The organism is Serratia sp. 2880STDY5682894 (assembly GCF_001537385.1).
GTDB lineage: Bacteria > Pseudomonadota > Gammaproteobacteria > Enterobacterales > Enterobacteriaceae > Serratia > Serratia nevei.
Window position 1 is genome coordinate 56,735 of sequence record NZ_FCJA01000012.1, and the last position, 56,622, is coordinate 113,356.

A 56,622-nucleotide genomic window follows, 5' to 3' on the forward strand; every position below is an offset into this window, starting at 1 on the left:
AGCTGGCCTATGACCTGCTGACCGCGGCCAAAGGCGACGCCGTGGCCGAGGATGCGATCGCCGGCCTGCAGGCCGCTTATCAGCGCGGGGAAAACGACGAGTTCGTCAGACCGACCGTGATCCGCGCCGCCGGTGAGGCCGATGCCGCAATGCAGGACGGCGACGCGTTGATCTTCATGAACTTCCGCGCCGACCGCGCGCGCCAGATCACCCGCGCCTTCGTGAACGCGGATTTCGACGGTTTCCCACGCGCCAAACAGGTGCAGTTCGGCGATTTCGTGATGCTGACCGAATACGCCGCCGACATCGCAACCGCCTGCGCCTATCCGCCGGCGTCGCTGGCCAACACCTTCGGCGAATGGCTGATGAAGCACGACAAAACCCAGCTGCGCATCTCGGAAACCGAAAAATACGCCCACGTCACCTTCTTCTATAACGGCGGCGTGGAAACGCCGTTCAAGGGCGAAGACCGCGTGCTGGTCAACTCGCCGAAGGTTGCCACCTACGATCTGCAGCCGGAGATGAGCGCCGCCGAGCTGACCGACAAGCTGCTGAGCGCCATCCGCAGCGGCAAATACGATGCCATTATCTGCAACTACCCGAACGGCGACATGGTAGGGCATACCGGCGTGTATGAAGCGGCGGTCAAAGCGGTGGAAACGCTGGACGCCTGCATCGCCCAGGTGGTTGATGCAGTGCGCGACGTCGACGGCCAGCTGCTGATCACCGCCGATCACGGCAACGCCGAGCAGATGCGCGATCCGGCCACCGGCCAGGCGCACACCGCCCACACCAGCCTGCCGGTGCCATTGATTTACGTCGGCAAACCGGCGCGGGCGGTCGAAGGCGGCAAGCTTTCGGACATCGCGCCAACCCTGTTAACGCTGATGGGAATGGAAATCCCGCAAGAGATGACTGGTAAGCCGCTGTTCATCGTGGAATAATCCTTCTCCATGAGGGAGAAGGCGTTTTTTGCACTATCAAGGGTAACCCGAAGCGCAAACGCAGGCAGCCGACCGCTGCCTGAACGCACCGCGCCAAGGACGTTCACCGCCATGTGCGCCAGCGTATTTTGCGCTGGCGTCTTGCTGTTGCCGCTCGCCGGCCAGGCGGCGGAAGACAATAAATCCCAGCTGAAAGACATCCAGCAGAGCATCGCCGAGAAAGAAAAAGCGGTGAAGCAGCAGCAACAGCAGCGCAGCTCGCTGCAGGATCAGCTGCGTCAGCAGGAAAAAACCATCGCCCAGGCCAGCCGCCAGTTGCGCGACACCCAGGGCACGCTCACCCAACTGGGCAAAGACATTTCCGGCCTGAACGCCTCGATAGCCAAACTGCAAAAGCAGCAATCGACCCAACAAAACCTCCTCGCCAAACAGCTCGACGCCGCCTTCCGGCAAGGGCAGCACAGCGCCGTGCAGCTGATCCTCAGCGGTGAAGAAAGCCAGCGCAGCGAACGTATTCTGGCCTATTTCGGCTATCTGAACGAAGCGCGTCAGAAAACCATCGAAGAGCTGAAGCAGACCCGCGCCGAGCTGGCGAAGCAAAAAACCACGCTGGTGGCCAAACAGGGCCAGCAAAAATCCTTACTGGGCGAGCAACAGACGCAGCAGCAGAAGCTGGAGCAGGCGCGTGGCGCCCGCAAGAAAACGCTGACCGCGCTGGAAGCCTCGCTGGAAAAAGACCAACAACGCCTGGTGGAACTGCGCCAGAACGAAGCCCGCATGCGCGACAAGATCGCTCGGGCGGAGCGCGAAGCCCGTGCGCGCGCCGAACGCGAAGCGCGTGAAGCGGCCAAGGTGCGCGAACAGGTGCGCATCAAGGAGCAGCAGGCGAAGAAAACCGGCACGACCTACAAACCTAGCGAAGCCGATCGCTCGCTGATGGCGCGAACCGGCGGCCTCGGTCGTCCGGCCGGCCAGCTGATGTGGCCGGTGCGCGGCCGCACGCTGCACGGCTTTGGCGAACAGCAGCAGGGCGAGCTACGCTGGAAAGGCATGGTGATCGAAGCCCGCGAAGGCAGCGAAGTGAAAGCCGTCGCCGATGGCCGCGTGCTGCTGGCCGACTGGCTGCAAGGCTATGGCCTGATGGTGGTGGTCGAACACGGTAAAGGCGACATGAGCGTGTACGGCTACAACCAAAGCGCGTTGGTCAACGTCGGGGCGCAGGTGCGCGCCGGCCAGCCGATCGCTCTGGTCGGCACCAGCGGCGGCCAGGGAACGCCGTCGCTCTATTTCGAAATCCGTCGTCAGGGACAGGCGGTTAACCCACTGCCGTGGTTGGGAAGATAGATTTGCGCTATGTCAAAACCCGAACAGCTCTGTTAATAGGCTGTCTGCTGCAGGTTTACGCTGCGCAGGCAGGAAAACTCTCCATCGTCATCGATGACGTGGGCTACCGCCCTCACGAAGAAAACGCGGTGCTGCAAATGCCGACGGCGATCTCGGTCGCGGTGTTGCCCAACGCGCCGCATGCCCGCCTGATGGCCACCCGCGCCCACAGCCAGGGCCGCGAAGTCTTGATCCACATGCCGATGGCGCCGCTCAGCAAGCAGCCGCTGGAGCGCGATACCCTGCAGCCTTCCATGAGCAGCGACGAGATCCAGCGCATCATCCGCAATGCGGTGAACAACGTGCCCTACGCGGTCGGCATGAACAACCACATGGGCAGCGCCATGACCTCCAGCCTGCCGGGCATGCAGAAAGTGATGCAGGCGCTCGAAAGCTACCGCCTGTACTTCCTCGACAGCATGACCATCGGCAGCAGCCAGGCGACCCGCGCCGCGGCCGGCACCGGCGTGAAAGTGATCAAACGCAAGGTGTTTCTCGACGATACCGCGAACGAAGCCGACATCCGCCGCCAGTTCAACCGCGCGGTCGAATTGGCGCGGCGCAACGGCTCCGCCATCGCCATTGGCCACCCGCGCCCGGCGACGGTAAAGGTGCTGCAGCAGATGCTGCCGTCGCTGCCCGCCGATATCGTGCTGGTCAAGCCGAGTGCGCTGCTGAACGAACCGCAGGGCAACGCTGGCGGCAGCTACGTCCCGCCGCCGGTCAAACCGCAAAAACCGCAGCCGAAGAACCCGTTCAGCGGCGGCATCAAGCAGTGCAAGGTCAAACCGCCGAAGGAAAAAACCAACGCCGGCACCGCGCTGGGCGTCATCGCCGACAGCATCGCCAACTCGCCGCCGGTGATCTTCATCAAGCGTCATTGGCAGCACTGGACGCAAGCCAAACCGCAAGCATAAAAAAAGGGCCGGAATTCCGGCCCTTTTCACGTTTGCCAAGATCAATCCCAGCTCAGCACCACTTTACCCGACTTGCCGGAGCGCATGGCGTCGAAGCCCTGCTGGAACTCGTCGATCGAGAAGCGGTGGGTGATGATCGGGGTCAAATCCAACCCGGACTGGATCAGCGCCGCCATCTTGTACCAGGTTTCGAACATTTCGCGGCCGTAAATCCCTTTGATAAACAGCCCTTTGAAGATGACCTGGTTCCAGTCGATCGACATGTCCGAAGGCGGAATGCCTAACATGGCGATACGCCCACCGTGGTTCATCGCATTGAGCAGCGTGCGGAACGCCGGCGGCGCGCCGGACATTTCCAGACCGACGTCGAACCCTTCGGTCATGCCCAGCTCGGCCATCACGTCGTTGAGGTTTTCCTTGCTGACGTTCACCGCGCGGGTCACGCCCATCTTGCGCGCCAGTTCCAGACGGTATTCGTTAACGTCGGTGATCACCACATGGCGGGCGCCGACGTGTTTGCACACCGCCGCCGCCATGATGCCGATCGGGCCGGCGCCGGAGACCAGCACGTCTTCACCGACCAGATCGAACGACAGCGCGGTGTGCACCGCATTGCCGAACGGATCGAAGATCGAAGCCAGTTCGTCGGAGATGTTATCCGGGATCTTGAAGGCGTTGAACGCCGGGATCACCAGGTATTCCGCGAAGCTGCCCGGACGGTTCACGCCCACGCCGACGGTGTTGCGGCACAGGTGCGTGCGGCCGCCGCGGCAGTTGCGGCAGTGGCCGCAGGTGATATGGCCTTCGCCGGACACGCGATCGCCGATGCTGAAACCTTTGACTTCCTGACCGATCGCCACCACTTCGCCCACGTATTCATGGCCGACCACCATCGGAACCGGAATGGTTTTTTGCGACCACTCGTCCCAGTTGTAGATATGCACATCGGTGCCGCAGATCGCGGTTTTGCGGATTTTGATCATGATGTCGTTGTGGCCCAGCTCCGGCTGAGGCACGTCGGTCATCCAAATCCCTTCTTCCGCTTTCAGTTTTGACAGTGCTTTCATGGTTTTACCTTATGCAATAACGCCAAGATCCTTACCGATACGTGTAAACGCCGCCACTGCGCGTTCGATTTGCTCCGGGGTGTGGTCGGCGGACATCTGGGTGCGGATGCGCGCCTGGCCTTTCGGCACCACCGGATAGAAGAAACCGGTCACATAGATGCCTTCCTTGAGCAACGCATTGGCGAATTCCTGCGCCAGCTTCGCCTCACCCAGCATGACCGGGATGATGGCGTGATCGGCGCCGGCCAATGTGAAGCCGGCGGCGGTCATTTTTTCGCGGAACAGACGCGCGTTAGCCCACAGGCGATCGCGCAGGGCGTCGCCCTCTTCAAGCAGTTCCAGCACTTTGATCGACGCGGCGACGATCGCCGGCGCCAGCGAGTTGGAGAACAGGTACGGGCGCGAACGCTGGCGCAGCCACTCCACCACTTCTTTCTTGGCGGCGGTGTAGCCGCCGGAAGCGCCGCCCAGCGCTTTGCCTAACGTACCGGTAATGATATCGACGCGGCCCATCACTTCGCAGTATTCATGGGTGCCACGCCCGTTGGCGCCGACAAAGCCCACCGCGTGGGAGTCATCCACCATCACCAGAGCCTGATACTCGTCCGCCAGATCGCAGACCCCTTTCAGGTTGGCGATCACGCCGTCCATCGAGAATACGCCGTCGGTGGCGATCAGGATGTGACGCGCGCCGTCGGCTTTGGCCTGCTTCAGCTGTGCGGCCAGCTCGGTCATGTCGTTATTGGCGTAGCGATAGCGCTTGGCCTTGCACAGGCGCACGCCGTCGATGATCGACGCGTGGTTCAGCGCATCGGAGATAATGGCGTCTTCCGGGCCCAGCAGGGTTTCGAACAGCCCGCCGTTGGCGTCGAAGCAGGAGGAGTACAGGATCGCGTCTTCCATGCCCAAGAAAGCCGCCAGTTTCTGTTCCAGCTGCTTGTGGCTGTCCTGGGTGCCGCAGATGAAGCGCACCGACGCCATGCCGAAACCGTGGCTGTCCATTCCCGACTTGGCGGCGGCGATCAGCGCCGGATGATTGGCCAAACCCAGGTAGTTATTGGCGCAGAAGTTGATCACATGGCTGCCGTCGGCAACGGCGATATCCGCCTGTTGCGCGGAGGTGATGATGCGTTCTTCCTTGAACAGCCCTTCACTGCGAGTGGCGGCAAGCTGTTGTTCCAACTGCTGATAAAAAGACGCTGACATTCGGTTATCTCCAGGATTGGGCTATTTGCGGCATATTTTACTGATTTGTAACCAAACTGACGAGAATGCGCGGGAGAGAATATTAAAATTGCAGCAGATATCACGGCAAAAGGCGGGCTTCAATGGCAATGCGGGATATTCGGAGCCCTTCCGCTGTTTGCCGCGGCATGAAATGCTATGATAACCGCCATTGAGCGTGGGGCATTGTGCTCCACCAGCAGCTTAGCAGGGGTAACCCAATGATTATCGTCACAGGCGGCGCCGGCATGATCGGCAGCAACATCATTAAGGCACTGAACGACAAGGGATATCGCGATATCCTGGTGGTGGATAACCTGAAAGACGGCACCAAGTTCGTCAACCTGGTCGATCTGGACATCGCCGACTATATCGATAAAGAAGACTTTATTGCCAGCATCATGGCCGGCGACGATCTGGGCGATATCGAAGCGGTCTTCCACGAAGGCGCCTGCTCCGCGACCACCGAGTGGGACGGCAAGTACATGATGGACAATAACTATCAGTACTCCAAAGACCTGCTGCACTACTGCCTGGATCGCGAAATCCCGTTCCTGTACGCCTCCTCCGCCGCCACTTACGGCGGCCGCGAAGAGTTCATCGAAGAGCGGGAGTATGAAGCGCCGCTCAACGTGTACGGCTACTCCAAATTCCTGTTCGACCAGTACGTGCGCGAGATCCTGCCGGAAGCGGACTCGCAGATCTGCGGCTTCCGCTACTTCAACGTTTACGGCCCGCGCGAAGGCCACAAAGGCAGCATGGCCAGCGTCGCCTTCCACCTGAATACCCAGCTCAACCGCGGCGAAAACCCGAAGCTGTTCGCCGGCAGCGAAAACTTCAAGCGTGACTTCATCTACGTCGGCGACGTAGCGGCGGTTAACCTGTGGTTCTGGGAAACCGGCAAATCCGGCATCTTCAACTGCGGCACCGGCCGGGCGGAAACCTTCCAGGCGGTGGCCGACGCGGTGGTGGACTTCCACCAGAAGGGCGCGGTGGAATACATCGAGTTCCCGGAGAAGCTGAAGGGCCGCTATCAGGCTTACACCCAGGCCGATCTGACCAAGCTGCGCGCCGCCGGCTACGACGCACCGTTCAAAACGGTCGCCGAAGGCGTGAAAGAGTACATGACCTGGTTGAACCGCACCGCATAAGCTGAAGGAATTAACGCTGGGTATGAAAATACTGGTTATCGGCCCTTCTTGGGTTGGCGACATGATGATGTCGCAAAGTCTCTATCGCACCCTGAAGGCCGAATACCCGTCGGCGGAGATCGATGTGATGGCGCCGGCCTGGTGCCGCCCGCTGCTGGCGCGCATGCCGGAAGTCAATCAGGCGCTGGCGATGCCGCTGGGCCACGGCGCGCTGGGGCTCGGCGAGCGTCGCCGCCTGGGGCGGGCCCTGCGCGCCAACCGTTACGATCGCGCTTACGTTCTACCCAACTCGTTCAAATCCGCGCTGGTGCCTTTCTTTGCCGATATCCCGCAGCGTACCGGCTGGCGGGGTGAAATGCGTTACGGCCTGCTGAACGACGTCCGCGTGCTCGACAAGGCGGCCTTCCCGCTGATGGTGCAGCGCTACGTGGCGCTGGCCTATGATAAAGGCCGCATTCAGCGCGCCGACGATCTGCCGCAGCCGCTGCTGTGGCCGCAGCTGCAGGTGAGCGACGAAGAAATCGCCGACACCACCGCAGCGTTCAACCTGACCGGCAGCCGACCGATCGTCGGCTTCTGCCCGGGCGCAGAGTTCGGCCCCGCCAAACGCTGGCCGCACTATCACTACGCGACACTGGCTCAGCGGCTGATCGAGAGCGGCTATCAAATAGCGCTGTTCGGTTCGGCGAAAGACCACGAGGCCGGCGAACAGATCCGCGCCGCGCTGCAGGAAGACGCGCGCGATTTCTGCCTTAACCTGGCCGGAAAAACCCAGCTGGAGCAGGCGGTGATCCTGATCGCGGCCTGCCGGGCAGTGGTCAGCAACGACTCGGGCTTAATGCACGTTGCCGCAGCGTTGAACAAACCGCTGATAGCCTTGTACGGCCCAAGCAGCCCCGACTTCACGCCGCCGCTCTCCGACAAGGCGCGGGTCATTCGCTTGATCAGCGGCTACCACAAGGTGCGTAAGGGCGATGCCGAGCAGGGGTACCACCAAAGTTTGATCGATATTCAGCCGCAGCAAGTGTTGGACGCGCTGACGCCGTTACTTGTCGCCAGCGAGGAATAGTCATGCAGGTGTTAATCGTAAAAACCTCCTCGATGGGGGACGTGCTGCATACGCTGCCCGCCCTGACCGACGCGCTGCAGGCCATTCCCGATATCCGCTTCGACTGGGTAGTGGAAGAAGGCTTCAGCCAAATCCCCACCTGGCACCCGGCGGTGGATCGCGTGATCCCGGTGGCCATTCGCCGCTGGCGCAAGAACTGGTTCGGCAACGACACCCGGCAACAGCGCTGCGACTTCAAGCGCGCGCTGCAAGAACGCCGTTACGACGTGGTGATCGACGCTCAGGGCCTGATCAAAAGCGCCGCGCTGATCACGCGCATCGCCAAAGGCAACAAACATGGCCCGGACTGCAAGAGCGCGCGCGAGCCGTTCGCCAGCTGGTTCTACAACGTGCGCCATGAGATAGACAAACAGCAGCACGCGGTGGAACGCACGCGTGAGCTGTTCGCCAAAAGCCTCGGTTACGACAAACCGGGCAGCTACGGCGATTACGCCATCGCCGCGCGCTTTCTCAGCCGCCCGCCGGCCGATGCCGGGCAGTATTTGGTGTTTCTGCACGCGACGACGCGTGACGACAAGCACTGGCCGGAGCAGAACTGGCGCGAGCTGATCGCGCTGACGGCCGACAGCGGGCTGAAGATCAAACTGCCGTGGGGCGCAGAGCATGAACATCAGCGCGCGCTGCGGTTGGCGGAAGGTTTTTCACATGTCGAAGTGCTGCCGAAGCTCAGCCTGCAGCAGGTGGCCGAGGTGCTGGCCGGCGCCAAGGGCGTGGTCTCGGTCGACACCGGGCTCAGCCATTTGACCGCCGCGCTCGACAAACCCAACATCACGCTGTTCGGGCCGACCGATCCCGGCCTGATCGGCGGCTACGGGCAAAATCAGCACTCGCTGATTTCGCCGGAAAAAAGCATGGCGACAATCGACGCCGATACGGCATGGCAGGCGTTGCAAAAGGTTATAGCATGAAAAAACTGCATATTATCAACCTGGGTAAAATGGGCGGCGTCGAACGCCTGTTCCTGCAGTACATCAACGATACCACCGACGGCAGCAACCAGGTCTTGTGCATCAGCGGCGACATTGGCGAAGAGATCCGCCGCCAACTGCCTGCGCATCAGCCCGTCACCTTCGCCAACCGCCTGATCAATGCGCTGCCGTTACGCTGCCCGCAGTTCCTGCGCAAATTTTTGCTGAAGTGGAAAATCGAGCGGGCGAACGCCGACGTGGTGATCGTCTGGGACCTGGTGCCGGGGCTGGCGGCCAAACCCAAACGCGGCAAACTGGTTTACTACGATCACGGCTGCTCCTGGCGTTACCCCAAGAATAAAAAGACGCTGAGTTTCTTCGCCATGCTGGACGGCGTCATTTCCGCCTCGCACGCGTCGAAGCGGGTGATGGAGCTGCGTTTTAATCTGCCTTGCCCAAATCACGTGGTGATCAACCGCATCAAGACGCCGGCGGGGATCGACTCTGCGCCGAAAACGCTGTCGCAGCCGGTCAGGATCGGCACCGCTTCACGCCTGGTCAGCCTGAAAGGCATCAGCGTTTCATTATTGATGATGCAGGAACTGCTGCGGCGCGGGCATGACGTCACGCTGGAAGTGGCCGGCAAAGGGCCGGATCGCGCGGCGTTCGAGGCGCTGGCGGCCCGGCTTCAGCTCGGCGACCGCGTCACCTTCAGCGGTTATCAGGATGACGTCGCCGGCTTCTTCAATCGCACGCACATCTACATGAGCACGCCGATCACCGAGCCGTTCGGCTTGTCCTGCATGGAATCGCTCTATTTCGGCGTGCCGGTCATTTTCCCGCAGGTTGACGGCCAGCCGGAAGCGGTCAAGGACGGCGTCTGCGGCATTGGCCTGACGCCCTCGGTCACCGTCGAACAACACCGGCAGCTCACCAATATCGAGGTCGACTTCCCGCATGAGGTCTACGATCCGTTGACCGACAGCCTGGTCGCGCCCAAGCTGCTGTCGCATCTCGACTGTGCGGATGCGGTTGAGAAATTGCTGGCGCGCGAAACCTACCAGACTCTGAGCCGAAATGCGCAGCGCTATCCTGCGGAACATTTCAACTATGCTCAGTTCAAAGCTGAGTTCGACGACACGCTGCGATCCTTTATCGCTTAATTGAAACGTGAGCCGGAAAACACGCCCGATGCTAAAACACAGAACGCCGCACCCTGCCTTCAGCTATCTGATCTATCTGGGGTGCGCCATCGCTTTTTGCACCATCCCTTTCGGTTCCGCGACCGGACGCAATCTGTTTTACGTTTCCAGCTACATCGCCTTTATCGCCGTTTGCCTGTACCCGCGCTACTACTTCAGCAACGCGAGAAATCTGCTGCTGCCCGCGCTGATGTTCAGCGTGGGCATGGGAACCATCCTCTGGATGCATCACTTCAAACAGCCGGGTGAGTACATCAATATTTATCGCTCTTATATGTCGACCGGCAAACTGCAGCTCGCGACCGCCTTCATCTTGCTGATCGCACTCAATGAGCGGTTGTGCGTGCAGCGCCTGCTGATCGTTGTAGCTCTCGCCACCGGCCTGGCGATCAACGGTTATTCCCTCTATCAGGGGCTGCGTCTGGATATTCCTCGCGTAGAGCTCAACTTCGATCGCGCCACGGTCGCCGCCTACCTGATGACCGCCATCGATCTGGTCATGATGCAAGCCATCCTGATGCTGCGCACCCGCTACCGCCTGGTGTTGTACATTGCGGCATTCCTGCTGTCCTTCTCTGCACTGGTGCTCACCGGCACGCGCGCGGCCATGTTGGTCTACCCGGTAGCGGTCTGCCTGTCGCTGCTGGCGACCAAGCAGCTGGTTTCCAGGAAACACAAACTCGCGTTGGTGGCCTCGGTACCGCTGCTGCTCGTAGCCTGCGGCCTGGTGTTTAAACCGCAGATAGAAGAACGCATTCAGGCCTTTGAGACCGATATGCGTCTGATGGATCAGCCACAGACTGAAAACTCGATCATTTCACGGCTGTCGATGCAAACGCTGGCATGGCGCACCGGTTCACAAGCCCCTTGGGGCCAATCCGCCGAACAGCGCGGCGAAGAGATCCGTGCAATGGTCGCACAGCAACCTCGCCTGTCTGGCGTCATGCCCTACATCAACGTCCACCTGCACAACGAGCTGCTGGAAACCTACTCGCTCAAGGGCGTCTGGGGCGTACTGCTGCTACTGGCGCTCTATGTCTGTCTGTTCTTCTCTTCGTTCCGGCCACAGCGCAACGCGCTGCTGCTGAGCGTTAGCGTCAGCCTGTTCGTTTACGGCCTGAGCGACGTCATCTTCTTCAGCACGGAAGGCACCGTCATATTCTGCCTGGCGCTGATCGCCGCCGTTCTTTCCGTCCCGAAACAGCCCCCTGTTCAGGAGCCCACCCCGTGAATCCTCAGGAGCCGCTGCTCAGCGTTATCGTGCCGTTTTATAATAATGAAGCGTTCGTTATCGCTGCGCTGGATTCGTTATTTGCGCAGATTAGCGACGATATTGAGGTGGTGATCATCGATGATGGCTCCACCGACGCCTCCGGCGCGCTGGTCAGCCAATATCTGGCGCAGCGGCGGCACCCGCGCGTGGTCTTTACTTCACAGCCCAACGGCGGCATTGCGCACGCCCGCAATGTCGGCTTACGGCTGGCCACCGGCCGCTATCTCACCTTCCTCGACGGCGACGATCTGCTGAGCGACGACTATCTGGCAATCCTGCGGCCCCTGCTTACCGCCGGTGAAGATGACCTGATCGACTTTAATTATCAGAAGTTCACCGAGCATCCGCCGACGCCGGATAACCGCGCGGCGCAGCCCGTAGCCTACGACTTTTCACAGTTGGGGCTCGGCTGCCTGCAACCGCTGTTCGCACGCTCGATGTGGCATCTCTGGAGCCGCGTGTATAAACGCACGCTGCTGGAAGGGGAAACGTTCGAAGACGGCAGACGCTATGAAGACGTGATTTTCACGCCTTTTCAGTATTTCAAAACCCGCCGCATCGCCCATCTGGACTGCGAGCTCTATTTCTATCGGGATAACAGCCAAGGCATCACTCGCAATATCAAACCCAAAGATATTGAAGATCTGCTGTTCGCCATGGAGAAGATGCTGCGTTTTGTGGCGCAGCATCCCGGGGATGAGCCACTGCGCCGGTTGGCCGCCCTGATGCTGGCCAACTGCTTTTCCGAGGTGAAAAGCATGTCGAAGGCGGTGTACGGCTATTATCATTACGCGCCGGCAACGCTGCACATCCTGCGCCGCGCCGCCGATATCTGCCGCAACAGCGACGTGCCGCGCAAAAAAGTCCGCCAGATGCGCTATGCGCGAGTGGATACCTTTCTTTCGAAGCTGCGCGGGCGCAAGCCGCACTAACCGCATCGGCCGGGCGGCCGATGCGTCGTCGCTCCCTCAGCGCGCTAAAGGCACGTGCGCGACCAGCTCCTCATAAATCCGCTGCGGCTGGATGACCCCCATCGGGCTTTCTGCCTCCAGCGGCATCGTATAGCCGGTACGCGACACCTGAATGATGCGGTGCAGTTCAGCATCCTGAATCGGGCCGGTGGAGCGTGAGTCGGCGGTCACGAACAGGCTGATGGTTTTCACCTTCAGCGCCACCGCCAGATGCAGCGGCCCGGTATCGCCGGTGACCAGAACATGGAAACTGTCGATCAACGTCAGCAAGCCTTGCAGCCCCGTTTTACCGATCTGGTTATCCACGCAGGCCTGCGTTTGCGGGCCGATCAGGCTCATAAACTGTTTGGCCTTGCCGTCGTCGAACGGTGCGCCAATCAGCACGATGCGCACATTGGGGTGCTTCGCCACCAGCTCATCGGCCAGCCGCGCATAGTGCGAAACCGGCCAGCAACGCGATTCTGTTGACGCCCCCAGCTGAAAACCGATGGTGGGATGCTCGCTGCTTTTGACGCCGCGCTGATAATCCACGGGAATTTCCATCGTCGGATCGTCGCTGCGGCAGCCTAAGATGGAAATCAGCTCCAGTTTGCGGCGTACAAAGTGGCCGTAATAATGGAAGATATAGTTGGTCAGCCAAGGCTCCAGCCCGCAAATGCCCGAGCTGTAGTTATCCCTGATAATGTACTTCGCCCCGGCCAGTACGGCGCTGATGATGTCATAAGGCAGGTGGGAGTGCAGAATCAGCGCCAAATCCGGCTGATGTTCGCGCAGCGATTTCAGCAATGGGCGTATCGTCTTGATCTTGCTGTCCCAATACACCACGCGATCGTAATAACGGCCGTTTTCCACCAGCTCGCGGTTTTTCTTGTGCACCACCAGCGTGATGTGCGCATTGGGGTAGCGTTCCCTCATCGCCCTCAATGCCGGCGTGTTGAACATGAAGTCGCCCAACGCCGTGGTGGAATAGATGACGATATTGTCAAACTGCTGGGCGCCGTCGAACGTCGCCTTGTCCTGAAAACGGCCGTACTTCGCCGTATAGCGCCGCAAGAACCAGTCGGCAACCTTGATTTTCCATTTCTTCGACATGTGCGTGCTTAGTTCGCTTTAAGTTGATAATACTCGGCCAGCGTCATGCCCACCGTACGCTGCTGCAGCCAGTCAAACAGCTGCTCCAGATCGCGGTACAGCCCTTCGATATCCTGCTCGGTTTTGAACGTCGGGCTGCCGCCCGGCATAAATTCGGAGGAGTGCAGCATAAATTCGACGTAGTCATGCCCCTGCGCCAGCGACGCCTCAGCCACGCTTATCATCTTGGCCACGTTGCCGCCACTCGGCCGCAGCCAGTTGACGGACGGCGAACGCCGCTTGCCGCGCAGCCGGTCATAACCTTGCTTGAACGCGTTCATCAGCGCCGAGTGCTTGTACTGAATGCTCATCGGCACTTCCAGCAGCGACGAAGCGCCCGGCCTGGCGATATTCTGCGGATCGATGAAATAGGCCTGCGACGGGAACCGACTATAGTCCGTACCGCCGTTACCCTGCGGGTTGCCCGGCGAAAACTGCCAGTTGACCCGCGGCGTCACCGAACAGTCCACCTGATAGCCGTATTCCAGCAGCAGCGAGGCATAATATTCGTTGAACGCCCAGCGGCCGGCGCGATGGCTGAGCATTTTGGTCTGGAAGGCATCTTCCAGCAGCTTGGTCATGTGATCGACCTTGGCGCGGATCTGATCGGCGGGATACTCGATCAAATAAGGCTTGTGGCGCCAGTCGTCGTCGGTGAGCGGCGTCAGCGGCGGGCTGTTCCAGGCGTGCAGGTGCATGCCCACTTCTCCCGCGCCGCGGGCGATCACGTCGCGCGCGAACTCGACGTAAGCCGGATCCATCGCCATTTCATAGTTGGTGAGATAAACCGGTTTGAAGGCGTATTTTTCGCATAATGCCTGAAAGCGCGGCAAGAAACGCGTGTTTTCGGTCGAGATGCGATCGTGGTTTTGCCACAGATTATCGCCTTCGGTATCAATGGTGATGAGAAACGCCGGTTTAGTCATGAATATCGAGCCTGATATCAACAGAATGCACTATGTTACGCAGGCCGTTTCGCCAGGGCAAACGACTTTGCTGCCTGGTTTGGACAACGTTGAAGCGCATTCGTCCCCGGCCCGACGATTTTTTTGCGGCCCGGCAAGAAAACCTTGCAACAGTAGCCACATGCGATCGGGTCATTTAGAATCAAAGATTGGTTTCCCAGAAAGCGACTCATGATGAACGACGCGCCTGCCCCAACTTCCGCCCCATCCGTACAGCGTATTTTGATCATAAAACTGCGCCATCACGGCGATATGCTGCTGGTCACGCCGGTCATCAGCAGCCTGCGGCAAAACTACCCGCAGGTGCAGATCGATGTGCTGCTGTATCAGGAAACGCAGGAGATGCTGGCCAGCAATCCGGAACTGTCGACGCTGTTCGCCATCGACCGCCAATGGAAAAAACAGGGCACCCGCGCGCATCTGGGGCACGAGCTGGCGCTGCTGCGCCGCCTGAAGGCGCAGCGCTACGATCTGGTGGTCAACCTGGCCGATCAGTGGCGCAGCGCCATTATCACGCGCCTGACCGGCGCGCGCATCCGTCTGGGCTTCGATTTCCCCAAACGCCGCGGCTTCCTGTGGCGCCACTGCCACACGCAGCTGGTGCCGGTCGACAATCACGCCCACCTGCATACCGTCGAACAAAATCTCTCGCTGCTGGCGCCGCTGAACCTGCCCGCGCTCAGTGATCATGTGACCATGAGTTACGATCCGCAGGATTGGCAGGCCTGTGAGCAACGGTTGCAGAAACAGGGCGTCGCCGGCAGTTATATTGTGGTGCAGCCCACCTCGCGCTGGTTCTTCAAATGCTGGAGCGAAGAGAAAATGGCCGCCACCCTCGCCGCCTTGCAGGCCGATGGCCATCAGTTGGTGATCACCTCCGGCCCCGACGCCAGAGAACAAGCCATGGTAGAACGCATTTTGGCGCTCTGCCCGCCGCAGGGCGTGATCTCGTTGGCCGGCCAGCTGACGCTGCGCCAGCTGGCCGCCCTGATCGACCACGCCAAGCTGTTTATCGGCGTGGATTCGGTGCCGATGCACATGGCCGCCGCGCTGCAAACGCCGTGTGTGGCGCTGTTCGGCCCTTCCAAGCTGACTTTCTGGCGGCCATGGCAGGCTACCGGCGCCGTGATCTGGGCCGGCGACTTCGGCGAACTGCCCGATCCGGACGCCATTGATACCGGCACCGACGAACGGTATCTCGACCTTATTCCTACAGACGCGGTGATTGCAGCCGCGCGGAGCACGCTGGCATGAAAGCATTTCGTTTGGCGATCGTTCGCCAAAAATACCGCCCGGACGGCGGGGCCGAACGTTTCGTTTCCCGCGCCCTGGAGGCGCTGGAGCAACAGGATCTCGATCTGAACGTCATCACCCGCGAATGGCAGGGTGACGCCAATCCCAACTGGCATATCCACCTGTGCAACCCGTTAAAACTCGGCCGCATCAGCCGCGAGCGAGGCTTCGCCGTGGCAGCCAGGGCGCTGTGGCAGAAAGAGCGTTTCGATCTGGTGCAAAGCCACGAGCGCATTCCCGGCTGCGACATCTACCGCGCCGGCGACGGCGTACACCGCCGCTGGTTGCTGCAGCGTGCGCGTCTGCTGCCGGAATGGCGCCGCAAATGGCTGTTCTCCAATCGCTATCACCGCTATGTGATGTGCGCCGAGCGCGCCATGTACGCCGCGCCGGAGCTGAAAGCCGTCATCTGCAACGCCGAGATGATCAAGCAGGAAATCATCGCCGACTTTGGCGTGCCCGCCGACAAAATCACGGTGATCTATAACGCCATCGACAATCAAAAATTCCCGCCCGCCGACGAGGCCCTGCGCCAACGTCTGCGCGAGCAGTATCAGATCCCACAACGGGCGCACTGCCTGATCTTCGTCGGCTCCGGTTTCGAACGCAAAGGGCTGGCCGCCGCCATCCGCGCCGTGGCGGCGACCGATAGCCATCTGTTGGTGGTCGGCAAAGACAAGGCCGAAAAACGCTACCGGGCGCTGGCACAGTCGCTGGGCTGCGGCGAGCGGGTTCACTTTATGGGCGTTCAGAAGCAGACTTTGCCGTTCTATCAGGCTGCGGACGCGCTGCTCCTGCCGACGCTGTACGATCCGTTCCCGAATGTGATTCTGGAAGCGATGTCGTGCGGCCTGCCGGTTATCACCAGCACCACCTGCGGCGGCGCCGAGTTTATCACCCCCGGCCAGAACGGCTTCGTGACCGACGCGCTCGACGTACCGGCCATCACGGAGGCCATTCGGGCGCTGCCGCGCCAGGCGCTGGGATCATCCATGGGCGAAGCGGCGAGATTGCGCATTATGACGGCTACGCCGGCGCATCTGTCCGAACAGCTGATTTCCCTCTATAACCGGTTACTGGATTAGCTATGCGTATTCTGATGATCATCGACGGCCTGCCGGGAGGCGGCGCGGAAAAAGTGGTGCTGACCCTGTGCCAGGGCATGCAGCAACAGGGGCATGACGTCAGTCTGATCTCGCTGCGCGACGTCTGCAATTACCCTATCCCGTCAGGCATTGATTATCAGGTGGTGGCCGATCGCAGCCGTGCCCCCTGGCGCAAGCTGACCGAGCTGCCGCGCCGCGCCGCCGCGCTGGATCGGGCAATAGCCGAACACGAGCGCCAACGCGGCGCGTTCGATCTGGTGTTCTCCAATCTGCATAAAACCGATCGCATCGTCAGCCGCAGCAAGCGGTTGGCCGCGGATCGCCTGTGGTTCTGCATTCACGGCATTCTCTCCACCTCCTATCTCGGCCACCGCAAGGGCCTGGATCGCTGGCTGAAGCAGCGCAAAATCGCCAACGTTTACCAAGGGAGAAATATCGTCGCCGTTTCACGGGCGGTTGGCGACGATCTGCAGCAGAACTTGCCGATTCGCCCACGCCGGCTGGCGGTCATCAACAACCCGTTCGACATCGACGCCATCCAGCAACAGGCGGCGGCGCCTTGCGAACTGGCTGGCCAGGACTATCTGGTGCACGTCGGCCGCTTTCACACCGCCAAGCGGCATGACCGTCTGCTGAAAGCCTATGCGCACTCGGGCATTCAGGCACCGCTGGCCTTGATAGGCACCGGGAATGATGCCAGAGTCGCCGAGGTCAAACGTCTGGCGACAGAGCTGGGCATCGCAGAGCGCGTGCTATTCCTCGGTTTCCAGGCCAATCCCTACCCGTTTATTCGCCATGCTTCGCTGCTGGTGCTCAGCTCCGACAGCGAAGGGTTTGGTAACGTGCTGGTGGAATCGCTGCTGTGCGGCACGCCGGTGGTCAGCACTCGCTGCCCGGGCGGCCCTGCGGAAATTCTGGAAAAAGCTGGCATGGCTAACGCGCTGGCGGAATTAAACGAAGCGTCGCTGGCAGAAAAAATGGCGGAAATTTACGCCAATCCGCCGCAGATAAATCAACAGCAATTGCTGAGTTATGGGCTGGAGCCTATTTGCCGTCAATATATTGAGCTGAAAGAAAAATAATAGAGAAATAAATAAGGCAGGGGATACCTGCCTTATTTTATTCGTTAGCTGAGCGCCTGCATTTTCTGCCAAACCTCATCGACAGAAACATCTTCACAGTGCCCCGACTCACTCTGCAAAATATGATGACGGCCGGTCCATGGATGCCAGGAGGCTTTATCGGTATCGCCAAAGAACACCACCATGTCCTTATTCAGCGCGGCGGCAAGATGCATCTGCCCACCGTCGCTGCACAGCACCCGGTCGCATAAATCGAACCCGCCCAACAGCTCGCGCACCGAGGCCGTCGGATAAAGCGCGACGCGTTCGTTTTGGCACAGCGCCAACAGCTGTTCGGCGCGCTGCTGGTCGCCGATGTCGTCCGGCGCCAGCGTGCCCTGCGGCGACCAGAAGATCAGCACACCGGTGTGGGGATCGGCAACCAGACGGTTGATGATTTCGGCATAGCGTTCAACCGGCCAACGCCTTTTCGGGCTGCGGCTGCTGATGTGCACGGCGCATACGCGCTCGACCGGTGGCAGACGCTCCTGTAGCCGTTGCGCCGCCAATTGCCGCTCTTCAGGCGTCAGAAACACCCGCACCGGCGGGATCGGAATGGATTGATCGGTTATCGCCGATAAATAGCTGTAGGTATGTTCGACCTGATGTTGACCGTGGAAATCGTCCTTGCGGAACGGGCGATGGATATCTTTCGTGCCCAAATCGGCGCCGATGATATGAGTGGCGCCGGCCATTTTCGCTAAACGCAGGCTGTATTTGCAAGGCACCGGGTTGGCCAGAATGACCGCATCGAACTTTATTTTTCGCAGCTTCAGGAAGATCATCAAGCGTTCGAAATAAACGCCCAACGTCGTTTCATTTTTCGCCTTGTGCTTGGCCTTTTTATAGACAAAGACTTTCTCGAGATGAGGATTGTTTTTAACAACGTCCTGGCTGACTTTATTGATCAGCAGATAAACTTTAGCGTCCGGATAGGCAATTTTCACCCCTTCAATCAGAGGCGTGGTGCAAACAAGATCGCCGATGTTGTCGCGGCGAATAATTAAAATATTCTTCATTCCGAGCCTGTCGGCGAAATCGCTCGCCGGTTGTCTGAAACTGACACCCAAGGTTACCAAATTAGCGCCTTTCCCTTCCAGTTATGGTACTATTCCGAATAACCCATATAAATGAAATTGATAGAATGTTGCTGCGTTTATATCAGGTACTACTCTACCTCATCCAACCCCTGATCTGGCTCCGCTTACTGCTGCGCAGCCGCAAAGCTCCAGCCTACCGTAAACGCTGGGCGGAACGCTATGGCTTCTGCGCCGGGAAAGTCGTGCCAGGCGGCATCATGCTGCATTCTGTCTCCGTCGGCGAAACGCTGGCGGCCATCCCGTTGGTACGGGCACTGCGCCACCGTTACCCCGCTTTGCCGATAACTGTGACCACAATGACCCCAACAGGTTCAGAACGCGTCCAGTCCGCTTTCGGCAAAGACGTACATCATGTCTATCTGCCCTACGATCTGCCCGGTTCCATGAACCGCTTCCTCGACCAGGTGAATCCCAAGCTGGTGATCATCATGGAAACCGAGCTGTGGCCTAACCTGATTAACGCGCTGCATCAGCGGCAGATCCCCCTGGTGATCGCCAATGCGCGCCTGTCGGCCCGCTCCGCCGCCGGCTATAAGAAAATTGGCGGGTTCATGCGCGATATGCTGCGCCGCATTACGCTGATCGCCGCACAGAACCAGGAAGACGGCGATCGGTTTATCGAACTGGGCCTGAAGCGCTCGCAGCTGGCCGTAACCGGCAGCCTGAAGTTCGATATCTCCGTCACCCCGGAACTGGCCGCCCGCGCCGTTACGCTGCGTCGCCAATGGGCGCCGCGCCGCCCGGTGTGGATCGCTACCAGCACCCATGACGGTGAAGAAACCATCCTGCTGGAAGCACACCGCAAACTGCTGGAAAAACACCCCGACCTGCTGCTGATCCTGGTGCCGCGTCACCCGGAACGCTTCCCGACCGCCAAAGAGCTGGTGCAGAAGGCCGGCTTCAGCTACACCCTGCGCAGCAGCGGCGAAATCCCGTCCGGCAGCACCCAGGTGGTGATCGGCGATACCATGGGCGAGCTGATGCTGCTGTACGGCATCGCCGATCTGGCCTTTGTCGGCGGCAGTCTGGTGGAACGCGGCGGGCACAACCCGCTGGAAGCCGCCGCGCACGCCATCCCGGTGCTGATGGGCCCGCATACCTTCAACTTCAAAGACATCTGCGCCAAGCTCTCGCAGGCCGAAGGCCTGATCACCGTGACCGACGTGGATTCGCTGGTGAAGGAAGTGGAAACCCTGCTGACCGACGAAGACTACCGGCGCTACTACGGCCGCCATGCGGTGGAAGTGTTGTATCAGAATCAGGGAGCGTTGCAGCGCCTGCTGCAGCTGCTGGAACCGCACCTGCCGCCCCGGAGTCACTGAATGAGCAGCCGCAAAAGCCTGTCGGTGGTGATGATCGCCAAAAACGAAGCCGGGCTGTTGCCGGACTGTCTGCGTTCGGTCGAATGGGCCGATGAAATCATCGTGCTGGACTCCGGCAGCGAGGACGACAGCGTCGCCGTCGCCGAAGGCCTGGGCGCCAAAGTCTTCACGCACACCGACTGGCAAGGGTTCGGCAAGCAGCGTCAGCTGGCGCAAAGCTATGCCAGCCATGACTACGTTTTGATGATCGACGCCGACGAACGCGTCACGCCCGAGCTGCGGCAATCCATCGAGCGGGTGTTGAATGCGCCGGACGACGGCGCCGTCTACAGCTGTGCGCGGCGCAACCTGTTTCTAGGCCGCTTCATGCGCCACAGCGGCTGGTATCCCGACCGCGTCAACCGCCTGTACGCCAACCAACGCTATCGTTATAACGACGATCTGGTGCACGAATCGCTGAACATCGGCGGCGCCAAAGTGATCCCCCTCAGCGGTGATATGCTGCACCTGACCTGCCGCGACTTCTTCGCCTTCCAGCGCAAACAGCTGCGCTACGCCGAAGAGTGGGCCACGCAGCGCCACCGGGCCGGCAAGCGCTGCGGCTATCTGTCTATCCTGACCCATACGCTCGGCGCCTTCGTCAAAACCTGGCTGCTGCGCGCCGGCTTCCTGGATGGCAAACAGGGGTTGCTGTTAGCGGTGGTCAACGCGCAATATACCTTCAATAAATATGCCGCATTATGGGCATTGGGCCGCAACTACTCAGAGAAGTGAATCATGACCAGCAAAGCCATCTATCCCGGGACCTTCGATCCCATGACCAACGGCCACCTGGATTTAGTGACGCGCGCGTCACTGATGTTCGATCACGTGATTCTGGCCATCGCCGCCAGCCCGAGTAAAAAGCCGCTGTTCAGCCTGGATGAACGCGTGGCGTTGGCGACGCAGGTCACCTCGCATCTGGACAATGTGGAAGTGCTGGGCTTCAGCGAGCTGATGGCGCACTTCGCCGCTCACCAAAATGCCAATATCCTGGTGCGCGGCCTGCGTGCGGTGTCTGACTTTGAATACGAATTGCAGCTGGCGAACATGAACCGCCATTTGATGCCGACGCTGGAAAGCGTGTTCCTGATGCCTTCCGAAGAATGGTCGTTCATCTCCTCCTCACTGGTGAAGGAGGTCGCCCGTCACGGCGGCGATATCGCACCTTTCCTGCCTGACGTGGTCACCCAGGCGCTGATGGCGAAGCTCGCCGCCGAGTGATGCTCAGCGCTGGCAGCGGCGGCAAAAGAAGGTGCTGCGCTGCCCGTGCTTGGCGGATTCGATCGGCGTGCCGCACGCGCGGCACGGTTCTCCCGCCCGCCCGTAAACCTGCAGCTCCTGTGCGAAATACCCCGGTTTGCCGTCCGACTGCAAAAAGTCGCGCAATGTCGTGCCGCCCTGCTCGATAGAACGCTGCAACACCGCCTTGATGGTCTTCACCAGCAGTTCCGCTTCGGCTTTGCTCAAGGATCCCGCCGGACGATCGGGCAAGATCCCGGCGCTGAACAGCGATTCGCTGGCGTAAATATTGCCGACCCCGACCACCAGCTTGTTATCCATCAGCCACGGTTTAATCAACGTGCGCTTATTGCGTGATTTTTCATACAGGTAGTCGCCGTTGAACGCTTCGCTCAGCGGTTCCGGCCCCAGGTGCGCCAACACGCTGCTGGTCGCCAAATCTTCGCACCACAGCCAGGCGCCGAAACGGCGCGGATCGGTATAGCGCAGGATCATGCCGTTGCTGATCACCAGATCGACGTGGTCGTGTTTGCCGGCTTCATCTTCGTTTTCCTCGCGCAGCATGCGCAAGCTGCCCGACATGCCCAGGTGCACGATAATCCAACCGTTCTCCAGCTCGATCAGCAGGTATTTAGCCCGGCGCTGCACGCTGAGCACCGGCCGATCGCTCAGCGTCAGGATCTGCTCGGAAACCGGCCAGCGCAGGCGCGCGTTGCGCACCACCGCATACTGAATGCTGTGGCCGACAAGATAAGGCTCTATACCGCGTCTGCTCGTCTCAACTTCCGGTAATTCAGGCATCTGGCTTCCCCTCCGACGTTTTCTACCCTTTATAAAACAAAAAACCCGGCCAAGGCCGGGTTTTTCATTAATCCACTAAAATTATTTAATTTTAGCTTCTTTGTATACTACGTGCTGACGGACAACTGGATCGAATTTCTTCAGTTCCAATTTTTCCGGCTTAGTACGCTTGTTCTTCGTGGTGGTATAGAAGTGACCAGTACCAGCAGAAGAAACCAGCTTGATCTTCTCGCGAACACCTTTAGCCATGATTCAGTTCCTTAATACTTCTCACCACGGGCACGCAGATCGGCCAGAACCGTCTCAATACCCTTCTTATCGATAACACGCATACCTTTAGCAGATACACGCAGAGTTACAAAGCGCTTCTCAGCCTCAACCCAAAAACGGTGTGAGTGCAGGTTAGGCAGAAAACGGCGTTTGGTCGCGTTCATTGCGTGGGAACGGTTGTTACCGCTCACCGGGCGCTTGCCAGTAACTTGGCAGACTCGGGACATGTCTATTCTCCAAAAATCAAATCAGCTCGAGCTTCGTATAGGGTATGGCCGCCTCGTCAGGCTTTTAGAGCCCATCTCAGCAAACTTCATACTGAGGAGACTCTCGTCATCAGGTAGAAACCACACATCAGGTCAGAAACCTGCTGAGATAGGCTCTTGCGCCAAACCCAAGATTCTCAAAGGTGGCGTAGTATACGCTCTGAAGCGTAAGTGCTCAAGTCCCGAACAGCTAAAGATCCCACAAGGATCGCGAAAAAATCGCTTAAAGCCATCCGCGCTCGGCAAAAGAGACGCATTCACCCCGACCGATCACCAAATGATCAAGCACTCGGATCTCCAATAACTGACAGGCTTTCACCACCTGTTCCGTTATCAAACGGTCGGCATGACTGGGTTCAGCCTTACCCGAAGGGTGATTATGCGCGAGAATCAGCGCGGCGGCATTAGCCTTCAACGCTTCACGCACAATTTCTCTCGGGTAGACGACGACGCTGCTGATGGTACCAGCAAACATCTCCTGATGGCGAATAACCCGGTGCTGATTGTCTAAAAACAATACCAAAAAGACCTCACGCTCGCGATGCGCCAGCAGGCTTTGCAGATAATGCTGGGTGACGCGCGGATTGAGCATGGCGTTTTCCTGCGACAAATGGCTGGAAAAGAAGCGCAGCGCCAGCTCGGCAATCGCCTGCAGCTGCGTATAGCTGGCGTCCCCCAGGCCTTTTTGGCTGCAAAAAGCCTGATGATCGGCCGACATCAGGTGATAAAGCGAGCCGAACCGGCGCAGCAGCTGCTCCGCCAGCTGCATCACGTGCACGCCGGGCAGCCCGGTACGCAAAAAAATGGCCAACAGTTCTGCGTCGGACAGCGCCGCCGCCCCCTGCATCAACAGCTTTTCACGCGGCGCCAGCGCGCCCGGCCAGCACGCCACAATCGGGTTGCTCATCGTGTTCCTCCCTGAAAGGGCTACAGCATGCCATGTGCTGCCCGGCACGTTCGACAGGTGTTTGATAACATTGCGAAGTGTTTCGCAAAGCACAATGTAACGCCCTGCAGCCATTGCGGAATCGCTCACCTGAACGGCGGATATGCTAAAATGGCGCATCTTTCGGCTTTAAATCGGACAATGATGATGACGGGACTTTCCGGCAAACATATTGTGCTTGGCATCAGCGGCGGCATCGCCGCCTACAAATGCCCAGAGCTGGTGCGCCGCCTGCGCGACAGGGGCGCAGAAGTGCGCGTGGTGATGACCCACGCCGCCAAGGCGTTCATTACGCCACTGACGCTGCAGGCCGTTTCCGGCTACCCGGTGTCCGACGATCTGTTGGATCCCGCCGCCGAAGCCGCCATGGGCCACATCGAGCTCGGCAAGTGGGCGGATCTGGTGATTCTGGCGCCGGCGACCGCCGATCTGCTGGCGCGCGTCGCCGCCGGCATGGCCAACGATCTGTTGACCACCGTCTGCCTGGCGACCGACGCCCCTATCGCCGCCGCCCCGGCCATGAACCAGCAGATGTATCGCGCCGCCGCCACGCAGGCCAACCTGCAAACGCTGCAGGCGCGCGGCATGCTGCTCTGGGGGCCGGACAGCGGCAGCCAGGCCTGTGGCGACGTCGGCCCGGGCCGCATGCTGGATCCGCTGGACATCGTCGACCTGGCGAACGCGCATTTCTCCGCCCCGCAGGATCTGCAACATTTACAGGTTATGATCACCGCCGGCCCGACGCGTGAGGCGCTGGATCCGGTACGTTTCATCAGCAATCACAGCTCCGGCAAAATGGGCTTCGCCATTGCCCGCGCCGCCGCCGCCCGCGGCGCGCAGGTGACGCTGATCGCCGGGCCGGTCAGCCTGCCGACGCCGCCATCGGTCACCCGAGTGGACGTCACCAGTGCGCTGGAGATGGAGCAGGCGGTGCAACAGCGCGCCGCGCAGCAGCAGATTTTCATCTCCTGCGCCGCCGTGGCCGATTACCGCCCCGAGCAGATCGCCGATGAAAAAATAAAAAAACAGGGTGATGAAATCGTCCTCAAGATGGTAAAAAACCCCGATATCGTCGCCGGCGTGGCGGCGATGACCAAAAATCGACCGTTTGTCGTGGGGTTTGCCGCCGAAACCCAGAATGTGGAAGAATACGCGCGGCAAAAACTGGCGCGTAAGAAGCTGGATTTGATTTGCGCTAACGATGTATCGCTTGCAGAGCACGGGTTCAACAGCGACACCAATGCCCTGCATCTTTTTTGGCAGGATGGAGAAAAGCGCCTGGCGCTGAGCGACAAGGCACTCCTTGGCCAACGTTTAATAGACGAGATAGTCAGCCGTTATGATGAAAAAAATCGACGTTAAGATCCTCGACCCGCGCATCGGTCAGGATTTCCCGCTACCGACCTACGCCACGCCGGGCTCCGCCGGTCTCGACCTGCGCGCCTGCCTGGACAGCGCGGTGGAGCTGGCGCCGGGTGAAACCACGCTGTTGCCTACCGGCCTCGCGATCCACATCGCCGACGCTGGCCTGGCGGCGGTGATCCTGCCGCGCTCCGGCCTGGGCCACAAGCACGGCGTCGTGCTGGGCAACCTGGTCGGCCTGATCGACTCCGATTATCAGGGCCAGCTGATGGTGTCCGTTTGGAACCGCGGCCAGAAACACTTCACCATCGAGCCGGGCGAACGTATCGCGCAGATGGTCTTCGTGCCGGTGGTGCAGGCCGAATTCAACCTGGTGGAAGAGTTCGACAGCAGCGAGCGCGGCGAAGGTGGCTTCGGTCACTCGGGGCGCCACTAAGCGCCACCCAATGCACGATGGCCGGCAGGGAAACGTCGCCTGAACCTTGCCTTTCCGGGGAGAAGGATGTCTCTGCGGCAAGGTTTTACCGCGACAATTGCAGCGCACACCAGGCAGCGCGGAAAAAGGCCGTTAAGGCCGCTGACCCCAGCATCGTAAAAAAGCTATCACATAAGCCGCACAGAGCCTGCTCTGCAGCGGCCGGTGCGCGGGTTTCCGTCAGTTAAGTTTTAGCAAGGGTCTAATCAGACATGGCAGAAAAAGAAAAGACGAAAAGGAATCGGCGCGAGGAAATATTGCAGGCGTTAGCCCAGATGCTGGAGTCCAGCGACGGCAGCCAACGCATCACCACCGCCAAGCTCGCCGCGAACGTGGGTGTTTCTGAAGCTGCGCTGTATCGGCATTTCCCCAGCAAGACACGGATGTTCGACAGCCTGATCGAGTTTATCGAAGACAGCCTGATCACCCGCATCAACCTGATCTTGCAGGACGAGAAAGAGACGTTTAATCGTCTGCGCCTGATTTTACTGCTGATTCTGGGCTTTGCGGAACGCAACCCGGGGCTGACGCGCATCATGACCGGCCACGCGCTGATGTTTGAACAGGATCGCCTGCAGGGCCGCATCAACCAGCTGTTCGAACGCATCGAGGCGCAGCTGCGCCAGGTGTTGAAAGAGCGTAAATTGCGCGAAGGCAAAGGCTTTATCGTCGATGAAACGCTGCTGGCGAGCCAGCTGCTGGCCTTCTGCGAAGGCATGTTGTCGCGCTATGTGCGTTCGGAATTCCGCTATCGCCCAACGCAGGAATTTGACGCCCGCTGGCCGCTGTTGGCGGCCCAGCTGCAATAAAGATAACGCCGGGCATGCCCGGCGTTTTTACTTACACCCCGTACTGCTCGCGGTAAGCGCGCACCGCCGCCAGGTGGTCCGCCATTTCCGGTTTCTCTTCCAGATAGGCGATCAGGTCCTTCAGCGTCACGATTGAAATCACCTTGCAGTGATAGTCGCGTTCCACTTCCTGAATGGCGGAGATATCCGCGCGGCCGCGTTCCTGACGGTCGAGGGAGATCAGCACGCCCGCCAGCGAAGCGCCGCTGGCGCCGATGATTTCCATCGACTCGCGGATCGCGGTGCCGGCGGTGATCACATCGTCTACCAACATCACGCGCCCCTGCAGCGGGCTGCCTACCAGCGAACCGCCTTCGCCGTGGGTCTTGGCTTCCTTGCGGTTAAAGCAGTAAGGCACGTCGCGCTCATGGTGTTCCGCCAACGCCACCGCCGTAGTGGTGGCAATAGGAATACCTTTATAGGCCGGGCCAAACAGCAGGTCGAAATCGATGCCGGAGTCCATCAGGGCTTCGGCGTAGAAGCGCCCCAACAGCGCAAGATCGCGCCCGGTATTAAACAGGCCGGCATTGAAGAAATACGGGCTGGTGCGGCCGGACTTCAGGGTGAACTCGCCGAATTTCAATACCTGCTTGTTAAGCGCGAACTCGATAAACTGGCGCTGATAGGCTTTCATTACTGCTTCTCCTCGTCTGAATCTGCTTGGGTCTTGTCATTACTGCCGCCCGATCGTCGGGCATAAAAAAGGCGACTTCTCAGTCGCCTTAAAAAATCAGTCCGCCAGCGCCGCTTTCTGCGCCTGGAAGATGGTTTCGATGCCCCCTCGGGCCAGCGCCAATAGCGCCAACAGCTCATCGTGGCTGAACGGCTCGCCTTCGGCGGTACCCTGCACTTCAATCATGCGGCCATCTTCCATCATCACTACGTTCATGTCGGTTTCCGCCGCGGAATCCTCCACATACTCCAGATCGCACAGCGCTTCGCCATTGACGATGCCGACGGAAACCGCCGCCACCATGCCCTTCATCGGGTTGGCTTTCAGCTTGCCGTTGGCCACCAGCGTGTTCAGCGCATCGGCCAGCGCCACGCAGGCGCCGGAGATGGAGGCGGTGCGGGTACCGCCGTCGGCCTGCAGTACGTCGCAGTCGAGGGTGATGGTGAATTCACCGAGCTTTTTCAGATCCACCGCGGCGCGCAGCGAGCGCGCGATCAGGCGCTGGATCTCCAGCGTGCGGCCACCCTGCTTGCCTTTGGCGGCTTCACGGGCATTGCGGCTGTGGGTGGAGCGCGGCAGCATACCGTACTCGGCGGTGATCCAACCTTGCCCCTGGCCTTTCAGGAAGCGCGGAACGCCCTCTTCTACCGTGGCGGTGCACAAGACTTTGGTATCGCCAAACTCAACCAGCACTGAACCTTCAGCGTGTTTGGTATAGTGACGGGTCAGTGTCAGGGGGCGAACTTGCTGTGGTGCTCTGCCTGCAGGACGCATGGGCTCTCTCCGGCTTCAAATCAACTATTGGCTGCGCATTATACGGGCTTCGTGACGTAATGCCTATCCTGCCCGCAGCCGCGACGCTATAATCGCCCCATCTTTTCCTATTACGGGTACGCATCAATGATCCGCAGCATGACCGCCTACGCCCGGCGTGAAATCAAGGGTGAATGGGGCAGCGCAGCCTGGGAGCTGCGTTCCGTTAACCAGCGCTACTTAGAAACCTACATCCGCCTGCCGGAACAATTCCGCAGCCTGGAGCCGGTGATCCGTGAACGTATCCGTGGCCGCCTGACCCGCGGCAAAGTCGAATGCAACCTGCGTTTCGAACTGGATCCAAGCGCGCAAAGCTCGCTGATCCTGAACGAAAAACTGGCCAAACAGCTGGTTGAAGCCGCCAACTGGGTGAAAATGCAGAGCGACGAAGGGGAAATCAACCCGATCGACGTGCTGCGCTGGCCGGGCGTGATGTCCGCGCAGGAGCAGGATCTGGACGCCATCAGCGCCGAGCTGATGCAGGCGCTGGACGGCGCGCTGGATGACTTCATCGTCGCACGCGAAAGCGAAGGCGCCGCGCTGAAAACGCTGATTGAACAACGCCTCGACGGCGTCAGCGCCGAAGTGGTCAAAGTGCGCGCCCAGATGCCGAACATCCTGCAATGGCAGCGCGAACGCCTGGTCAGCAAGCTGGAAGAGGCGCAGGTACAGCTGGAAAACACCCGCCTGGAGCAGGAGCTGGTGCTGATGGCGCAGCGCATCGACGTCGCCGAAGAGCTGGACCGTCTGGAAGCGCACGTGAAAGAGACGCACAACATCCTGAAGAAGAAAGAAGCCGTCGGCCGCCGCCTCGACTTCATGATGCAGGAGTTCAACCGCGAATCGAACACCCTGGCCTCCAAGTCGATCAATGCCGACGTCACCGCTTCCGCCATCGAGCTGAAAGTGCTGATCGAGCAAATGCGCGAGCAGATCCAGAACATCGAGTGATCCTGCCCCGCACGCCATCAAGCCCGCGCCAAGCGGGCTTTTTTATGGCTGCAGCTCAGCGATAAGCGGCCACCTGCTCTTCGCCCATCAGCCCCATTTTCTGCAGCTGCACCGCAATGCTCCAGGTTGAGCGTTCAAACTCATCGCTCAGCGCTTCCAGCGTCGCCCCGGCCGCATGGCTCTCGCGCAACCTCAGCTTTTCTTCTTCCGGCCAAGGGAAGTAGGCATTGGCCGGCCGCCCCTCGGCCAGATTCTTCTGCCGCTTCTCCTCCGGCGTCAGCCGGGCTTTTTTCTGCAGTTCGGCTTCACCGTCGAACTCGTTGGCCAACGCGAACAGCAGGCGGATAGCCTCCGGCGCGCAGGCCGCCGAAGCCGGTCTCAACAGCTCACCGGTGTCGGGATTAACCCCGTTGGCCAGCGCCCTGAGCAACGTGCCGGTATTCATTGTTCGCCTCCTTATCCGAGAAGATGCGCCGGTCGTGGCGCCTTGTTCAGGCATTTTTCTTTGCCTCCCTCGAGAAAACCACGCTTTACGCCATGAAAAAGCACCAGTTGCGAGCCAGATTCCAGGCGTTTGCACGCGAGTGACAGTGATTGCATCAGGTTGCGAGCCGGCAGGCCCCTGGGGAACCGGCTCACCGGGAAGCTTATGAAAAACTGCCGGACAGCGCGTGTGGATGACATTTGGCAAGATATCCCGCATGCCATAAGTATTTTGTTCTAATTATCACGCAAGGTAATGAAAGGACGTCGATGCTGTGGCTAAATGTGTTTTTTCTCTGCCCGTGAACCGTACGGACCGTTTATGCCACAAATTCTGCAATTTATTATGGCTCTGGTGGTGATCATCGCCCTGGCGCTGCTGGTCAGCAATAATCGCAAGAAAATCCGCCTGCGCTATATCATCCAGCTGCTGGTGATCGAAGGCGCGCTGGCCTATTTCTTCCTGCACTCCGCCAGCGGGCTCAGCGTGATCAAACACGTCGCCGGCTTCTTCGACACCCTGCTCGCCTACGCCGCCCAAGGATCGGAGTTCGTGTTCGGCGGCATGAGCAAGGATGGCCTGGCGTTCATCTTCCTCGGCGTTTTGTGCCCTATCATCTTTATTTCCGCCCTGATCGGCATTTTGCAGCATTTCCGCATCCTGCCGCTGATCATCCGCCTGGTCGGCACCCTGCTATCCAAGGTCAACGGCATGGGCAAGCTGGAGTCGTTCAACGCCGTCAGCACGCTGGTGCTGGGGCAGTCGGAGAACTTCATCGCCTATAAAGGCATCATCGGCGATATCTCGCCGCGCCGCATGTACACCATGGCCGCGACCGCCATGTCGACGGTATCGCTCTCCATCGTCGGCGCCTACATGTCGATGATCGACGCGCAGTACGTGGTGGCGGCATTGATCCTTAATATGTTCAGCACCTTCATCATTCTGTCGATCATCAACCCGTATCAGGTCGAAGACGAGCCGGAGCTGAAGCTGAACAAACTGCATGAAGATCAGAGCTTCTTCGAAATGTTGGGCGAGTACATTCTGGCCGGCTTCAAGATTGCGATGATCATCGCGGCGATGCTGATCGGCTTTATCGCGCTGATCTCCGCCGTCAATGCGCTGTTCTCCGCGGTGCTCGGCATCAGCTTCCAGCAGATCCTCGGCTATGTGTTCTATCCGCTGGCCTGGCTGATCGGCATCCCGGCGGAGGAGGCCCTGAAGGCGGGCAGCATCATGGCGACCAAGCTGGTGGCCAACGAATTCGTGGCGATGATTGAGCTGAAGAAAATCGCGGCGGAGCTGTCGCCGCGCGGGCTAGGTATTCTGTCGGTGTTCCTGGTGTCGTTCGCCAACTTCGCCTCCATCGGCATCGTCGCCGGCGCCATCAAGGGGCTGAACGAGCAGCAAGGCAACGTAGTTTCCCGTTTTGGCCTGAAGCTGGTTTATGGCTCGACGCTGGTGAGCCTGCTGTCAGCGGCCATCGCCGGCCTGGTGCTGTAATCCCCACTCCCGGCCGCATGGCCGGGAGTTCGCTTTAAAACGCCACGCACACCGGCGCATCCACCCGCATCACCGAATCCTGCGCAAACTGCTGCTTATAGCCGCTGCGCAGCGCCTCGATATTCGCCTCGCTCTCTTTGCCCGGCGCATGGATCAACAGCAGCGCCTTGCTGTTCTCGCGCGCCAGCTTGCCGTCGTGGCCCAGCCACTGCCCTTTGGCATCAAAGACCGTCAGCCCGTCTTTAAAACGCGGCGTCACCTGGCTGTCGACGAAGGTTTGCCACTCGGCGGCGGTGATCGCCGGCCCCGCCGGGCGATTCAGGCCGAAGTAGAGCGTTGTTTGCATCATCGGATCGCCGGTGTGGCAAGCCGGAGCGGGTGACACAGCCTGATGGCCTGGCGCCACGCAGCCGCTCAGCAGCAGGGCGGCCACCACGGCGCCGGCGGCCAGTTTCGGGGAGTATTTCATCTGCAGTCTCGGTTTCTCGGTTGAAGGATTAGCTGCAAAAAGCATAGTCAGCGATGGAAACCAGCGCGAAATTTCTAATGCTTTTATCAACAGCCAGATGTTAAAAAAGGCTGGTTATCGGCAATAAAAACGGATTTTGGATTAGCTAAATTAATCCGAAACACCATCAGTGAAAAAAACTCAGTGGCGCGCGCCATCGGCGGCGATTACCCTGCCGGCCATCATTCTGACGCAAGTACGCTGTGAATCCCTTATGTTACTGAGCATCCTTTATATCATCGGCATCACCGCCGAAGCCATGACCGGCGCGCTGGCGGCCGGCCGCCGCCAAATGGACATGTTCGGCGTGATCATCATCGCTTCGGTCACGGCGATCGGCGGCGGGTCGGTGCGCGATATGCTGCTCGGGCATTTTCCATTGGGCTGGGTCAAACACCCGGAATACATCGTCATCGTCGCGATAGCGGCGATCGTCACCACCTGGGTGGCCCCCCTGATGCGCCATCTGCGCCGCCTGTTCCTGGTGCTCGACGCCGTCGGCCTGATCGTCTTCTCCATCATCGGCGCGCAGGTGGCGCTGGATATGGGGCACAGCGCGATTATCGCCGCCATCGCCGCGGTGATCACCGGCGTCTTCGGCGGGGTGCTGCGCGATATGTTCTGCAACCGTATCCCGCTGGTTTTCCAGAAAGAGATCTACGCCGGCATCTCCTTCAGCGCCGCCTGGCTGTATATCGGCCTGCAGCACCTCAGCCTGCCGCACAATCTGGTGGTGATCCTCACGCTGGTCGCCGGCCTGAGCGCGCGCCTGATCGCCCTGCGCTTCCGCCTCGGCCTGCCGGTGTTCAACTACCAGCATCCGGATCACTGATCTCGGGGCGGCAACGCGCCGCCGCCGAGGCCAAAACAGCTGAAATGTTGCCCTTCGACGCGCAAATTCGCTCATTCGCCGCTTTTTCCGCGCAAAGCGGCGGGCAAAATGCGAGCTAACGCTGCACCCGGCGCGTTAGCCGTGTATACTGTGCGGAGAAAATACACATCCGCTGTTATTGGCATATCAACCGTTATCAACGAACATCATCATGGCTCAAGGCACGCTTTATATTGTCTCTGCTCCCAGTGGCGCAGGTAAATCAAGTCTGATTCAGGCTTTGTTAAAGACGCAACCGCTGTACGACACGCAGGTTTCGGTTTCGCACACCACGCGCGACAGCCGCCCGGGTGAAAATCACGGCGAACACTATTTCTTCGTCTCGAAAGACGAATTCCGCCGGATGATCGAGCAGGACGCGTTTCTTGAGCACGCCGAAGTGTTCGGCAACTATTACGGCACCTCGCGCGCCGCCATCGAACAAGTGTTGGCGACCGGCGTAGACGTGTTTCTGGATATCGACTGGCAGGGCGCGCAGCAAATCCGCGCCAAAATGCCGCAGGCGCGCAGCATCTTCATTCTGCCGCCGTCGAAGGAAGAACTGGGCCGCCGCCTGCGCGGGCGCGGGCAGGATTCCGAAGAGGTGATCGCCAAGCGCATGGCTCAGGCCGTGGCGGAAATGACGCATTATGCGGAGTACGATTACCTGATTGTGAACGATGATTTCGATCTGGCGCTGTCCGATCTGAAGACCATCATTCGCGCCGAACGCCTGCGTTTGGGCCGCCAGTTGCTGCGGCATGACGCTTTAATCAGCAAACTATTGGCAGACTGAAGGCAGTTTCAGTATCATGCCCAGTCTTTTCGTCACCTGTGGAGTAGCACAAATATGGCACGCGTAACTGTTCAAGACGCTGTAGAGAAAATTGGTAACCGTTTTGACCTGGTGTTGGTCGCTGCTCGTCGGGCGCGTCAGATCCAGACCGGCGGCAAAGATGCACTGGTTCCGGAAGAGAACGACAAGTACACCGTTATCGCCCTGCGCGAAATCGAAGAAGGCCTGATCACCAGCCAGATCCTCGACGTGCGTGAGCGCCAGGAGCAGCAAGAGCAGGAGGCCGCAGAGATTCAAGCGGTTACCGCGATTGCTGAAGGTCGTCGTTAATTAGACTGCGAGTCCGCCTTGTACCTGTTTGAAAGCCTGAATCTGCTGATTCAACGTTACCTGCCCGAGGAGCAGATTAAGCGCCTCAAACAGGCATACCTCGTCGCGCGCGACGCGCACGAGGGCCAGACACGCTCCAGCGGTGAGCCTTACATTACTCACCCGGTCGCCGTGGCCTGCATTCTGGCGGAAATGCGTCTCGATCACGAGACGCTGATGGCGGCATTGCTGCACGACGTCATCGAAGACACCCCAGCCACCTATCAAGATATGGAACAGCTGTTCGGCAAGAGCGTCGCCGAACTGGTTGAGGGCGTCTCCAAGCTCGACAAGCTGAAGTTCCAGGACAAGAAAGAAGCGCAGGCGGAAAACTTCCGCAAGATGATCATGGCGATGGTGCAGGATATCCGCGTCGTGCTGATCAAGCTGGCCGACCGTACGCACAACATGCGCACCCTCGGTTCGCTGCGCCCCGACAAACGCCGGCGCATCGCGCGTGAAACCCTGGAAATCTACAGCCCGCTCGCCCACCGTCTGGGTATTCATCACCTGAAGACCGAGCTGGAAGAGCTGGGCTTCGAGGCGCTGTACCCGAACCGTTATCGCGTGATCAAGGAAGTGGTGAAAGCCGCGCGCGGCAACCGCAAAGAGATGATTCAAAAAATCCTCTCCGAGATCGAAGGGCGGCTGACCGAAGCCGGCATCGCCTGTCGCGTCAGCGGGCGGGAAAAACACCTCTACTCCATCTACCTCAAGATGCACCTCAAAGAACAGCGTTTCCATTCCATCATGGATATCTACGCGTTCCGGGTGATCGTGAAAGAGGTCGATACCTGCTACCGCGTGCTCGGCCAGGTGCATAGCCTGTACAAACCGCGCCCGGGGCGAGTGAAAGATTACATCGCCATTCCCAAGGCCAACGGCTATCAATCGCTGCATACCTCGCTGATCGGCCCGCACGGCGTGCCGGTCGAAGTGCAGATCCGCACCGAAGACATGGATCAGATGGCTGAGATGGGGGTGGCCGCGCACTGGGCTTACAAGGAAAGAGAACAGGGCGAAACCGGCACCACGGCGCAGATCCGCGCCCAGCGCTGGATGCAAAGCCTGCTGGAGCTGCAGCAAAGCGCCGGCAGTTCGTTTGAATTTATCGAGAGCGTCAAATCCGATCTGTTCCCGGATGAGATTTACGTTTTCACCCCGGAAGGCCGCATCGTCGAGCTGCCCGCCGGCGCCACGCCGGTCGATTTCGCCTATGCGGTGCATACCGATATCGGCCATGCCTGCGTCGGCGCGCGCGTCGATCGTCAGCCATATCCGCTGTCGCAGTCGCTGACCAGCGGCCAGACCGTCGAGATCATCACCGCACCGGGCGCGCGGCCCAACGCCGCCTGGCTGAACTTCGTGGTCAGCTCGAAAGCGCGTGCCAAAATTCGCCAGATGCTGAAGAATCTCAAGCGCGACGACTCCGTTGGCCTCGGCCGCCGTCTGCTCAACCACGCGTTGGGCGGCAGCCGCAAGCTGGCCGAAATCCCGCAGGAAAACATTCAGCACGAGCTGGACCGCATGAAGCTGGCGACGCTGGACGATCTGCTGGCGGAAATCGGCCTCGGCAACGCCATGAGCGTGGTGGTGGCGAAGAACCTGCAGGGCGATCAGTCCAGCCTGGGCGCTTCCTCCGGCGTGCGTAACCTGGCCATCAAGGGCGCCGACGGGGTGTTGATCACCTTCGCCAAGTGCTGCCGTCCGATTCCGGGCGACCCGATTATCGCTCACGTCAGCCCGGGCAAAGGGCTGGTGATCCACCATGAATCCTGCCGCAATATTCGCGGCTATCAGAAAGAGCCTGAGAAGTTCATGGCGGTCGAGTGGGATAAAGAGACCGAGCAGGAGTTCATCGCCGAGATCAAGGTGGACATGTTCAACCACCAGGGCGCGCTGGCCAACCTGACGGCGGCGATCAACGCGGCCGAGTCCAATATTCAGAGCCTGAACACCGAAGAGAAAGACGGTCGGGTTTATAGCGCCTTTATCCGCTTGACCACCCGCGATCGCATCCATTTGGCAAACATTATGCGTAAAATCCGTATCATGCCGGATGTGATCAAAGTTAACCGCAACCGAAACTAGCGCTTATGAGTCCTGAACGCTATGCGCGGATTTGTGAAATGCTCGCGACCCGGCAGCCGGATTTGACGGTCTGCCTGGAGCAAGTGCACAAACCGCATAACGTCTCCGCCATTATCCGCACCGCCGACGCCGTCGGCGTGCATCAGGTCCACGCCGTGTGGCCCACCACCCGCATGCGCACCCTGGTTTCCTCCGCCGCCGGCAGCAACAGTTGGGTCAGCGTCAAAACCCATCGCTCCATCGGCGACGCGGTCGGTCACCTGAAAGCGCAGGGCATGCAAATTCTGGCCACCAATCTGTCTGCACGCGCGGTCGATTTCCGCGAGGTGGATTACACCCGGCCCACCTGCGTGCTGCTCGGCCAGGAAAAAACCGGCATCACCGAAGAAGCGCTGGCGCTGGCCGATCAGGACATCGTCATTCCGATGATCGGCATGGTGCAATCGCTCAACGTCTCCGTGGCCTCGGCGCTGATCCTGTATGAAGCGCAGCGCCAGCGGCAGAACGCCGGCCTGTATCGCCGCGACAACAGCATGCTGGATGAAGAAGAGCAGCAGCGTCTGCTGTTCGAAGGTGGCTACCCGGTGCTGGCCAACGTGGCCAAGCGCAAAGGGCTGCCACGCCCGCAGATTGACGAGCAGGGCCAGGTGATCGCCAGCGCCGAATGGTGGGCGGCCATGCAGGCGACGGTGCGCAAATGAAAGGCCGCCTGCTGGATGCTGTCCCACTCACCACGCTTTCCGGGGTTGGCGCCAGCCAGGCGGGCAAACTGGCCAAGCTTGGCCTCGAGACCATTCAGGATCTGCTGCTGCACCTGCCGCTGCGCTACGAAGACCGCACTCGCCTCTACCCGATCAACGATCTGCTGCCGGGCATCTACGCCACGGTAGAAGGAGAAGTGCTGCGCAGCGACATTAGCTTCGGCCGCCGCCGCATGCTGACCAGCCAGATCAGCGACGGTACCGGCATCCTCACCATGCGGTTCTTCAACTTCAACGCCGCGATGAAGAACAGCCTGGCCACCGGCCGCCGCGTGACCGCCTACGGCGAGATCAAACGCGGCAACCACGGCGCGGAGATCATCCATCCGGAATACCGCATTCAGGGCGAAGCCAGCGAAGTCGAGCTGCAGGAGTCGCTGACGCCGGTCTACCCCACCACCGAAGGGGTGCGGCAAGCCACGCTGCGCAAGCTGACCGATCAGGCGCTGGAGCTGCTGGATACCTGCGCCATCGCCGAACTGCTGCCGTCGGAGCTGAGCGGCGGCCTGATGAGCCTGCCGCAGGCGCTGCACACCCTGCATCGCCCGCCGCCGGACATCCAGCTGGCGGATCTGGAGCTGGGCAAACACCCGGCGCAAAAACGCCTGATCCTCGAAGAGCTGCTGGCGCATAACCTCAGCATGCTGGCGGTGCGCGCCGGCGCCCAGAGTTACCAGGCGCAGCCGCTGCTGCCAGACGATCGGCTGAAAAACCGTTTTCTCGCCCAGCTGCCGTTCTCGCCGACCGGCGCGCAAACGCGCGTGGTGGCCGACATCGAAGCCGATATGCAAAAAGACTTCCCGATGATGCGACTGGTGCAGGGCGACGTCGGCTCCGGCAAAACGCTGGTGGCGGCGCTGGCGGCGCTGCGCGCTATCGCGCACGGCAAGCAGGTGGCGCTGATGGCGCCGACCGAGCTGCTGGCCGAGCAGCACGCCAACAATTTCCGCCAGTGGTTCGAACCGCTGGGGCTGGAGGTCGGCTGGCTGGCCGGCAAACAGAAAGGCAAGGCGCGCATCGCGCAGCAGGAGGCCATCGCCAGCGGTCAGGTGTCGATGGTGGTCGGCACCCACGCCATCTTCCAGGAGCAGGTGCAATTTAACGGCCTGGCGCTGGTGATCATCGATGAGCAGCACCGCTTCGGGGTGCATCAGCGGCTGGCGCTGTGGGAGAAAGGCGAAGAACAGGGCTTCCACGCCCATCAGCTGATCATGACCGCCACGCCGATCCCACGCACGCTGGCGATGACCGCCTATGCCGATCTCGATACCTCGGTCATCGACGAGCTGCCGCCGGGCCGCACGCCGGTGACCACCGTCGCCATTCCCGATACCCGCCGCGCCGACATCATTCAACGGGTGAAGAGCGCCTGTCTGGAAGAGGGGCGGCAGGCTTACTGGGTGTGCACGCTGATCGAAGAGTCCGAACTGCTGGAAGCGCAGGCGGCGGAAGCCACCTGGGAAGAATTGAAAACCGCGCTGCCGGAGCTGAAGGTGGCGCTGGTGCACGGCCGCATGAAAGCGCAGGAAAAGCAGGCGGTGATGCAGGCGTTTAAACAGGGCGAGCTGCAGCTGTTGGTCGCCACTACGGTGATCGAAGTCGGCGTCGACGTGCCGAACGCCAGCCTGATGATCATCGAAAACCCGGAGCGGCTGGGCCTGGCGCAGCTGCACCAGCTGCGCGGCCGCGTAGGACGCGGCGCCGTGGCCTCACACTGCGTGCTGCTGTACAAAACGCCGCTGAGCAAGACTGCGCAAACGCGCCTGCAGGTGCTGCGCGACAGCAACGACGGCTTCGTCATCGCGCAGCGCGATCTGGAGATCCGCGGCCCGGGCGAGCTGCTGGGCACCCGCCAGACCGGCAGCGCCGAATTCAAGGTGGCGGACCTGCTGCGCGACCAGGCGATGATCCCCGAAGTACAGCGCGTCGCTCGCCATCTCCATCAGCACTATCCGGAGCACGCCCAGGCGCTGATAGAACGCTGGCTGCCGGAGAAGGCACGCTACTCCAACGCATAAAAAAGGGCGCCGCAGGCGCCCTTTTCATTATGACTCGTGATATCACCCCACCGCCGGGAACACCGGCAGCAGCAGATACAGCTTGATGACGATGGCATTGGCGATATCGATAAAGAACGCCCCCACCATCGGTACTACCAAAAACGCCACGTGCGACGGGCCGAAGCGATCGGTGATCGCCTGCATGTTGGCGATCGCCGTCGGCGTGGCGCCCATGCCGAAGCCGCAGTGGCCGGCAGCCAGCACCGCCGCGTCGTAGTTTTTACCCATCACCCGGTAGGTAACGAAGATCGCGTACAGCGCCATGACCAGCGTCTGCACCGCCAGGATCGCCAGCATCGGCAGCGCCAGCGAGGCCAGCTCCCACAGGCGCAGGCTCATCAGTGCCATCGCCAGGAACAGCGACAGGCTGACGTTGCCCAGCACCGATACCGCCCGCTCGAACACGGTATAGAAACCGGTGAAGGCCAACGTGTTGCTGAGGATCACCCCGACGAACAGCACGCAAACGAAGTTCGGCAGTTCAAACACCGTGCCGCTCAGCAGGCCGGCAATCAGCTGCCCCAGGCTCAGACAGATGGCGATCATGGCGATGGTTTCGATCATCACCAGCGAGGTGATCAGGCGACCGCTTTCCGGCTTCTCGAAGCCGCTCGGCTGCACGCTGTCTTCCGGGGTGCCCTCCGGCGTGGAGGAGTGCTTGACCAGATAGCGCGCCACCGGGCCGCCGATCAGACCGCCCAGCACCAGCCCGAAGGTGGCGCAGGCCATGGCGACTTCCGTCGCGTTTTCAAAACCGTAGCGCTCGATGAACAGCTTGCTCCAGGCCGCCCCGGTACCATGCCCGCCCGACAGGGTGATCGACCCGGCGATCAGGCCCATCAGCGGATCCAGCCCCAGCATTTTCGCCATGCCGATACCGATGGCGTTCTGCACGATAAGCAACCCCAGCACCACGAACAGGAACACCACCAGCACCTTGCCGCCGGCGCGCAAACGCGCCAGGTTGGCGTTCAGGCCGATGGTGGCGAAGAAGGCCAGCATCAGCGGGTCCTTCAGCGACATGTCAAAACTGATTTCCCAGTTGACGAGCTTTTTCAGGGCTAACAGCAGGAGAGCCACCAGCAAACCGCCGGCGACGGGAGCAGGAATGGTATATTTTCGCAGCAGAGGAATGGTTCTGACGCACTTGCCCCCGAGGAGCAAAACCAGCGTCGCCGCGACTAACGTGCCATAAGTATCAAGATGAAACATCCAGGTACTCCATGTAAGGGAAAAGATCCAAATAAAAATAATAAGTTATAGAAAACCACTTAGTTTTTAAACTTGATGAGTGCAGGATTAAAAGTAAAAAACGCTGAGATGACAAGAAAAAATGAATGAAAATGCGACATAAGCGAGAAAGTCGGCAACATAATATTTACGCGCAACCGTTTGCTTTTGCGGGGCGGAGCATTAAAATGCCTGCTTTGCCGTATCTGGAAACGCCACACCATGAGCATGTCATCCTCCGAGCTTGATGCCGCGCGCCAAGCCGCCTCAGAACCCCGCGCCAGTGAACTGATTTATCGCCTGGAAGATCGCCCGCCGCTGCCGCAAACGCTGTTTGCCGCCGGCCAGCATCTGCTGGCGATGTTCGTCGCGGTGATCACTCCGGCCCTGCTGATCTGCCAGGCGCTGGGCCTGCCGGCACAGGATACCCAGCACATCATCAGCATGTCGCTGTTCGCCTCCGGTCTGGCTTCCATTCTGCAAATCAAAACCTGGGGGCCGGTGGGTTCCGGGCTGCTGTCGATTCAGGGCACCAGCTTCAACTTCGTTTCGCCGCTGATCATGGGCGGTCTGGCGCTGAAAAACGGCGGCGCCGACGTGCCGACCATGATGGCCGCGCTGTTCGGCACCCTGATGGTCGCTTCCTGCACCGAAATTTTGCTGTCGCGCGTGCTGCATCTGGCGCGCCGCATCATCACCCCGCTGGTTTCCGGCATCGTGGTGATGATCATCGGCCTGTCGCTGATTCAGGTCGGCCTGACCTCGATCGGCGGCGGCTACGCCGCGATGAACGATCACAGCTTCGGCTCGCCGAAAAACCTGCTGCTGGCCGGCGCGGTGCTGGCGGTGATCATCCTGCTGAACCGCCAGCGCAACCCTTATCTGCGCGTGGCTTCGCTGGTGATCGCCATGGCGGTCGGCTATCTGTTGGCCTGGGCGATGGACATGCTGCCCGCCGACGCACCGGCGGCCCCCACGGCGGCGATCACCATCCCCACGCCGCTCTATTACGGCCTGGGCTTCGACTGGAACCTGCTGCTGCCGCTGATGCTGATCTTTATGGTCACCTCGCTGGAAACCATCGGTGACATCACCGCCACCTCCGACGTCTCCGAACAGCCGGTCAGCGGGCCGCTGTACATGAAGCGCCTGAAGGGCGGCGTGCTGGCCAACGGCCTGAACTCGATGCTGTCGGCGGTGTTCAACACCTTCCCCAACTCCTGCTTCGGCCAGAACAACGGCGTGATCCAGCTGACCGGCGTTGCCAGCCGCTACGTCGGCTTCGTGGTGGCGCTGATGCTGATCGCGCTGGGGCTGTTCCCGGCGGTGGCCGGCTTCGTACAGCACATTCCCGAGCCGGTCCTGGGCGGCGCGACCATCGTGATGTTCGGCACCATCGCCGCCTCTGGCGTGCGCATCGTGTCGCGCGAGCGTCTGAACCGCCGCGCCATCATGATCATGGCGCTGTCGCTGGCCGTCGGCATGGGCGTCTCCCAGCAGCCGCTGATCCTGCAGTTCGCGCCGGACTGGCTGAAAACCCTGCTCTCTTCCGGCATCGCCGCCGGCGGTATTACCGCCATCGTGCTGAACCTGGTGTTCCCGCAGGAACACGAGAAAAAGTAACCCGTCCATTGATGTTCAAACGGCCGCTTGCGGCCGTTTTTTATTGTCTATCAGACCATTGCCCTTGAGATGCCCGGCCAATTGCGGCATAAACAGGGTATCTTTTTTGACCGATGCGGATGTAGACGATGAAATTTATCGGAAAGCTGTTGCTGACGTTGCTGCTGCTGATCGTGTTGGCGGTGGTGGTACTGTACCTGGTCGGGCAAACTCGCTGGGCAGCAGGCCGCCTGAGCGCCTGGATCAGCGACAACAGCGAATACCGCCTGTCGATAGGAAAAATCACCCATTCGTGGAGCCAGCCGGACCAGATCGCTCTGGAAGACGTGCAGCTGGCGCGCAACGGCCAGCCGCAGGCGCTGGTCGCCAAACGCGTCGATCTCGGCCTCAGCCTGCGCCAAATCACCGAACCGCGCTATTTCCACAGCGTTACGCTGCGCGACGGCACGCTGAACGTGCAGCCGCAGGCGGCGGCGCTGCCTGTACAGGCCGACGTGCTGCAGCTGAGCAACATGGCGTTGCAGTCCAACGATAGCGAGTGGCAGCTCAACGCGCAGCAGGTCACTGCCGGCATCACGCCGTGGCGCCCGCTGGCCGGCCATCTGCTGGGGGACAACAACCAGTTCCAGTTCAGCGCCGGTTCGATGACGCTGAACGGCATTCCCGCCTCGAAGGTGTTGGTGCAGGGGGAGCAAAAACAGGGCCAGCTGCTGTTGAACAACTTCGGCGCCAATCTGGCGCAGGGCGATCTGACCGGCGTGGCCAGCCGCGCGGCCGACGGCAGTTGGCAGGTGGATCGCCTGCGGCTGAGCGGCGTGCGCATGCAGACCCCGCTGACGCTGGCGGAATTCATGCAGCGCTTTACCACGCTGCCGCCGGTCACCCTCAAGCGTTTCGATCTGATCGACGCGCGCCTGGAAGGCAAGGCATGGGCGTTTAACGATCTCGATCTGTCGCTGCAAAACGTCAGCATCGAAAAAGGCGACTGGCGCAGCGAAGACGGCTCGCTCAACTTCAACGCCGGCGACGTGATCAACGGCAGTTTCCACCTGATCGACCCGATCGCCACCCTGCGGCTCTCTTCCGCCGGCATCGCCATTCAGCAATTCACCACCCGCTGGGAAGGCGGGCTGCTGCGCACCTCCGGCAACTGGCTGCGCGCCGGCAAACGCCTGCAGCTGGATGAAGTGGCCATGGCGGCGCTGGAGTACACCCTGCCGATCGACTGGCGCGAGCTGTGGCTGAAACCGCTGCCGGACTGGCTGGCGGAGGTGTACGTCACTAAACTGACCACCAACCGCAATCTGATCATCGATATCAACCCGGCATTCCCGTTCCAGATCACCGCGCTGGACGGCTACGGCAGCAACCTGCTGCTGGCGCGCGATCGCCAATGGGGCATCTGGTCCGGCTCGCTGAACCTGAACGGCAGCGAAGCGACCTTCAACAAGATAGACGTGCGGCGCCCTTCGCTGGCGCTGAACGCCGACGCCAATCAGATCGCCGTCACCGAGCTCAGCGCCTTTATGCCTAATGGGTTGCTTGAGGCCAAAGCGACCGTCGATCAGCTGCCGGGCAAGCCGTTCCAGCTGACGCTGCACGGCCGATCGGTACCGATCAACACTTTGCAGCAATGGGGATGGCAACCGGTGCCGCTGACGGGCGACGGCAACCTTGAGCTGCAGTTGAAAGGGCTGCTGAACAGCGATGGGCCGTTCAAAGCCTCGTTGAAGGGCAATCTGCAGGCCACCGCCGGCGACGGCCAAGCGGTGAACCAACAACTGCCGTAATGCACTGCGCGGCCCGCCCTCAGGGCAGGGCCGCCGCCTTATTCTTCCAGCGCTTCAGAACCGCCCTGATCCAACGGCACATCCGGCTCGGCCGGCAACACCATGTAGGTGCCTTCGAACACCGCGCCTTTATCCTCGTCGCCGAACAGATGTACTTCGGCGTGTACGCGCGCGCGGCGGCCGCGCGCCAGACGCGCCAAATCGCCGCTCAGCGAGCCGAGATCCGCCACCGCCCGCGGCCTGCCGGTGATCGGTTTGCTGTAGCGAATGTGCGCGTCCGCCAGAATGATGGTGCCGCCGAGATGGCGCTCGCGCAGCAGCAGCCAAATCAGCCCCCAGGCGGTCAGCGTCGCCAGCGAGAACAGGCTGCCGGCGAACAGCGTATGGTGTGGATTCTGGTTGCCGATCTCCGGCATGGTGGTGACGAAGCGCTGGCCGGTGTATTGGCTGATGCGCACGCCCATCTTTTCGCTCAGCGGGATATGTTCATACCAGGCCTGCTGCAGTTGGCCGCACCAGTCGGGGCGATGCAGGATATCGTCCAGCGTCGCTACCGGTTTGATCATCAAAAAGTGGCGGATCGGGGTGGTCTGCGGCGCAGTGATCTCCCCCTGATTGACGAACCCCAGCTTGGCGAAGAAGTCCACCGCGTCCTCACGAGCGCTACACACCACCCGCTTCACGCCCTCCTGCCGCGCAACGGACTCCAGCGTCATCGCCACCAGCGTCCCCAGCCCTTTATCCTGCAGAGTCGGGTCTACCGCCAGAAAACGGATCGCCGCCTCGTTGTCGGCATTGATGTACAGCCGCCCGATGGCGACGATTTTACCGGCCTCGTCCACCACCATTTGGTGATGGGCCATGGCGTCATAGGCATCCTTTTCCGAACCCACCGGCTGGTGCAGCGGCTTGCGCAGCATTTCCCAGCGAAACTGGTAATACTCCTTCAGTTCTTGCTCTGTTACGGGTACTCGTAGGTGATACATAGACGCCTGTTCTCCGAATGCTTAGACCTGTAGCCAGAATGTCACCGGACCATCGTTGACCAGCGCCACCTGCATGTCGGCGGCGAACTCGCCGGTCTGGGTCTCTACGCCGCGTTCGCGGCACTGGCCAACAAAATATTGATACAACCGATCGGCTTCCTGCGGCGCAGCACCGCGCGAGAAGCTGGGCCGCATGCCCTTTTGGGTGTCCGCCGCCAGGGTGAACTGCGAAACGACCAGCACGCTGCCCCCGGCCTGCTGGACGTTGAGATTCATCTTGTCGTTCTCGTCGCCGAAAATGCGGTATCCCAACACGCGTTCGCACAGGCGCTGCGCTTTTTGCTCGTTATCGCCCTGCTCCACGCCCAATAACACTAACAAACCGGGGCCAATCTTGCCTACCGTCTCGCCACCCACCGTGACGCTGGCGTTTAACACCCGTTGAATCAACGCAATCATTCCTGCTGCCCTTCTGGTTTCTGCTCCTGTTGCTCCGCCTTCTGCCGGCGGTAGTCGCGGTATTCGCCGATGGTCACGGTGATTTCCGCGCCGAGTAACACGATACACCAGCTCCAGTAGACCCACAGGAATAAAATCGGGATCACCGCCAGCACGCCGTAAATCAGCTGATAGGAGGGGAACATGGTGACGTACAGCGCGAATCCCTTCTTGCCCAGCTCGAACAGCAATCCGGCCACCACCGCGCCAATCAGCGCGTCTTTGGGCGGCACCCGCACCGTCGGCACGATGCAATACAGCAGCCAGAAGGAGATGCACGACAAAATCAGCGGGAAGATGCGCAGCACCTGATCCACCAAACCGTTGACGCCGGTCTGTGCCAGCCAGTTGAGCGACAGCAGGTAGGAGCTGATGGCCATGCTGGCACCCACCAGCAGCGGCCCCAGCGTCAGCACCATCCAGTACACGGCGAAGGAGAAGACGATCGGCCGCTTGTTCTTGCTGCGCCAGATGGTGTTCAGCACGCTGTCCACCGAGGAGATCAGCAGCAGCGCGGTGACGATCAGCCCGCAGGTGCCGACGGCGGTCATCTTGTTGGAGTTGGCGACGAACTGTTCCAGGTAGTTCTGTATGACGTTGCCGGCGGCCGGCACGAAATTGGAAAAGATGAAGCTCTTCAGCTGTTCGCTGATGTCGGAAAACATCGGGAAAGCGGCGAACAGCGCGAACACCACGGTGACCAGCGGCACCAGCGACAGCAGGGAAACATAGGCGAGATGGCCCGCCAACATCGTCAGGCCATCGTGATCGATACGCTGGTACAGCAACCGTCCGAAGGTGACGCCGGGCTTAATCGCAGAGGGCAGCTTCTTGCGGCGGAAAAACGACATGGTCACTCCTTGATGTCAGTTGATACGCCTTAAGCTTAACGCGCCCTGCGCTCATTGGGCAAAATAGGCCGGCACCACGTCGCGATCGGTGACGTGCACCGTCTTGATCCCCAGCGCCTGCGCGGCGAGGACGTTCGCCGGGTGATCGTCGAAGAACACCGCGTCGGCGGCGGCGGTGTTTTCCGCAGCCAGCACATGTTGATAGATATCGGCCTCCGGCTTGCGCATGCCGAGATCTTGCGACAGATAAAGATGATCGGCGGCGGCGGCCACTTCAGGATAGTGCTGCGGCCAGTAGTTGCAGTGCAGACGGTTGGTGTTCGACAGCACCACCACCCGGTGACCCTCGTTGCGCAGGCGCTGCATGATGTCGATCACTTCCGGGCGCAGCGCGACAAATACCGCCTGCCAGCCGGTGGCGAATTGCTCGAAGCTGAGCGCGATGCCCATTTCATCGCACAGCTTGCCGGCGAAGTCTTCGTCGCTGATTTCACCGCGTTCATGTTGCTGGAATACCTCACCCATGGTGAAACGATCGGACAGCACCGCCAACGGCGTGCCGCTCAAATTGCTCCACACGCCCAGCACACGCTTGAAATCGATATCGACGATCACATTACCTAAATCAAAGATATACAGCATAGTCCTCTCCTGATGGGCCGGTGAGATTTCACTGTAGCGGGAAAAGGAACAGCTGAACAGGGAGCGAACGGAAAAGCGCATAGCGCGCCGCACAAACGGGGAACAACAGAGGAAAAAACTCAGGGCGCGAGAACCGCGCCCTAAGCATGAGACACTCAATCAGCGATTAAGCGTCTTTAGGACCGCGGCTGGCACGCTTACGATCGTTTTCCGTCAGGTGACGCTTACGGATACGGATCGAGGTTGGCGTCACTTCTACCAGTTCGTCGTCATCGATGAACTCCAGAGCTTGCTCCAGGGTCATTTTGATGGCCGGAACCAGGGTAGTCGCTTCGTCAGTACCGGAAGCACGCATGTTGGTCAGCTTCTTACCGGTCAGGCAGTTTACGGTCAGGTCGTTAGAGCGTGAGTGAATACCGATGATCTGGCCTTCATACACTTCTGCACCGTGGCCCAGGAACAGCTTGCCGCGATCCTGCAGGCCGAACAGCGCGAACGCTACCGCTTTGCCCTGGCCGTTGGAGATCAGCACGCCGTTCTGACGCTGGCCCACTTCGCCCGGACGCACGTCGTCGTAGTGGCTGAAGGTGGAATACAGCAGGCCGGTACCCGAAGTCATGGTCATGAATTCGTTACGGAAGCCGATCAGACCGCGGCTTGGGATCACGTAGTCGAGACGCACGCGGCCCTTACCGTCCGGATCCATGTTTTTCAGGTCGGCTTTACGCTCACCCATCGCCTGCATCACGGAACCCTGATGCTGCTCTTCGATATCCAGCGTTACGTTCTCGAATGGCTCCTGCTTGCGGCCATCGATTTCACGGAAGATAACTTTCGGACGGGAAACCGCCAGCTCGAAACCTTCGCGACGCATGTTTTCGATCAGCACCGACAGGTGCAGTTCGCCACGGCCGGATACGCGGAAGGCGTCCGCATCGTCGGTTTCTTCAACGCGCAGCGCTACGTTGTGTACCAGCTCTTTATTCAGACGGTCAAGGATCTGACGCGACGTTACGTACTTACCTTCTTTACCGCAGAACGGCGAGGTGTTGACGTTGAAGAACATGGTTACGGTCGGCTCGTCGACGGACAGCGCCGGCAGCGCTTCTACGGCATTGGTGTCGCAGATGGTGTCGGAGATGTTCAGCTCGCCCAGGCCGGTGATGGCGATGATGTCGCCCGCTTCCGCCAGGGTGCTGTCGATACGCTCCAGACCCAGGTGGCCCAGCACTTTGCCCACTTTACCGTTGCGAGTTTTACCTTCGCTGTCGATGATGGTGACCTGCTGGTTCGGCTTCACTTTACCGCGCTTGATGCGGCCGATGCCGATAACGCCCAGGTAGTTGTTGTAGTCCAACTGGGAGATCTGCATCTGGAATGGCGCTTCCAGCTCAACCTGCGGCGCAGACACGTGGTCGACGATCGCCTGATACAGCGGGGTCATGTCTTCCGCCATGTCGGTGTGGTCGACGCCGGCGATGCCGTTCAGCGCAGAAGCGTAGATGATCGGGAAGTCGAGCTGCTCGTCGGTCGCGTCGAGGTTCACGAACAGATCGAACACCTGATCCACAACCCAGTCAGGGCGCGCGCCAGGACGGTCAACCTTGTTGATGACCACGATCGGCTTCAGACCGTTGGCGAAGGCCTTCTTGGTCACGAAGCGGGTTTGCGGCATAGGGCCATCCATTGCATCCACAACCAGCAGCACCGAGTCAACCATCGACATCACGCGTTCTACCTCGCCGCCGAAGTCGGCGTGTCCTGGGGTATCCACGATGTTGATACGGTAACCGTTCCAATTAATGGCGGTGTTTTTTGCGAGGATGGTAATCCCACGCTCTTTCTCCAAATCGTTGGAGTCCATTACGCGTTCGGTCGCTTCCGCACGCTCTCCGAAAGTACCGGATTGTTGCAGCAGCTTATCAACCAGGGTGGTTTTACCATGGTCAACGTGGGCAATAATGGCGATGTTACGCAAATTTTCGATCACAGCTTTGCCTCGGGCATTAGAAATAGCGCGCTATTGTACACGTATTAAGCGAGGGACTAAACAAGATCACAACCATCTCTTATAAACAACCGCGTACCGGTCAGTTTGTGATCCCTTTCACGGTGCAAAAAGCCGCAATCGTTGCACTTTTGCACCATTTCGGTGCCCGCGCCCACCCTTATTGCACCATAACAATGCAATTTATCGTTGATGGTGCATACTGTGGCTGGGTAAAACCCGCGCAGAGAGGCGATAAAAGCCTTTTCTAAAAGTTGGCACGCTTTTCGCTTTAGTCTTTTCAAGGCGAAAAAAAGCCAGTTCCACAGATTCGTTCCACGACGACGACAATGATAAACCGGGAGAGTTAAGTATGTCCGCTGAACACGTTTTGACGATGCTGAATGAGCATGAAGTGAAATTCGTAGACCTGCGTTTCACTGACACCAAGGGTAAGGAACAGCACGTGACTATCCCTGCTCACCAGGTAAACGCCGACTTCTTCGAAGAAGGTAAAATGTTTGACGGCTCCTCTATCGGTGGTTGGAAGGGTATCAACGAATCTGACATGGTGCTGATGCCGGACGCCAGCACGGCGGTTCTGGATCCGTTCTTCGAAGAACCTACGCTGATCATTCGCTGCGACATTCTCGAGCCGGGCACCATGCAAGGCTACGATCGCGACCCGCGCTCCATCTCCAAACGCGCCGAAGACTTCCTGCGCTCCTCCGGCATCGCGGATACCGTGCTGTTCGGGCCAGAGCCTGAGTTCTTCCTGTTCGACGACATCCGCTTCGGCAGCAGCATCCGCGGTTCCCACGTGGCCATCGACGACATCGAAGGCGCCTGGAACTCCGGTACAAAATACGACGGCGGCAACAAAGGCCACCGTCCGGCGGTGAAAGGCGGTTACTTCCCGGTTCCACCGGTCGACTCTTCGCAGGATCTGCGTTCCACCATGTGTCTGACCATGGAAGAGATGGGCCTGGTGGTTGAAGCGCACCACCACGAAGTGGCAACCGCCGGTCAGAACGAAGTGGCAACCCGCTTCAACACCATGACCAAGAAAGCCGACGAAATTCAGATCTACAAATACGTGGTGCACAACGTGGCGCACGCCTTCGGCAAAACCGCGACCTTCATGCCGAAGCCTATGTTCGGCGACAACGGTTCCGGCATGCACTGCCACATGTCGCTGTCCAAGAACGGCACCAACCTGTTCGCCGGCGACAAATACGGCGGCCTGTCTGAAACCGCGCTGTTCTACATCGGCGGCATCATCAAGCACGCCAAAGCGATCAACGCCCTGGCCAACCCGACCACCAACTCGTACAAGCGTCTGGTGCCAGGCTACGAAGCGCCGGTGATGCTGGCTTACTCCGCCCGTAACCGCTCCGCGTCCATCCGTATCCCGGTGGTCTCCAGCCCGAAAGCGCGCCGCATCGAAGCCCGCTTCCCGGATCCGGCGGCTAACCCATACCTGTGCTTCGCCGCGCTGCTGATGGCCGGCCTGGACGGCATCATCAACAAGATCCACCCTGGCGACGCCATGGACAAAAACCTGTACGACCTGCCGCCGGAAGAAGAAGCCGAGATCCCAAAAGTGGCCGGCTCGCTGGACGAAGCAATGGCCGCACTGAACGAAGACCGCGAGTTCCTGACCCGCGGCGGCGTGTTCACCGACGATGCGATCGATGCCTACATCGAACTGCGCAAAGAAGAGATGGACCGCGTTCGCATGACGCCACACCCGGTTGAGTTCGAACTGTACTACAGCGTCTAAGCCCTACCCGCGCCGTCTGCACAGGCGGGCGGCGCCCACATTTTTGTTATCGCTTTTTTGTTGCCGTGGAAACTTTCAGCCCATCTTCGGATGGGTTTTTTTCTCCACCGTATTTTCTGCAAAACTATTCCATACCGCGCCGATCCCGGATGGAGTAGGATAGATGCACTAAAAAGGTGCAGGAGTCTGCTGTATGGCAACTGGCAAGCTGCCCGATGCTGGGCAGATCCTCAATTCACTCATCAACAGCATCCTGCTGTTGGATGACTCACTGGCGGTTCACTACGCCAACCCGGCGGCACAGCAGCTGCTGGCGCAAAGCTCCCGCAAGCTGTTCGGCACGCCGCTGCCCGATTTGCTCGGTTATTTTTCGCTGAACGTCTCTTTGATGCGCGAAAGCCTGCGCGCCGGTCAGGGCTTCACCGACAACGAAGTGACCCTGGTGGTCGACGGCCGCGCGCATATCCTTTCCCTGACCGCTCAGGCGCTGCCGGAAGGCTATATCCTGGTCGAGCTGGCGCCGATGGACAATCAGCGCCGCCTGAGCCAGGAACAGCTGCAGCATGCCCAACAGGTGGCGGCTCGCGATCTGGTGCGCGGTTTGGCGCACGAGATTAAGAATCCGCTGGGCGGCCTGCGCGGCGCAGCGCAGCTGCTGGCCAAGGCGCTGCCCGATCCGGCGCTGACCGAATACACCAAGGTGATCATTGAGCAGGCCGATCGGCTGCGCAATCTGGTGGATCGCCTGCTCGGCCCACAGCGGCCCGGCCAGCACATTACCCAGAGCATTCATCAGGTCGCGGAGCGCGTCTGCCAGCTGGTGTCGCTGGAAATGCCGGATAACGTCACGCTGGTGCGCGACTACGATCCGAGCCTGCCGGAAATGGCCCACGACCCGGATCAGATTGAACAGGTGCTGCTGAACATCACCCGCAACGCGCTGCAGGCGCTGGGCGAGGCGGGCGGCACCATCACGCTGCGCACCCGCACCGCGTTTCAGATTACGTTGCACGGCACCCGCTACCGCCTGGCGGCGCGCATCGACGTCGAAGACGACGGCCCCGGCGTACCGGCGCAGCTGCAGGACACGCTGTTCTACCCGATGGTCAGCGGCCGTGAAGGCGGTACCGGCCTGGGATTATCCATCGCCCGCAATCTTATCGATCAGCATTGCGGAAAAATTGAATTCAACAGTTGGCCAGGTCATACCGAATTCTCGGTCTACCTGCCCATTCGTCAGTGAGGTTTGCTATGCAACGAGGGATAGTCTGGATCGTCGATGACGATAGCTCCATCCGCTGGGTGCTTGAGCGTGCGCTCACCGGCGCGGGCCTGAGCTGCGCCACCTTCGAAGGCGGCAATGACGTGCTGGAAGCCTTGGCCACGCAAACCCCCGACGTGCTGCTGTCCGATATCCGCATGCCGGGTATAGACGGCCTGGCGCTGCTCAAGCAGATCAAACAGCGCCATCCGATGCTGCCGGTGATCATCATGACCGCGCATTCGGATTTGGACGCCGCCGTCAGCGCCTATCAGCAAGGGGCCTTCGACTACCTGCCGAAGCCGTTCGACATCGACGAAGCGGTGGCGCTGGTCGAGCGCGCCATCAGCCATTATCAGGAGCAGCAGCAGCCGGTGCGCAGCCAGCCGGCCAGCGATCCGGCGGCGGACATCATCGGCGAAGCGCCAGCGATGCAGGACGTGTTTCGCATCATCGGCCGGCTGTCGCGTTCGTCGATCAGCGTGTTGATCAACGGCGAATCCGGCACCGGCAAGGAGCTGGTGGCGCATGCGCTGCACCGCCACAGCCCGCGCGCCAAGTCGCCGTTCATCGCCCTGAACATGGCCGCCATCCCCAAGGATCTGATCGAGTCCGAGCTGTTCGGCCACGAGAAAGGCGCCTTCACCGGCGCTAACCAAATCCGTCAGGGCCGCTTTGAACAGGCCGACGGCGGTACACTGTTCCTCGACGAGATCGGCGATATGCCGCTCGACGTGCAAACGCGCCTGCTGCGGGTGCTGGCGGACGGCCAGTTCTACCGGGTCGGCGGCTATGCGCCGGTGAAGGTCGACGTGCGCATCATCGCCGCCACGCACCAGAACCTGGAGCTGCGGGTGCAGGAAGGCAAGTTCCGCGAGGATCTGTTCCACCGCCTGAACGTGATCCGCGTACACCTGCCGCCGCTGCGCGAGCGCCGTGAAGACATCCCGCGGCTGGCGCGCCACTTCCTGCAGATCGCCGCCAAAGAGTTAGGCGTCGAAGCCAAGAACCTGCACCCGGAAACCGAAACCGCGCTGACCCGCCTGCCCTGGCCGGGCAACGTGCGCCAGCTGGAGAACACCTGCCGCTGGCTGACGGTGATGGCCGCCGGGCAGGAAGTGCTGATCCAGGATCTGCCGGGTGAGCTGTTCGAAACCGCCGCGCCGGAAAGCCCCAGCCACAGTCTGCCGGACAGCTGGGCCACGCTGCTGGCGCAGTGGGCCGATCGCGCGCTGCGTTCCGGTCATCAAAACCTGCTGTCGGAAGCGCAGCCGGAAATGGAGCGCACGCTGCTCACCACCGCGCTGCGCCACACTCAGGGGCACAAACAGGAAGCCGCGCGCCTGCTGGGCTGGGGGCGCAATACCCTGACCCGCAAGCTCAAAGAGCTGGGCATGGAATAGGAGCAGGATGGATGATGAAAAACGCAGTCCGGCGCACAAAAAAACGCCAATCGCAGGCTTTACAGCCGGTGCGGGCGCAGTATGATCGTGTCGCACACTCTGGAGGTTGACGATGCTGGACTCATTCATCGTATTCATTTCTCAGGGCGCGGAGCTGGGCTCCGCTGCCAGTCACACCCCGCAGGCGGCGGTTGCCGCGGTGTTGTGCGCCGCGCTGATTAACTTCTTCAGTTAAAAAAACAGCCGCATCAGCGGCTGTTTTTTCATCCTCAAATCACCCGTGAGAATTGCTGGCTGCGCGCCTGTTGCCGCAGATAGCGGTCAAAACACATGCAGATATTGCGGATCAGCAAGCGCCCGCGCGGCGTGACGCGGATGCCCTGCTCGTCCCGCTCCACCAGCCCATCGCGTTCAAACGGCGCCAGCAGCTGCAAGTCTTCGGCGAAGTAAGCGGTAAAGTCGATGCCGTATTGCCGTTCGAGCGGCTGATACGCCAACCGGAAATTGCAGATCAGGGTTTTGATCAGATCGCGCCGCAGGCAATCGTCGTCCGTCAACGCCAGCCCGCGCCACAGCGCATTACCCTGCGCCTGTACGCTGTCATAGTAATGCTTCAGCTCTTTCTGGTTCTGCGCATAGCTGTCGCCTAGCATGCTGATGGCCGACACGCCCAGCCCCAGCAGATCGCTGTCGCCCTGGGTGGTGTAGCCCTGGAAATTGCGGTGCAGCTTGCCTTCGCGTTGGGCGATTGCCAGCTCGTCGTCCGGGCGCGCAAAGTGATCCATGCCGATGAACTGATAGCCGGTGCCGGTCAAGAAAGCGATGCTCTGCTGCAGGATATCCAGCTTCTGCTGCGCGCCCGGCAGATCGGCGTCTTTGATTTTGCGCTGGGCAGCGAACAAGTTCGGCATATGCGCGTAGTTGAACACGCTGAGGCGATCGGGATTCAGCTCAGCCACCCGCTGCAGCGTGAAAGCGAAGCTTTCCGGCGTCTGTTTCGGCAGGCCGTAGATCAGATCGATATTGGTCGAGCGGAAGCCCAGCGCTTTAGCCCGCTCAATCAGGGCGAAGATAAAGGCCTCATCCTGCTCGCGGTTGACCAGCTGCTGCACCTGCTTGTCGAAATCCTGCACCCCCATGCTCAGACGGTTAAAGCCTTCTGCGCGTAAATGATCGAGCACATCCAGCTCTATCTCGCGCGGATCAACCTCGATCGACATCTCCGCATCGGGCAGGAAATCAAAGTGTTCGCGCAGCAACGCCACCAGCCGGCTGATTTGCGCTTTATCCAGATAGGTCGGCGTACCGCCGCCCCAGTGCATCTGGCCGACCTTACGGCCGGCGAACAGCGGCGCACGGCTGGCGATCTCTTGCGCCAAAACGTTCAGGTATTCGTCGGCCTTGTGCGTCTGGCGCGTCACCAGCTTGTTGCAGCCGCAGAAGTAGCACAGCTTATGGCAGAAAGGGATATGCACGTACAGCGACAGCGGCCGCTCAGGGTAGCGCGCAGCGGCGCGTTGAAACGCCGCTTCGTCGTAGCGCTGGTTAAACTCCAGCGCCGTGGGGTATGAGGTATAACGCGGCCCTGAGTAGTTATATTTTTGGATCAGGGCCAAATCCCAGACAATCGTCTGCTCTGACATGCTCACTCCTTCCGATATCTTTTTCTACCGGGCCGGGAGAGGGGCGGTTGTCTGCGCTGTCTGGCCACGGAAGCGCTGCGAAAACGCGCTTTGCGCTTAGACAGCCGCCATAGTTTACCGAATAACCACAGCAGATAACACATCAAGAGTAGGGCTATTGTCGGGATTAGCCACATAGCGCGTTAAAAGGCGTCTTTCGGATTGCCGCCTTTCAGCAGCTTCAGAATATCTTCCTGCTTCTCTTCTTCTTCGTCGTCGTCTTCGCCCAGTTCGATGCCCAGCACGTCCATCAGCACATCGATGCGATCCAGCGTCTTGTCGACATACGCTTGCTCTTCCGCGTTCAGCGTTTCGCCGTCGTCGATGCGATCCAGCAGCGCGTTCAGGCGCTCGTCATTTTCCAGCTTCGCCAGCTCTTCTTCCGGCGACAGGCGCGGTTTCGCTTCGGCCTTTGGTTTCGGCTGCGGTTTGGCCTTCACTTTGGTCTCGTCGACCACCAGCGCAACCGGCACTTTACTGCCGATACGCGGATCTTTGGCTGCCGCCGCCGATTTGTTTTTCTGGCTGCCGGACTCGACCTGGGTGCGCGAACCGGAAGCGAGGCCACGGCGCTTTTTCAGGCGTTTGCGCTCGCGCGCTTCCTGATCGAGCTCCATACGGCTTTTCTTTTTCGTTTTTGACTTCGCCGCGCTGCCGCGAGGTGCTTTTGATGGCTGGTTCATAGCGTGTGCTCTTAGGTATGTAGATTCAGTATAGAATTGCGGCGGAATCTAGCAGAAAGCGGACAAAGAAAAAAGGCGGCAGGTTAAACCTGCCGCCTATTTCGCACCTTCTCGCGAAGGGTATTCCTGTTACGCGCTCCTTGCGTACATGCAACATCCCGGTTTTTCCCTCTGCTATAACCGCATTCCCTGCCACTACGTCCTTCATCCTGAAAGAAAAATCGTCCATGGCGCAATCCATTCGCATCCGCTCTTCCCGAGCGCGCTTCCTGCGGGCATCCAAATTGCCAATACTTCACCATCCGATGTGCCTGCCGCCTATTCCGGTGCGAAAGGGTCACTTCCTTTTGCGTTCATCCTGGCACTCATTGCACGCCCTGTGCGTTCCCTGAGATTTGTCATCCTTCCCGGATGTTCCCTAATCCTGCGCAACCCTGCGTTAACGACTACTTTACGTTATTGTTGCGAAGGCTCAAGGCACCTGACGCCGATTTGGATGACATTTCCCTACAACGAAAAAACAACATGTTGTTTTTAAAATAAAAACAGAAATATCACTTTCGAATAAAGCGACATTACCCGCGATTCGAATGGCAAATGTCTCACAACCTACGCGCGGCATAACTGTCGTTTTATCGCGCCTCGCCGCTTAAAAACCGAGAAACACGCCATTTTTACCGCTGATGCAGTTATAATCGCCAACCAGTTAGCCATCCTCACGGAGACGAAAAATTTTGACCAGCAAGAACTACAACTATCATGTGACCCATTTCGTCACCAGCGCACCCGATATTCGCCATCTGCCGGGGGATGCAGGAATTGAAGTCGCCTTTGCCGGCCGTTCCAACGCCGGGAAATCCAGCGCGCTGAATACCCTGACCAACCAAAAAAGCCTGGCGCGCACCAGTAAGACGCCGGGGCGCACCCAGCTGATCAACCTGTTCGAAGTGGAAGACGGCATCCGCCTGGTCGACCTGCCGGGTTACGGCTACGCCGAAGTGCCGGAAGAGATGAAGCGCAAATGGCAGCGCGCGCTGGGCGAATACCTGCAGATGCGCAACAGCCTGAAGGGCCTGGTGGTGCTGATGGATATCCGCCATCCGCTGAAAGATCTCGACCAGCAGATGATCCAGTGGGCGGTCGACGTCGGCACCCCGGTGCTGGTGCTGCTGACCAAGGCCGACAAACTGGCCTCCGGCGCACGCAAGGCGCAGCTCAATATGGTGCGTGAAGCGGTGCTGCCGTTTATGGGGGATATCCAGGTTGAAGCCTTCTCGTCGCTGAAGAAGATCGGCGTCGACAAGCTGCGCCAGAAGCTGGATACCTGGTTTAACGAGATCCCGCCGGAAGTGCTGCCGGAAGACGAAGCCGGCGAATAAGCCCAGGCTGAACGCCAGAGCCGATGCCTCACCGCATCGGCTTTTTTATGCCCGCAGTTCAGCCACAGGCGGGATTTTTTGTTATCTAATTACAGTTCTGAAATAAAGCCATCATAAAAACTTATCGCCAGGGCAGGCTGATCTCACCAAATCACGGCGTTGAGGGAGCGGAAGCGGGAACGAAAAGCGGTGCGAAGAGATAGGAAAAACGTATGGCTTGCTGCTGTTTTTACAATAAAAAACGCCCCAGTCAATACTGACTGGGGCGGCTAAATATTCAGCCAAATCCGATTACGTGAAGTAAAAGGTCTGAAAGATAGAACATCTTACCTCTGTACCCTACGCCTGTAACTCTACATCATTTTTTCACAGGGCAAAAGAATTTTTTGTAGTTTACTTACACAATTTGCGGCGCAAGAACGGCGAAGTTGGGGAAACTATCGCCGCATCTTGTAGCTTAATTACGAAAAATGCTTAGGTTCTCG

General features: G+C 59.9%; 54 protein-coding genes (1 of these 54 running past the window's edge). 33 read left to right on the forward strand and 21 right to left on the reverse strand.

All coding sequences use genetic code 11. From position 1 onward, the window contains the following. The 3 genes in view from gpmM to AWX27_RS21790 are tightly spaced (at most 9 nt apart) and all read left to right on the forward strand, a layout consistent with a single transcriptional unit that may run on beyond the window. Window positions 1–944 carry the 3' portion of a 2,3-bisphosphoglycerate-independent phosphoglycerate mutase gene (gpmM, locus tag AWX27_RS21780; protein ID WP_060424981.1) on the forward strand. It extends 601 nt beyond the left edge of the window, so 944 of the gene's 1,545 nt are visible here — the last part of the coding sequence; the start codon falls outside the window, past its left edge; the stop codon is at window positions 942–944. 9 nt (window positions 945–953) lie between these two features. Further along, complete coding sequence (gene envC, locus AWX27_RS21785; protein ID WP_049201812.1) at window positions 954–2,288, forward strand: murein hydrolase activator EnvC; 1,335 nt, start codon at window positions 954–956, stop codon at window positions 2,286–2,288. A gap of 2 nt (window positions 2,289–2,290) precedes the next feature. After that, a complete protein-coding gene (locus tag AWX27_RS21790; protein WP_060424982.1) occupies window positions 2,291–3,244 on the forward strand; it encodes a divergent polysaccharide deacetylase family protein in 954 nt (317 codons plus the stop codon). A gap of 41 nt (window positions 3,245–3,285) precedes the next feature. Here AWX27_RS21790 and tdh read toward each other — a convergent pair whose 3' ends face one another. Both tdh and kbl read right to left on the reverse strand, forming a co-directional pair. Beyond that, on the reverse strand, window positions 3,286–4,311 hold the full coding sequence (tdh, locus tag AWX27_RS21795) for an L-threonine 3-dehydrogenase (RefSeq protein WP_025304682.1): 1,026 nt from the start codon (window positions 4,309–4,311) through the stop codon (window positions 3,286–3,288). Window positions 4,312–4,320: 9 nt separating this feature from the next. Then, window positions 4,321–5,517 (reverse strand): glycine C-acetyltransferase, encoded by a 1,197-nt coding sequence (gene kbl / locus AWX27_RS21800; protein ID WP_004931154.1) that lies wholly within the window; start codon window positions 5,515–5,517, stop codon window positions 4,321–4,323. A 239-nt stretch (window positions 5,518–5,756) separates the two neighbouring features. Here kbl and rfaD point away from each other — a divergent pair, with 239 nt between their 5' ends. Genes rfaD through AWX27_RS21830 form a run of 6 tightly spaced genes read left to right on the forward strand, consistent with a single transcriptional unit; the run spans window position 5,757 to window position 12,130 of the window. After that, window positions 5,757–6,686: an ADP-glyceromanno-heptose 6-epimerase gene (gene rfaD, locus AWX27_RS21805; protein WP_060424984.1), complete on the forward strand. Its 930-nt coding sequence runs from the start codon at window positions 5,757–5,759 to the stop codon at window positions 6,684–6,686. A 22-nt stretch (window positions 6,687–6,708) separates the two neighbouring features. Then, entirely contained in the window at window positions 6,709–7,755 is a 1,047-nt protein-coding gene (gene rfaF / locus AWX27_RS21810) for an ADP-heptose--LPS heptosyltransferase RfaF (RefSeq protein ID WP_060424986.1), read from the forward strand. A 2-nt stretch (window positions 7,756–7,757) separates the two neighbouring features. After that, window positions 7,758–8,723: a lipopolysaccharide heptosyltransferase RfaC gene (rfaC, locus tag AWX27_RS21815; protein ID WP_047729607.1), complete on the forward strand. Its 966-nt coding sequence runs from the start codon at window positions 7,758–7,760 to the stop codon at window positions 8,721–8,723. After that, on the forward strand, window positions 8,720–9,886 hold the full coding sequence (locus AWX27_RS21820) for a glycosyltransferase (protein WP_060424988.1): 1,167 nt from the start codon (window positions 8,720–8,722) through the stop codon (window positions 9,884–9,886). The genes rfaC and AWX27_RS21820 overlap by 4 nt, the downstream gene beginning before the upstream one ends. A gap of 28 nt (window positions 9,887–9,914) precedes the next feature. Then, window positions 9,915–11,156: an O-antigen ligase family protein gene (locus AWX27_RS21825; protein ID WP_060424990.1), complete on the forward strand. Its 1,242-nt coding sequence runs from the start codon at window positions 9,915–9,917 to the stop codon at window positions 11,154–11,156. Next, on the forward strand, window positions 11,153–12,130 hold the full coding sequence (locus AWX27_RS21830) for a glycosyltransferase (protein ID WP_060424992.1): 978 nt from the start codon (window positions 11,153–11,155) through the stop codon (window positions 12,128–12,130). The genes AWX27_RS21825 and AWX27_RS21830 overlap by 4 nt, the downstream gene beginning before the upstream one ends. A 36-nt stretch (window positions 12,131–12,166) precedes the next feature. Here the strand turns inward: AWX27_RS21830 and AWX27_RS21835 are convergent, their stop codons facing one another. Together AWX27_RS21835 and AWX27_RS21840 are read right to left on the reverse strand one after the other, a co-directional pair. Further along, window positions 12,167–13,261, reverse strand: a complete 1,095-nt coding sequence (locus tag AWX27_RS21835) for a glycosyltransferase family 9 protein (RefSeq protein ID WP_060424994.1) — start codon at window positions 13,259–13,261, stop codon at window positions 12,167–12,169. Window positions 13,262–13,269: 8 nt separating this feature from the next. Then, the gene (locus AWX27_RS21840; protein WP_060424996.1) at window positions 13,270–14,226 is read right to left on the reverse strand and encodes a polysaccharide deacetylase family protein; all 957 of its coding nucleotides are present in this window, start codon (window positions 14,224–14,226) and stop codon (window positions 13,270–13,272) included. Window positions 14,227–14,436: 210 nt separating this feature from the next. Between AWX27_RS21840 and rfaQ the strand changes: the two genes are divergently transcribed. The 3 genes from rfaQ to AWX27_RS21855 are packed head-to-tail and all read left to right on the forward strand — an operon-like array spanning window position 14,437 to window position 17,746. Then, window positions 14,437–15,519, forward strand: a complete 1,083-nt coding sequence (gene rfaQ, locus AWX27_RS21845; RefSeq protein WP_060424998.1) for a putative lipopolysaccharide heptosyltransferase III — start codon at window positions 14,437–14,439, stop codon at window positions 15,517–15,519. Further along, window positions 15,516–16,643 (forward strand): glycosyltransferase family 4 protein, encoded by a 1,128-nt coding sequence (locus AWX27_RS21850; protein ID WP_049270058.1) that lies wholly within the window; start codon window positions 15,516–15,518, stop codon window positions 16,641–16,643. The genes rfaQ and AWX27_RS21850 overlap by 4 nt, the downstream gene beginning before the upstream one ends. Before the next feature lie 2 nt (window positions 16,644–16,645). Then, on the forward strand, window positions 16,646–17,746 hold the full coding sequence (locus tag AWX27_RS21855) for a glycosyltransferase (protein ID WP_060425001.1): 1,101 nt from the start codon (window positions 16,646–16,648) through the stop codon (window positions 17,744–17,746). Window positions 17,747–17,790: 44 nt separating this feature from the next. On the opposite strand, the gene AWX27_RS21860 is transcribed toward AWX27_RS21855, so the two are convergent. Beyond that, window positions 17,791–18,804 (reverse strand): glycosyltransferase family 9 protein, encoded by a 1,014-nt coding sequence (locus AWX27_RS21860; RefSeq protein ID WP_049201837.1) that lies wholly within the window; start codon window positions 18,802–18,804, stop codon window positions 17,791–17,793. A gap of 125 nt (window positions 18,805–18,929) precedes the next feature. Between AWX27_RS21860 and waaA the strand changes: the two genes are divergently transcribed. From waaA to coaD, 3 genes are read left to right on the forward strand one after another with little or no spacing between them, the layout of a single operon-like run. Next, entirely contained in the window at window positions 18,930–20,207 is a 1,278-nt protein-coding gene (waaA, locus tag AWX27_RS21865) for a lipid IV(A) 3-deoxy-D-manno-octulosonic acid transferase (RefSeq protein WP_025304695.1), read from the forward strand. Next, complete coding sequence (locus tag AWX27_RS21870; protein ID WP_038872579.1) at window positions 20,208–20,981, forward strand: glycosyltransferase family 2 protein; 774 nt, start codon at window positions 20,208–20,210, stop codon at window positions 20,979–20,981. A 3-nt stretch (window positions 20,982–20,984) separates the two neighbouring features. Continuing rightward, on the forward strand, window positions 20,985–21,470 hold the full coding sequence (coaD, locus tag AWX27_RS21875; RefSeq protein ID WP_004931181.1) for a pantetheine-phosphate adenylyltransferase: 486 nt from the start codon (window positions 20,985–20,987) through the stop codon (window positions 21,468–21,470). A 3-nt stretch (window positions 21,471–21,473) separates the two neighbouring features. Here the strand turns inward: coaD and mutM are convergent, their stop codons facing one another. The 4 genes from mutM to radC form a co-directional block, all read right to left on the reverse strand. Further along, window positions 21,474–22,289, reverse strand: coding sequence for a bifunctional DNA-formamidopyrimidine glycosylase/DNA-(apurinic or apyrimidinic site) lyase (mutM, locus tag AWX27_RS21880; protein WP_004931185.1), 816 nt, complete (start codon window positions 22,287–22,289; stop codon window positions 21,474–21,476). Window positions 22,290–22,370: 81 nt separating this feature from the next. Next, window positions 22,371–22,538: a 50S ribosomal protein L33 gene (gene rpmG / locus AWX27_RS21885; protein ID WP_002442576.1), complete on the reverse strand. Its 168-nt coding sequence runs from the start codon at window positions 22,536–22,538 to the stop codon at window positions 22,371–22,373. Window positions 22,539–22,549: 11 nt separating this feature from the next. Beyond that, entirely contained in the window at window positions 22,550–22,786 is a 237-nt protein-coding gene (gene rpmB / locus AWX27_RS24780; RefSeq protein WP_004931195.1) for a 50S ribosomal protein L28, read from the reverse strand. Between the two features lie 262 nt (window positions 22,787–23,048). Continuing rightward, window positions 23,049–23,732: a RadC family protein gene (radC, locus tag AWX27_RS21890; RefSeq protein WP_025304698.1), complete on the reverse strand. Its 684-nt coding sequence runs from the start codon at window positions 23,730–23,732 to the stop codon at window positions 23,049–23,051. Window positions 23,733–23,915: 183 nt separating this feature from the next. On the opposite strand from radC, the gene coaBC reads away from it, so the two are divergent. The 3 genes from coaBC (at window position 23,916) to slmA (ending at window position 26,417) form a co-directional block, all read left to right on the forward strand. Further along, window positions 23,916–25,133 carry a bifunctional phosphopantothenoylcysteine decarboxylase/phosphopantothenate--cysteine ligase CoaBC gene (gene coaBC, locus AWX27_RS21895; RefSeq protein WP_049201884.1) on the forward strand — a complete coding sequence of 406 codons (1,218 nt, stop codon included), beginning with the start codon at window positions 23,916–23,918 and terminating at the stop codon, window positions 25,131–25,133. Further along, the gene (dut, locus tag AWX27_RS21900; RefSeq protein WP_016929680.1) at window positions 25,111–25,569 is read left to right on the forward strand and encodes a dUTP diphosphatase; all 459 of its coding nucleotides are present in this window, start codon (window positions 25,111–25,113) and stop codon (window positions 25,567–25,569) included. Before coaBC ends, dut begins: the two co-directional genes overlap by 23 nt. 251 nt (window positions 25,570–25,820) lie before the next feature. Next, window positions 25,821–26,417 (forward strand): nucleoid occlusion factor SlmA, encoded by a 597-nt coding sequence (gene slmA / locus AWX27_RS21905; RefSeq protein ID WP_004931203.1) that lies wholly within the window; start codon window positions 25,821–25,823, stop codon window positions 26,415–26,417. A 31-nt stretch (window positions 26,418–26,448) separates the two neighbouring features. Here slmA and pyrE read toward each other — a convergent pair whose 3' ends face one another. Together pyrE and rph are read right to left on the reverse strand one after the other, a co-directional pair. Beyond that, window positions 26,449–27,090, reverse strand: coding sequence for an orotate phosphoribosyltransferase (gene pyrE, locus AWX27_RS21910; RefSeq protein ID WP_004931204.1), 642 nt, complete (start codon window positions 27,088–27,090; stop codon window positions 26,449–26,451). A gap of 96 nt (window positions 27,091–27,186) precedes the next feature. Continuing rightward, a complete protein-coding gene (rph, locus tag AWX27_RS21915) occupies window positions 27,187–27,903 on the reverse strand; it encodes a ribonuclease PH (RefSeq protein ID WP_025160305.1) in 717 nt (238 codons plus the stop codon). Window positions 27,904–28,029: 126 nt separating this feature from the next. On the opposite strand from rph, the gene AWX27_RS21920 reads away from it, so the two are divergent. After that, a complete protein-coding gene (locus AWX27_RS21920; protein WP_015379441.1) occupies window positions 28,030–28,893 on the forward strand; it encodes a YicC/YloC family endoribonuclease in 864 nt (287 codons plus the stop codon). 55 nt (window positions 28,894–28,948) lie between these two features. Here the strand turns inward: AWX27_RS21920 and AWX27_RS21925 are convergent, their stop codons facing one another. Then, window positions 28,949–29,338 (reverse strand): hypothetical protein, encoded by a 390-nt coding sequence (locus tag AWX27_RS21925; RefSeq protein WP_060425004.1) that lies wholly within the window; start codon window positions 29,336–29,338, stop codon window positions 28,949–28,951. Between the two features lie 360 nt (window positions 29,339–29,698). Here AWX27_RS21925 and AWX27_RS21930 point away from each other — a divergent pair, with 360 nt between their 5' ends. Further along, window positions 29,699–30,883, forward strand: coding sequence for a NupC/NupG family nucleoside CNT transporter (locus AWX27_RS21930; RefSeq protein WP_004931212.1), 1,185 nt, complete (start codon window positions 29,699–29,701; stop codon window positions 30,881–30,883). Window positions 30,884–30,917: 34 nt separating this feature from the next. On the opposite strand, the gene AWX27_RS21935 is transcribed toward AWX27_RS21930, so the two are convergent. Then, the gene (locus tag AWX27_RS21935; RefSeq protein ID WP_060425005.1) at window positions 30,918–31,352 is read right to left on the reverse strand and encodes a DUF3574 domain-containing protein; all 435 of its coding nucleotides are present in this window, start codon (window positions 31,350–31,352) and stop codon (window positions 30,918–30,920) included. Between the two features lie 253 nt (window positions 31,353–31,605). On the opposite strand from AWX27_RS21935, the gene AWX27_RS21940 reads away from it, so the two are divergent. From AWX27_RS21940 to recG, 6 genes are all read left to right on the forward strand, one after another. Then, complete coding sequence (locus tag AWX27_RS21940) at window positions 31,606–32,223, forward strand: trimeric intracellular cation channel family protein (RefSeq protein ID WP_025304704.1); 618 nt, start codon at window positions 31,606–31,608, stop codon at window positions 32,221–32,223. 211 nt (window positions 32,224–32,434) lie between these two features. Then, on the forward strand, window positions 32,435–33,058 hold the full coding sequence (gmk, locus tag AWX27_RS21945) for a guanylate kinase (protein WP_004931218.1): 624 nt from the start codon (window positions 32,435–32,437) through the stop codon (window positions 33,056–33,058). Between the two features lie 54 nt (window positions 33,059–33,112). Beyond that, the gene (gene rpoZ / locus AWX27_RS21950; protein ID WP_004931221.1) at window positions 33,113–33,388 is read left to right on the forward strand and encodes a DNA-directed RNA polymerase subunit omega; all 276 of its coding nucleotides are present in this window, start codon (window positions 33,113–33,115) and stop codon (window positions 33,386–33,388) included. A gap of 18 nt (window positions 33,389–33,406) precedes the next feature. Next, the gene (gene spoT, locus AWX27_RS21955; protein WP_019452189.1) at window positions 33,407–35,518 is read left to right on the forward strand and encodes a bifunctional GTP diphosphokinase/guanosine-3',5'-bis pyrophosphate 3'-pyrophosphohydrolase; all 2,112 of its coding nucleotides are present in this window, start codon (window positions 33,407–33,409) and stop codon (window positions 35,516–35,518) included. Window positions 35,519–35,523: 5 nt separating this feature from the next. Then, entirely contained in the window at window positions 35,524–36,219 is a 696-nt protein-coding gene (trmH, locus tag AWX27_RS21960) for a tRNA (guanosine(18)-2'-O)-methyltransferase TrmH (protein WP_060425007.1), read from the forward strand. Next, entirely contained in the window at window positions 36,216–38,297 is a 2,082-nt protein-coding gene (recG, locus tag AWX27_RS21965) for an ATP-dependent DNA helicase RecG (RefSeq protein ID WP_060425010.1), read from the forward strand. The genes trmH and recG overlap by 4 nt, the downstream gene beginning before the upstream one ends. Window positions 38,298–38,339: 42 nt before the next feature. On the opposite strand, the gene gltS is transcribed toward recG, so the two are convergent. Continuing rightward, window positions 38,340–39,551 (reverse strand): sodium/glutamate symporter, encoded by a 1,212-nt coding sequence (gene gltS / locus AWX27_RS21970; protein WP_038872558.1) that lies wholly within the window; start codon window positions 39,549–39,551, stop codon window positions 38,340–38,342. A gap of 240 nt (window positions 39,552–39,791) precedes the next feature. Here gltS and AWX27_RS21975 point away from each other — a divergent pair, with 240 nt between their 5' ends. After that, a complete protein-coding gene (locus AWX27_RS21975; RefSeq protein WP_019452186.1) occupies window positions 39,792–41,192 on the forward strand; it encodes a nucleobase:cation symporter-2 family protein in 1,401 nt (466 codons plus the stop codon). Window positions 41,193–41,320: 128 nt separating this feature from the next. After that, complete coding sequence (locus tag AWX27_RS21980; RefSeq protein ID WP_060425012.1) at window positions 41,321–42,982, forward strand: AsmA family protein; 1,662 nt, start codon at window positions 41,321–41,323, stop codon at window positions 42,980–42,982. Window positions 42,983–43,020: 38 nt separating this feature from the next. Here AWX27_RS21980 and fabY read toward each other — a convergent pair whose 3' ends face one another. The 5 genes from fabY to typA form a co-directional block, all read right to left on the reverse strand. Then, entirely contained in the window at window positions 43,021–43,968 is a 948-nt protein-coding gene (fabY, locus tag AWX27_RS21985; protein ID WP_004931235.1) for a fatty acid biosynthesis protein FabY, read from the reverse strand. 21 nt (window positions 43,969–43,989) lie between these two features. Further along, a complete protein-coding gene (gene dtd / locus AWX27_RS21990) occupies window positions 43,990–44,427 on the reverse strand; it encodes a D-aminoacyl-tRNA deacylase (protein ID WP_025304712.1) in 438 nt (145 codons plus the stop codon). Beyond that, window positions 44,424–45,317 carry a virulence factor BrkB family protein gene (locus AWX27_RS21995; RefSeq protein WP_049201866.1) on the reverse strand — a complete coding sequence of 298 codons (894 nt, stop codon included), beginning with the start codon at window positions 45,315–45,317 and terminating at the stop codon, window positions 44,424–44,426. The genes dtd and AWX27_RS21995 overlap by 4 nt, the downstream gene beginning before the upstream one ends. Before the next feature lie 51 nt (window positions 45,318–45,368). Then, window positions 45,369–45,959 (reverse strand): glucose-1-phosphatase, encoded by a 591-nt coding sequence (gene yihX, locus AWX27_RS22000; RefSeq protein ID WP_060425015.1) that lies wholly within the window; start codon window positions 45,957–45,959, stop codon window positions 45,369–45,371. A gap of 166 nt (window positions 45,960–46,125) precedes the next feature. Further along, window positions 46,126–47,949 carry a ribosome-dependent GTPase TypA gene (gene typA, locus AWX27_RS22005; RefSeq protein WP_004931243.1) on the reverse strand — a complete coding sequence of 608 codons (1,824 nt, stop codon included), beginning with the start codon at window positions 47,947–47,949 and terminating at the stop codon, window positions 46,126–46,128. Window positions 47,950–48,319: 370 nt separating this feature from the next. Between typA and glnA the strand changes: the two genes are divergently transcribed. The 4 genes from glnA to AWX27_RS25195 all read left to right on the forward strand — a co-directional run bounded on the left by glnA (window position 48,320) and on the right by AWX27_RS25195 (window position 52,628). Beyond that, window positions 48,320–49,729 (forward strand): glutamate--ammonia ligase, encoded by a 1,410-nt coding sequence (gene glnA / locus AWX27_RS22010; protein WP_019452181.1) that lies wholly within the window; start codon window positions 48,320–48,322, stop codon window positions 49,727–49,729. 193 nt (window positions 49,730–49,922) lie between these two features. Further along, window positions 49,923–50,972, forward strand: a complete 1,050-nt coding sequence (gene glnL, locus AWX27_RS22015; protein WP_004931246.1) for a nitrogen regulation protein NR(II) — start codon at window positions 49,923–49,925, stop codon at window positions 50,970–50,972. Between the two features lie 8 nt (window positions 50,973–50,980). Then, window positions 50,981–52,393, forward strand: coding sequence for a nitrogen regulation protein NR(I) (gene glnG, locus AWX27_RS22020; RefSeq protein WP_015379452.1), 1,413 nt, complete (start codon window positions 50,981–50,983; stop codon window positions 52,391–52,393). 112 nt (window positions 52,394–52,505) lie between these two features. After that, window positions 52,506–52,628: a YshB family small membrane protein gene (locus tag AWX27_RS25195; RefSeq protein ID WP_015379453.1), complete on the forward strand. Its 123-nt coding sequence runs from the start codon at window positions 52,506–52,508 to the stop codon at window positions 52,626–52,628. A gap of 34 nt (window positions 52,629–52,662) precedes the next feature. On the opposite strand, the gene hemN is transcribed toward AWX27_RS25195, so the two are convergent. Together hemN and yihI are read right to left on the reverse strand one after the other, a co-directional pair. After that, complete coding sequence (gene hemN, locus AWX27_RS22025; protein WP_060425017.1) at window positions 52,663–54,036, reverse strand: oxygen-independent coproporphyrinogen III oxidase; 1,374 nt, start codon at window positions 54,034–54,036, stop codon at window positions 52,663–52,665. 182 nt (window positions 54,037–54,218) lie between these two features. Further along, a complete protein-coding gene (yihI, locus tag AWX27_RS22030; protein ID WP_071890410.1) occupies window positions 54,219–54,758 on the reverse strand; it encodes a Der GTPase-activating protein YihI in 540 nt (179 codons plus the stop codon). 734 nt (window positions 54,759–55,492) lie between these two features. Between yihI and yihA the strand changes: the two genes are divergently transcribed. Beyond that, on the forward strand, window positions 55,493–56,137 hold the full coding sequence (gene yihA, locus AWX27_RS22040) for a ribosome biogenesis GTP-binding protein YihA/YsxC (RefSeq protein WP_019452177.1): 645 nt from the start codon (window positions 55,493–55,495) through the stop codon (window positions 56,135–56,137). Window positions 56,138–56,622: the final 485 nt, after the last annotated feature.

Coding starts and splice junctions, on each gene's coding strand:
- hemN (WP_060425017.1), bottom strand. CDS start 54,036: ATGTCAGAGCAGACGATTGTCTGGGATTTGGCCCTGATCCAAAAATAT.
- coaD (WP_004931181.1), top strand. CDS start 20,985: ATGACCAGCAAAGCCATCTATCCCGGGACCTTCGATCCCATGACCAAC.
- AWX27_RS21850 (WP_049270058.1), top strand. CDS start 15,516: ATGAAAGCATTTCGTTTGGCGATCGTTCGCCAAAAATACCGCCCGGAC.
- kbl (WP_004931154.1), bottom strand. CDS start 5,517: ATGTCAGCGTCTTTTTATCAGCAGTTGGAACAACAGCTTGCCGCCACT.
- AWX27_RS21930 (WP_004931212.1), top strand. CDS start 29,699: ATGCCACAAATTCTGCAATTTATTATGGCTCTGGTGGTGATCATCGCC.
- AWX27_RS21935 (WP_060425005.1), bottom strand. CDS start 31,352: ATGAAATACTCCCCGAAACTGGCCGCCGGCGCCGTGGTGGCCGCCCTG.
- dtd (WP_025304712.1), bottom strand. CDS start 44,427: ATGATTGCGTTGATTCAACGGGTGTTAAACGCCAGCGTCACGGTGGGT.
- glnL (WP_004931246.1), top strand. CDS start 49,923: ATGGCAACTGGCAAGCTGCCCGATGCTGGGCAGATCCTCAATTCACTC.
- rpmG (WP_002442576.1), bottom strand. CDS start 22,538: ATGGCTAAAGGTGTTCGCGAGAAGATCAAGCTGGTTTCTTCTGCTGGT.
- AWX27_RS21840 (WP_060424996.1), bottom strand. CDS start 14,226: ATGACTAAACCGGCGTTTCTCATCACCATTGATACCGAAGGCGATAAT.
- radC (WP_025304698.1), bottom strand. CDS start 23,732: ATGAGCAACCCGATTGTGGCGTGCTGGCCGGGCGCGCTGGCGCCGCGT.
- dut (WP_016929680.1), top strand. CDS start 25,111: ATGATGAAAAAAATCGACGTTAAGATCCTCGACCCGCGCATCGGTCAG.
- AWX27_RS21855 (WP_060425001.1), top strand. CDS start 16,646: ATGCGTATTCTGATGATCATCGACGGCCTGCCGGGAGGCGGCGCGGAA.
- waaA (WP_025304695.1), top strand. CDS start 18,930: ATGTTGCTGCGTTTATATCAGGTACTACTCTACCTCATCCAACCCCTG.
- AWX27_RS21860 (WP_049201837.1), bottom strand. CDS start 18,804: ATGAAGAATATTTTAATTATTCGCCGCGACAACATCGGCGATCTTGTT.
- slmA (WP_004931203.1), top strand. CDS start 25,821: ATGGCAGAAAAAGAAAAGACGAAAAGGAATCGGCGCGAGGAAATATTG.
- glnG (WP_015379452.1), top strand. CDS start 50,981: ATGCAACGAGGGATAGTCTGGATCGTCGATGACGATAGCTCCATCCGC.
- AWX27_RS21920 (WP_015379441.1), top strand. CDS start 28,030: ATGATCCGCAGCATGACCGCCTACGCCCGGCGTGAAATCAAGGGTGAA.
- AWX27_RS25195 (WP_015379453.1), top strand. CDS start 52,506: ATGCTGGACTCATTCATCGTATTCATTTCTCAGGGCGCGGAGCTGGGC.
- glnA (WP_019452181.1), top strand. CDS start 48,320: ATGTCCGCTGAACACGTTTTGACGATGCTGAATGAGCATGAAGTGAAA.
- yihI (WP_071890410.1), bottom strand. CDS start 54,758: ATGAACCAGCCATCAAAAGCACCTCGCGGCAGCGCGGCGAAGTCAAAA.
- gltS (WP_038872558.1), bottom strand. CDS start 39,551: ATGTTTCATCTTGATACTTATGGCACGTTAGTCGCGGCGACGCTGGTT.
- AWX27_RS21820 (WP_060424988.1), top strand. CDS start 8,720: ATGAAAAAACTGCATATTATCAACCTGGGTAAAATGGGCGGCGTCGAA.
- mutM (WP_004931185.1), bottom strand. CDS start 22,289: ATGCCTGAATTACCGGAAGTTGAGACGAGCAGACGCGGTATAGAGCCT.
- AWX27_RS21870 (WP_038872579.1), top strand. CDS start 20,208: ATGAGCAGCCGCAAAAGCCTGTCGGTGGTGATGATCGCCAAAAACGAA.
- rfaC (WP_047729607.1), top strand. CDS start 7,758: ATGCAGGTGTTAATCGTAAAAACCTCCTCGATGGGGGACGTGCTGCAT.
- pyrE (WP_004931204.1), bottom strand. CDS start 27,090: ATGAAAGCCTATCAGCGCCAGTTTATCGAGTTCGCGCTTAACAAGCAG.
- rfaD (WP_060424984.1), top strand. CDS start 5,757: ATGATTATCGTCACAGGCGGCGCCGGCATGATCGGCAGCAACATCATT.
- AWX27_RS21975 (WP_019452186.1), top strand. CDS start 39,792: ATGAGCATGTCATCCTCCGAGCTTGATGCCGCGCGCCAAGCCGCCTCA.
- recG (WP_060425010.1), top strand. CDS start 36,216: ATGAAAGGCCGCCTGCTGGATGCTGTCCCACTCACCACGCTTTCCGGG.
- fabY (WP_004931235.1), bottom strand. CDS start 43,968: ATGTATCACCTACGAGTACCCGTAACAGAGCAAGAACTGAAGGAGTAT.
- envC (WP_049201812.1), top strand. CDS start 954: ATGAGGGAGAAGGCGTTTTTTGCACTATCAAGGGTAACCCGAAGCGCA.
- rpoZ (WP_004931221.1), top strand. CDS start 33,113: ATGGCACGCGTAACTGTTCAAGACGCTGTAGAGAAAATTGGTAACCGT.
- tdh (WP_025304682.1), bottom strand. CDS start 4,311: ATGAAAGCACTGTCAAAACTGAAAGCGGAAGAAGGGATTTGGATGACC.
- rph (WP_025160305.1), bottom strand. CDS start 27,903: ATGCGTCCTGCAGGCAGAGCACCACAGCAAGTTCGCCCCCTGACACTG.
- AWX27_RS21940 (WP_025304704.1), top strand. CDS start 31,606: ATGTTACTGAGCATCCTTTATATCATCGGCATCACCGCCGAAGCCATG.
- trmH (WP_060425007.1), top strand. CDS start 35,524: ATGAGTCCTGAACGCTATGCGCGGATTTGTGAAATGCTCGCGACCCGG.
- rfaQ (WP_060424998.1), top strand. CDS start 14,437: ATGATGAACGACGCGCCTGCCCCAACTTCCGCCCCATCCGTACAGCGT.
- AWX27_RS21835 (WP_060424994.1), bottom strand. CDS start 13,261: ATGTCGAAGAAATGGAAAATCAAGGTTGCCGACTGGTTCTTGCGGCGC.
- AWX27_RS21995 (WP_049201866.1), bottom strand. CDS start 45,317: ATGTCGTTTTTCCGCCGCAAGAAGCTGCCCTCTGCGATTAAGCCCGGC.
- rpmB (WP_004931195.1), bottom strand. CDS start 22,786: ATGTCCCGAGTCTGCCAAGTTACTGGCAAGCGCCCGGTGAGCGGTAAC.
- gmk (WP_004931218.1), top strand. CDS start 32,435: ATGGCTCAAGGCACGCTTTATATTGTCTCTGCTCCCAGTGGCGCAGGT.
- AWX27_RS21925 (WP_060425004.1), bottom strand. CDS start 29,338: ATGAATACCGGCACGTTGCTCAGGGCGCTGGCCAACGGGGTTAATCCC.
- yihX (WP_060425015.1), bottom strand. CDS start 45,959: ATGCTGTATATCTTTGATTTAGGTAATGTGATCGTCGATATCGATTTC.
- rfaF (WP_060424986.1), top strand. CDS start 6,709: ATGAAAATACTGGTTATCGGCCCTTCTTGGGTTGGCGACATGATGATG.
- coaBC (WP_049201884.1), top strand. CDS start 23,916: ATGATGACGGGACTTTCCGGCAAACATATTGTGCTTGGCATCAGCGGC.
- AWX27_RS21980 (WP_060425012.1), top strand. CDS start 41,321: ATGAAATTTATCGGAAAGCTGTTGCTGACGTTGCTGCTGCTGATCGTG.
- AWX27_RS21825 (WP_060424990.1), top strand. CDS start 9,915: ATGCTAAAACACAGAACGCCGCACCCTGCCTTCAGCTATCTGATCTAT.